Source organism: Thermus sp. H19.2 (assembly GCF_054979525.1).
Genome location: NZ_JBUFDB010000002.1, coordinates 1 through 56,199, shown reverse-complemented (window position 1 = coordinate 56,199; position 56,199 = coordinate 1). Strand labels below are relative to the sequence as shown.

The window sequence follows — 56,199 nt, the reverse complement described above, 5'->3', positions numbered from 1 at the left end:
TACACCCTCCCAGCCATCGCCGTCATCGCCGGGCTCACCCACGTGCCCTACGTCTACCTGTACGTGGCGAGCACCATCCAAAACGTGGACGCCTCCCTGGAAGAGGCCGCCCGGGTAGCGGGGGCAAGACCGTACCAGGTGGCCCTCTCCGTCACCCTTCCCCTCGTGCGCCCCGCTTTGGTCTACAGCGGGGCCCTCATGCTCCTCCTCGGCTTTGAGCTTTTCGGCCTCCCCCTGGTCCTGGGAGACGCCAAAGGGGTCATGGTGGTCACCACCTACCTCTACCGCCTTACCGCCATCACCGGAACCTCCGCCTACCACCTCATGGCGGCGGTGAGCGTCCTCATCGTCCTCATCGCTTTTACCCTGGTCCTCCTGCAGCGCTACCTGGTGGGGCGGATGGAGGGGCGGTACGTGGCCATCGGAGCCCGGGGATACCGCACGGAAAAGCTTCCACTGGGGCGGCTCCGGTACGCGTGGGCCCTCGCCCTCGCCCTCTACCTCCTGGTGGCGGTGGTGCTCCCCGTGCTCGGGGTGGTGTTCCGTAGCCTCGTCACCAGCTGGGGTCCTGGCGTGGACCTGCGGGAGGTCTTCACCTTGGGGCACTACGCCGAGGTCTTTAAGCTCCCGAACCTAAGCCGGGCGGTGACCAATACCCTTTGGGTGGCCGCCTTCGGAGGCCTCCTGGCCCTGGCCTTTTACCTCCTCGTCGCCCTGGGCATCCAGCGGGGCCGGGGTTTTGGGCGCGTCCTGGACTACTTGGCGGGCCTGCCCCGGGCGGTTCCCGGGCTCATCATGGGGCTCGCCTTCCTGTGGATTTTTCTCTTCTTCAAGCCCATCGCTCCCTGGCGCAACACCCTCTTCGCCCTCGTCCTGGCCTACACGGTGGTCTGGATGCCCTACGGGGTGAGGCTCCTCACGGCAGCTCTCCTCCAGGTGGGGTGGGAGGTGGAGGAGGCGGCCCGGATCGCCGGGGCCTCCCCTATCAGGGCCTTCCTCCACGGCACCCTACCCCTCCTCAAAGGCGGGGTCCTCACCGCCTGGTTTTTGCTCTTCATCCAGTTCGTGCGGGAGTACTCCACCGGGGTCTACCTGATGACGGCAGGCACCGAGGTCCTGGGGGCCCAGATCGTGGCCCTCTGGGGGACGGGAGCGGTGGACCTCATCGCCGCCCTCGCCACCCTGCAGGTCCTCATCGTGAGCGGCGTCTTCCTCCTGGCAAACCGGCTCGGGGTAAGGCCCCAAGGGCTTTGAGGAAAGGGCAGGAAAATGGTCCGGAAAACGCTTGACGGGCAAGAGGCTATGACCGCTCCGGTGGGAACGCTTAAGGTGGAGGCCCTCGAGGTGCGCCTCGGGGAAAACCTCGTCCTCAAAGGGGTGGACCTGGCCGTAGCCCCCGGGGAGATCCTGGCTCTCCTTGGACCTTCGGGCTCGGGCAAGACCACCCTCCTGCGGGCGGTGGCGGGGCTCGTGCGCCCCACCGGGGGCAAGATCCTCCTCGGCAAGGAGGTGTTTTTTGATGGGGGGAAGGGGGTGTTTCTGCCCCCGGAGCGGCGGAACCTGGGCCTTGTCTTCCAGTCCTACGCCCTTTGGCCCCATCGCACCGTCTACGAGAACGTGGCCTATGGCCTGAGGCTTCGGAAGGTGCCGGAGAAGGAGGTACGGGAGCGGGTGCTTGCTCTTTTGGACCGCTTGGGGCTCACGGGGCTCGAGCGCCGCTACCCAGGAGCCCTCTCCGGAGGCCAGCAGCAGCGGGTTTCCTTGGCGCGGGCCTTGGCTTACGACCCCAAGCTCCTCCTCCTGGACGAGCCCCTTTCCAACCTGGACGCCAAGCTCCGCGACCAGGCCCGGGTGTGGCTTAGGGAGACCCTGAAGGCCACGGGCAAGGCCGCTCTCTTCGTAACCCACGACCAGGGAGAGGCCATGGCCATAGCCGACCGCATCGCCCTCCTGAACGAGGGTCGGATGGAGCAGGTGGGCACCCCAGAGGAGCTTTACCGCAACCCGAAGACCCTCTTCGTGGCGGACTTCCTGGGCAACCCCAACGTGGTAGAGGCCCTGGTGGTGGGCCTCGAGGGACCCCTGGCCCGCCTGGAGCTTGCGGGCTTCCCCTTGCGGGCCCGGGCCATGGGAACACTGGCCCCAGGAAGGCTCGCCAAGCTCGTCCTTCGACCCGAGGCCCTAAGGCTGGCGGGAGCAGGAGAGGTGAACGTCTTAGAAGGCGCCCTCGCCCACAGCCTCTACCTGGGAAGCCACTATGAACATTGGGTGCGAGCCGGAGACGCCTTGCTCCGCTTCTTTAGCCCACTTCCCCTGGGCGAGGCCCGGGTGCGGCTCGCCGTGGACCCGGAATCCGCCCTGGTCTACCCCGGGTAAGCCGCGCATAATGCGCTTGTGGCCCGGGCGATTTGGCTTCCGGTGCTGGTACTGGCCTTAGGCCTTTGGCTGGGGATGGGCCTCGAGGCCAACCGTCACCTCACGGCCTTAGCCATCCAGGAAGTGGAGGCCCTGGCGGAGGCGGTGGCTGAGCTTTCCGACCTAAAGGCCCTTTCGCGGCTTGGTGTACGGCTCACGGCGCACCCCAGGGAGGCCGCCCCTCTTTGGGGCGAAGGAGCCTCAGGGGCGGAGGTGACGCCTCGGGGGATATTGGTCTGGGCAGCGCGACCCTGGGCCGGAGGGAGCCTGGAGGTGGCGCGGGTCTACCCCTTCCTTTTGCCCTCCCCGCTCCTTCCCCTAGGCCTCGCCCTCCTGGCCTGGCTTTGGGCCTGGAGAAGGTCCGAGGCCGCCGTCCTCCGGACGCTGGGGACGCCCTTAAACGAAGCAAGGGAGGGGCTTGCCGACCTAACCGCGGCCTTCGCCAGCCTCGAGGAGGGGGTAGCTGTGCTTAAGGAGCAGGAGGTGGTCCTCCTTAACCCCAAGGGGCTGGCCCTTTTGGGCCTACCGCCCGGGGCCCTACCCCCTCTACCCTTGCGGCGGGTGTGGCCTGCCTTAGCGGATCACCTGGAGGAGGGCGAGGCCTACCTGCCCCTGCCCACGGGCCGCCCAGGCCGCGTCCGGCTCCAAGGACTCGGGAACCGATGGATCGCCGTCTTTCAGGAGCAGGCGGAGCTGTTGCGCCTGGCGGAGGAGCTCACCCAAAGCCGCCGCCACCTGGAGCTTCTAAGGGCCCAGGCCCATGAGTTTCAAAATCTCCTCCACGTTATCGGTGGGCTCCTGGAGCTCGGTCGGGCGGAGGAAGCCCTGCACCTTGTGCAAGGAGAGCTTCACGCCGAGAGAGAGCTAGAGAACCTCCTTCGGGGGGTGGAAGTGCCCTTGGTAGCTGCCCTTCTTCTCGGCAAGCTGCGCCGGGCCCGGGAGCGGGGCCTCGGCTTCCGCCTCGAGGGAAGGCTCCCCGCCCGCTACGCTCCCATAGGTGATAGTCTGGCCAGCATCCTCGGCCACCTCTTGGAAAACGCCCTCGAGGCGGCCCGAAGCGAGGTGGGCCTCCGCTTCCTAGAGGGGGAAGGCCTTAGGGTGGAGGTCCTTGACGACGGACCGGGGCTTCCTGAGGGGAAGGAAGCCCCTTTCCTTCCCGGGGCGAGCGGCCGGGGCACGGGGCGAGGGTACGGCCTGGCCTTGGCCCGGGCGCAAGCGCGGGCCCTGGGGGGCGAGGTGGGCTACCATAGGAAAGAGGGGTGGACGGTTTTCTGGTTAAGCCTGCCCGAGCCCTCATCGTGGAGGACGACAGACGGTTAGCCAACCTACACCGGGCCTTCCTAGAGGAGGAGGGGCTCGGTGTGGTGGGGATCGCGGGAAGCCTTCGGGAGGCCTGGGTCTTCCTGGAGGAAAGCCTAGATCTGGTTCTTCTAGACCTCTACCTCCCTGACGGCCACGGACTGGAGCTTCTCCCTGCTCTGGAAGGGATCTATACCGTGGTCATCACCGCCGCCAAGGACGTGCCCACGGTGGAGCGGGCCCTCCTGGGGGGGGCCATGGACTACCTGGTGAAGCCCTTCGGGCGCTCCCGGCTCAGGGAGGCCTTGGTCCGGTTCCGCGCCTTTCAGAACCTCAAGGCCAAGAAGGAGGTTGCTCAGACAGACGTGGACCGCCTCCTGGGGCGTAGACAGGCTCCCAAAGGGCTGGACCCGTTGACCCTAGGGCAAGTCCTCGCCCTATTGCAGGGAGGTGGTGCTCTTACAGCCGAGGAGGTAGCGGAGACTCTGGGCCTCTCTCGAGTCACCGCCTGGCGCTACTTGGAGGCCCTCCGCAGAGAGGGTCGGGTGCAGGTGGAGGTACGTTATGGGAAAACCGGGAGACCTTCCCGCGCCTATCGCCTAGAAGTCCCTGGGGGCGGTTAAGGAAGCCTGGCGCTCAGGGAACCGTGTTCCCCATGAGGGGCTCCGGCTCGTTCCCGCCCTGGCCCCCCGCAACGCCGGCGAGCCCTTCTCGCCCGGCCTCGGGACACGTGGGCAGGAGAAGGATTGGCCGCCAGCCAGCCCCCACTCCAGCTGGACTTACGCGGCCTGGTCGTGTCAAGAACTCTGTGTAAGAGTCTGTGTACGGGGGGCATACCGCTCCTGAAGCATCTTCTCCAGCACCTCCTTCACTTCGGCAAAGCCCTTAAGCCGCAAGATGTTCGCTTTGCGAAGCAGCCTCTCCGACCACGTCCCTTCCTGCCTCTCTGACTCCAAGTAGAGAAGCTTGTACACCGCCTCTACAAGGTGTTCCCCTGACGGGGAAGCAGCTTTGGGGAACTTGTGATCCCGCACCTTCGTCCCCCGCCGGATCTCCCGGATGAACCGCTCCATCAGGTTGGTGCTCCGCAGGTACGGCCAAAGCACCTTGGGGTACCCGTAGAACCGCAGGAAGGCCCCCGAATCCTGTACCCACAGCCCCACCACCCCCGGGTACCGCGAACCCCAGGCGGCCTTCACCTCCTCCAAGGCCCCAAGAGCTTCTTCCCGGCCCTCCGCCCCGTACACCCGCCTCAGGTCCTCCGCCAGCAGGCCCCGGTCCCGCGCCCGCACCTGGGACAGGCTCCACCGCACCCCGTGCACCACGCACCGCTGCCACTCCGCCTGAGGGTAGACCTTGCGGATAGCCTTTCGGTGTTCGCCTGACGGCGAAGCAGCGGGAAGCCCGGGCAACCCGTCGGTGATGAAGAGCAACACCCGCCGCAGACCCCGTTGCCAAAGCTCCCCCAGTACCCCCTCCCATCCCAGGGCGCTCTCCGTGGGCAACAGCCAGAACCCCAGGACCCGCCTCTGCCCATCAGGGGTGATCCCCAGGGCCACATACACGCATTCAAGATACGCTTGCGCGTGACCCCGCACGATCCCTTCTCCTTCCCTGAAGACCTTTAGGGAAAGCCCGTCCAGGTAGACGAAGGCCATCTCCTCGGGCAAAAGCCGGGTGCGGAAGGCTCCTGCCGCCTCCAGGACTTGGTCGGTCAGAGCGCTTAGGGTCTCGTGGGAGTAGCGGTGGCCTAAGAGCAGGCTCAATAGACGAACGTAGCCTTCGGCTGACCGGCCGCCTTGCGCTGGCTGACCCCGGCGGCGTAAGTCAGCCCCGAAGGGGCTACCTTGAGGGCCACGGCCACTGGAACGTAGCCTTCGGCTGACCCCCCACGTCCACCAGGCGGCGGGCGTAGGGCTTAAGGAAAGCCGGGTAATACCGAGATTCCCGATCCCTAGGGACCTTCAGGTCCACCTGGCCGAAGGCGGTCTCCAGCTTGCGGGGGTAGTAGCCGTTCCTGCGGCCTCCGTGCACCTGCAAGAAGGCCGTCCGGTCCAGCTCCAGAACCGTCTGCAAAACCTCGGCCACCGTCTCCCGCACCGCTTCCCTCAGCAAGATTCGCAAGGTATCCTGGTCCACGGGGCACCTCCTCGTTCCAAGGTGTGCCCCCCTATTAAACACGGACTCTTACACATAAATCCTTACACGACCACCACGAGAGCCGGTTGCACTCGGGTCTGGGCTACCGGACCCCAAAGGAGGTGATGCAGGAGGCGCTGGGGCAAAGCACGCAGGACGTCACACGGGAGGCAGGGTGAAAGTGTCTAAGTTTAGGGGGCTGGATCAGGGAAGGAAGTTTGGGGGGCTTTGGGGGAGGCGGGGGTGCGGCCGGTGATCCGGCTTCGGGGCGGGGGCGAGGCCAGGGACGAGGCGCGGGTGCGGGCGCGGGAGGGGTGGGACCCCGAGGTGTACCGGTTTCGCGGGGTAGTGGAGGGGGTGTTTGGGGGGATGAAGACGCGGCTGGGTGGGGGATACCTCATGGAGCGGAAGCCTTGGACGGCCATGGCGCGGGCGCTTTTGGAGCTCATCGCCTACGGCCTTAGGGTTCTTCTCTCCCTTCTCCCGCCCCCTCCGGGGTACAAGGCAATTTACTAGGCAAGCCCTTCAGCCCTTGACAGGGTGAGGGGATGGAGCTACCATGTCCGCTAAGAGGTCTAAAGATTAGACCAATAGGCCGGTATGCAACGCACCCGGATCGCCACCCTAATAGCGCAAGAGTTAGAGGCTCTTATCCGAGAAGGGTTTTGGAGCCCCGGGGAACACCTGCCCTCGGAGCGGGCTTTGGCCGAGCGGTTTCGCGTGAGCCGGGTTTCTCTCAGGGAAGCCCTACGCCTTTTAGAGGCTTCTGGACTTATCGAGATCCGCCAGGGGGATGGGGCCAGAGTTAGAGCGCAGTCGTCTGCTGTTGGCTACCTGTTGGCCCGGCGCTTAGAGGGCCTTAATCTGCAGCATTTGTTTGAGTTCCGACAAATTGTGGAGCCGGAGGCGGCGGCGTTGGCCGCAGAGCGGGCCAGCCCAATACATCTCAGTGCTCTGCAGGACACTTTGGCCGATCAGGCCCGGCATGTTAAGGATCCCCACGGTTTTCTTTTGCTGGACCTGGAGTTTCACCGGCTTATCTCTGTCGCTTCCGGAAATGCCGTGCTGCAGGAGATTGTCTCCGCCCTTAATGCTGGGCTGCGCGAGACCCGGTTACGAGCTATGGCCCACAGGTATGACCCTCTACGAAGCCTGGAAGGCCATCGGCGGATTCTAGAGACCATCCTCTCCCGAAACCCTCAAGAGGCCCGGGAAGCGATGCGCCAGCACTTGTGCGAGGTGGAAACGTCGGCCCTGGCCGACGAGCCACAAGGGGGTGACACCCGATGAAGAGGCTGTGGACGTTTGCGGCGCTGGTAGCATTGGGGTTGGCTGTGGCAAAAACTACAGTCACGGTGGGTTTGGATGCCGATCCCCCAAACCTGGACCCTGTTTTTTCTTCGGCTTTGGTGGACCGTCAAGTCCTTAACCAAGTCTACGATAAGTTAGTGGATATAGACAAGGACTTGAAGATCGTCCCCATGCTGGCTGTTAGCTGGTCTGTGGGAGGAAATGGGACGGTGTACACATTTAAGCTCCGCCAGGGAGTGAAATTTCATGATGGCACCGAGTTCGACGCCGAGGCGGTCAAGTTCAATATGGACAGGGCTCTCACGGCCGAGGGTTCCCGCCGCAAGGGAGAACTGGCTCCGGTGAAAGAGGTTCAGGTAGTGGACAAGTATACCGTGCGGGTCGTGCTCAAAGAACCCTTCTCACCGTTCCTGTACGTTTTGAGTGACCGCGCAGGTATGATGGTGAGTCCCGCAGCTGCAAAGCGATATGGCCAAGATCTGGCGAACAACCCCGTGGGGACAGGCCCCTTCCGCTTTGTGGAGAGGAAGCGCCAAGACCGCATCGTGCTTCAAAAAAACGAAGGCTACTGGCGGAAGGGCTATCCCAAGATAGACGAGTTGATCTACCGCCCCTTCCCCGATGACGACGTACGAGTTGCCAACCTCCTTTCGGGGGCCACTACCGTCATTACGCCGGTAGCGCCCAAAGACCTTGCCCGGGTTCGTTCGGACCCCAACCTGAGCCTTCACGCTTTCCCCAGCTTGGGCTTCCAGGGAATTTGGCTGAACGTGACCCGGCCTCCCTTCAACAATAAGGCTCTGCGCCAAGCCTTTGCTGCCACCATCGATCGGGAGACCGTTGACCGAGTGGTCTTCCTCGGAACTGCTACGCCGGCCAACGGGCCCTTCCCGCCCGGCTCCCCTGCTTACGATCCCTCCATTCCCGTTCCTAAGAGGGATGTCGCTCTGGCAAAGCGCAAGCTCCAGGAAGGGGGTTCTCCCAACGGGTTTTCCTTCACCCTGCTTACTGCGCCGGGTCCCCTCCTCACTCAGCTCGCGCAAGTATACCAGGCCATGGCCACGGAAGCAGGGATCCGCATCCAGATCCAGCAAGTGGAGTTTGGCACCCTCCTGGATCGTACGGACCGGAAGGATTACGAGGCCGCGATCCTGGGATGGAGTGGGCGACCGGACCCTGACGGAAACATCTACGATTTTATGCGCTGTGGCGGCCCGCTCAACAACGCTGGCTACTGCAATTCCAAGGTGGATGCTCTGCTCAACCGGGCCCGGGCTACCCGGGTAATGGAGGTGCGTAAGAGCCTCTACAGCGAAGCCTTGAAGATCATCCTAGAGGACGCGCCTTACGTATACGTGTACCACCCCCAAGTGCTCATCGGGGCTTCCAAGAAGCTCGTAGGGTTACCGCTTATTCCGGACGGCATTTTGCGCTTTGCAGAGGTGGAGCTGCGGTGAGCGCGTATCTTTTCCGCCGCCTCCTGGAAGCTTTGCCCACCCTGTTCTTGGTATCCGTTGCGGTGTTTGTCCTCACCCGGGTACTTCCTGGGGATCCGGTAAGGCTTCTTTTGGGGGAAGAACCGGATCCCCAGGTGGCGGCGGAGGTACGGCGGAATCTCGGCTTGGACCGTCCCGTGGTAGCTCAGTACGGGAACTGGCTCTGGGGGCTCTTGCAGGGCGATCTTGGGCGCTCCATCAAGGATGGGGTCCCCGTGAGCCGTATCATCCGGGAGAAGCTCCCCACCACTGTGGAGCTATCTGTTTTGGCCATGGGTGTAGCCCTTGCCATAGGCCTGCCCACGGGAATGCTGGCCGCGATCCTCCGAGGTTCCTGGTTGGACGGGTTGATCACGGCGGGTTCCTTGGCGGGTGTCTCCGTGCCCAACTTTTTCCTGGGGATTATGCTCATCTACCTGTTCAGCCTGCGCTGGGGGTGGATTCCTCCCTCCGGGTACGTGGAACCTTGGGTGGATGTGAGGCGCAACGTGTTGCTCATGATCCTACCGGCGATCACCCTGGGAACCGCCTTGGCCGGGGCCCTGGCCCGTTTTACCCGCAACAGCCTTTTAGAAGTTCTCTCCCAGGACTATATCCGTACGGCCAAGGCCAAGGGTCTGGCCTTTTCTCGGATTCTCGTCAAGCATGCCCTGCGCAATGCGGCTACTCCCATTTTGACGGTGATGGGGTTACAGCTGGGAGGGCTTTTGGGAGGGGCGGTGGTGACAGAACAAATCTTTTCCATCCCGGGGTTCGGGCGCCTGGTGGTGGATGCGGTGCTAACACGCGATTTCACCGTCCTGCAGGGGGTGGTTCTGGTTTCGGCCCTTTTGGTATTTCTGGTGAATGCGGCCGTGGATATGCTTTACGCCTTAGTGGACCCGAGGATTCGATACGGATGAGTGCGCTCGGTCGCAAAGCTTGGCTTCGCTTTCTCAGCCACCGCATGGGGGTGTTGGGCGGTCTGGTCCTGGCCAGCTTTGTCCTGGGAGCCCTCTTCGCCCCGTGGCTGAGCCCAGCCTTGCCAACGGAAACCCATTTTGACCGCCTGCTTCAGCCCCCATCCTGGGCGCATCCCTTTGGCACCGATGAGCTCGGCAGAGACGTGTTCTCCCGAGTCTTGTATGGGGGTCGGGTGTCCTTGGCGGTGGGCGTGGTCTCGGTGAGCTTGGCTTTGGTGCTAGGGGGGCTTTGGGGCCTGGTCGCGGGCTATGCGGGAGGCTGGCTGGATAGCGTCCTGATGCGCTTGGTGGATGCTCTTCTGGCTTTTCCCTTTTTGGTGCTGGCCATCGCCCTGGCTGCTGCCCTCGGTCCGGGGGTGACCAACAGCATGCTGGCCATCACCATCGTTATATCCCCCGCCGTGGCACGTTTGGTCCGTGGTCAAGTCCTGGCCGAGTTAGGCAAGGACTATGTGGCGGCCGCGGTAGCCCTGGGCGCCTCCCACGCCCGCGTTCTCTTCCGCCACATTCTGCCCAACCTTTGGGGTCCCCTGATCGTTCAGGGTAGCCTCTCCACGGCCAATGCCATCTTGGCCGAGGCCACCTTGTCCTTTCTGGGACTCGGGGTGCAACCGCCCACGCCTTCCTGGGGGTCCATGCTTAATGTGGCCCGCGGGTATCTTGAATCGGCGCCTTGGCTGGCCGTCTTTCCGGGAACGGCCATCTTTGTTGTTGTCCTGTCCTTCAACCTCTTGGGTGATGCTTTGAGAGACGCCTTAGACCCACGTACGGCAGGGAGTTGAGACCGTGCGGAGGAGCTGGCGCCGGTTGGTTCGGGATCCCTGGGTGATCCTCGCGGGTTTCCTGGTGGTGGCGGAGATCGCTGTGGCCCTCTTGGCTCCTTGGCTTGCGCCCTATGATCCAGCGCAGCAGTTTCCCGATGGCCTATCCCTCGAGGGACAGCCCTTGCCCCCGAGCCCCAAGTTTGTTCTGGGAACGGACCTTTTGGGAAGGGACCTACTGTCCAGGATGATCTGGGGTGCCCGGACCTCTTTGGCGGTGGGGGTACTGGCCAATGGGATAGCCGTGGGCCTCGGCCTAATTGTCGGTCTCACCGCCGGCTACTACCAAGGTTGGGCCGGTACCTTGCTGATGCGCTTTACGGACGTGATGATGGCCTTTCCCGCGCTCTTGCTGGCCATCGCCCTTGCGGCGATCCTGAAGCCCAGCCTGGGGATCGTGTCTTTGGTTATCGCCCTCGTGAACTGGGTGCAGGTGGCCCGGGTCGTGAACGCCCAGACCCTTTCCCTTGCCCAACGGGACTTTGTGGAAGCCGCCCGGGCATTGGGGGCCGACCATGTCCGAATTCTCTTCCGTCACTTGCTGCCCCATCTATTACCCACCTTGGTGGTCTGGGCGAGTTTGGGCCTGGCCTCCACCGTGCTCCTCGAGGCCGCCCTTTCCTTCCTGGGAGTGGGAGTCCAGCCTCCAACCCCTTCCTGGGGAGGCATCATCAACGAGAGCCAGTCCTATTTTACCCAAGCTCCGTGGCTGGTGGCATTCCCGGGCACCGCTATCCTCCTGACAGCTTGGGCTTTTAACCTTTTAGGAGAAGCACTCAGGGAGGCGCTGGGGTGAGGACGAGTTATGTTCTGATTCGTCTGCTACAGGGCCTGGGGGTGCTTTGGGCGGTGGCTACCTTTACCTTCGCCCTTCTGTATTTCCTGCCGGCAGATCCTGCGCGGTTGGTGGCCGGAAGGAGCGCCAGTGCCGAGGCCGTAGAGCTCGTGCGTAAAGAGCTTGGCCTGGACCGGCCTCTAGCCGAACGATATTTGACCTACTTGGGGCGCCTTCTTCGCGGAGACCTAGGCCGCTCCTATGTGCAGCGGACCCAGGTGAGGGACCTTTTGGCTTCGAGGCTTGGCCCCACCTTGGAACTCACCGCGCTAGGGATCCTGGCTGAACTTCTCATAGGGGTTCCCCTGGGCATCCTGGCGGCTCTCCACGCCGGGCGGATTTGGGACCGGGCGATTACCTTGTGGGCCTTTGCCATGGTGGCCGCACCCCAGTTCGCCTTGGGCTTGTTGCTTCTGTACGCCTTCGCTTACGTCTGGCCGCTTCTCCCCCTGGGCGGGTACGGCACCCTGGCCCACGCCGTACTCCCGGCTCTCACTTTGGGCCTCACGGGAGGTGGCTGGTATGCGCGGATGATGCGAAGCAACCTCTTGGAGGTGCTGAGGGCGGATTACGTGAGGACCGCCCGGGCCAAGGGCTTGCCCTTGGGTGTGGTGGTGGGTAAGCATGCGCTTAAGCCTGCGTTGCTGCCCATCGCTGCTATGGTGGGGAGCGACCTCGGGATGTTCATGGGGGGGGTGGTAGTGGTGGAATCGGTCTTCGGCTGGCCAGGGATTGGCCAGCTGACCTGGCAGGCCATCCAGCAGGTGGATATCCCCATCATCCTAGGGGCGGTAGTGCTCACGGCCAGCTTCATCGTGGTGGGTAACCTTTTGGCGGATCTGGCGTATACTTTTCTTGATCCGCGGGTTCGGTACGGTTAGGAGGTCGTATGGGACGGATAGGGTTTTTCTTGGCATGGGTTCTGTTGGCAGGGGCGGTCCTGGCCCAGGGCGCCCGTGGAACGATTTATGTCTCGTTCAAAGACGACATCGCTACCCTGGACCCGGCTATCGGTTACGATTGGCAGAATTGGTCCATCATCAAGTCCATCTTCGATGGGCTTATGGATTACGAGCCCGGAACTACCATTCTGCGTCCGCATTTGGCACAAAGCTACAGCATTTCCAAAGATGGGCGCACCTACACCTTTGTTCTCAGGCAGGGGATTCGCTTCCATAACGGAAGGGTGCTGGTGGCCGGGGACATCAAGTACAGTCTCGAGCGCACCTTGAATCCCAAGACCCAGAGCCCTGGTCAGGGCTTTTTCATGGGAATCCAGGGGGCCAAGGCCTTTGTTGAGGGGAAGGCCAAGGAGGTCACGGGGATTCGTGTGGTGGACCCGAGGACCTTGAGCATCACTCTGGAGCAACCGGACGCTTCCTTCCTGCACAAGCTCGCCCTGAACTTCGCCTATGCGGTGCCTAAAGAGGAAGTAGAGCGCTGGGGTCCGGATTTTGGCAAGCATCCTGTAGGCACCGGAGCCTTCAAGCTGAAGGAATGGGTTTTGGGCCAGAGGGTGGTTCTGGAGCGGAACTCCCAGTACTTCGTGGTAGGACGCCCACGGGTTCAGGAGATCGTGTTCCTGATAGGGCTGGATCCCAACGTAGCCTTCCTCCGCTTCCAGAGAGGGGAGGTGGACTTACTCGGGGACGGAATCCCTCCCGCCCGATTCGCCGAGGTGATGAACAACCCCCAGTTGCGGTCCCTGGTAGCCGTGGGGGACCAGCTCCACACTGGGTACGTTACCCTCAACGTCCGAGTTAAGCCCCTGGATAACCTTAAGGTGAGGCAAGCCCTGAACATGGCCATCGATAAGAGCCGCGTTGTGCGGCTGATTAACAACCGTGCTTCGCCTGCCACTCAAATCCTACCTCCGCTGATGGCGGGGTACGCCAAGGACTACGCTGGCTATCCCTACGATCCCGAACGCGCCAAGAAGCTCTTGGCGGAAGCGGGCTACCCCAACGGCTTCAGCACTGTCCTATACGCCAACAACACGGACCCCAATCCCCGGATCGCTCAGGCCCTCCAGCAAGACCTGGCGCGGGTGGGCGTCAAGGTAGAGCTCAAGACCTTGGCCCAGAGCACTGTAATCCAGGCCGCTGGCACCCCCGGCCAGGCGCCCATGGTTTGGTCTGGAGGTATGGCCTGGATCGCTGATTATCCAGACCCGAACGACTTCTACTGGCCTATTCTTTCCTGCGTTGCGGCGGTTCCGGGAGGATGGAATTGGGCATGGTATTGCAACCGGGACCTAGACCGCAGGGCGCAAGAGCTTGACGCCATGGTCCAGCCGGAACAGCAGTCGGCACGGACGGCGGGGTACCGCGAACTCTTTCTCAAGATCATGGGAGACGCGCCTTGGATTCCGATATTCCACGAGAAACGCTACACCCTGAGGTCGGCGCGCCTCGGGGGCCCGGACAGCATCTACGTGGACCCCATTCACATCCCGGTCAACTACGAGGAGGTGTATCTGAAATGAAGGGCTACAGGACCATTCATCGGGAACATCACCACTTCGGCTGGGATAATGGACTGCCCCCGGTAGCCAGGGTATTTCCGGGAGAGGTGGTGGAATTCGAGGTGGTGGATGCGTCTGGAGGGCAGCTGACGCCGGGTGCCACCGCTGAAGACGTGGCTCGTCTGGACTTCGCCCGGGTAAACCCGGTCACGGGTCCCGTGCTGGTGGACGGGGCTGAGCCGGGGGATGCCCTGGTGGTTGAGGTGGTGGGCCTCGAGGGGGCGGGGTGGGGTTGGACGGCCATCATCCCGGGGTTTGGGCTGTTGGCGGAAGACTTTCCAAATCCTCACTTGCACTTTTCGCGATACTACTTAGATGGTGTGGAGTTTCTGCCTGGAGTCCGGCTACCCTACAGGCCTTTCCCTGGCACCATCGGCGTGGCTCCTGCGGCCCCTGGGGTGCATTCCGTGGTTCCACCGCGAGAGGTGGGGGGCAACCTGGACATCCGTGACCTGGTGGAAGGGGCGAGACTCTTCCTTCCGGTGCAGGTACCGGGGGCCCTATTCTCTGTGGGCGACACCCATGCCATTCAGGGGGATGGCGAGGTGTGTGGTACTGCGGTGGAGTCACCCATGCGGATCGCGCTACGTTTTGACCTGCGCAAGGAGGCCAGGATACCGCGCCCGGCTTTTGAAGTCCCACACGGATCAGTGAAAGTTCCAGGGGAGAGAGGCTTTTTTGCCACCACAGGGATTGCTCCGGACCTTATGCTTGCAGCAAAGGATGCGGTACGTTACATGATCGACCACCTAGGGCGGGAGTATAGGCTATCCCCGGAGAAGGCGTACATGCTCTGTAGCGTGGCAGTGGACCTAAGAATCAGCGAAGTGGTGGATGCCCCTAACTGGGTGGTTTCCGCTTACCTGCCCCTGGATATTTTCGCCTGATGGACCTCACCCACTACCCCTACCCCTCCCGCCGCCACGTGGTCTTGGGAAGGCGGGGCGCGGTGGCCACGAGCCAGCCTCTTGCGGCCCTGGCGGGGATGGAGATGCTCTTAAGGGGGGGAAGCGCTGTGGACGCGGCCATTGCCATGGCCGCCTGCCTCACCGTGGTGGAGCCCACCTCCAACGGGATCGGGGGGGACCTCTTCGCCCTGGTGTGGGACGGAACCCTCCACGGCCTGAACGCCTCCGGGAAAAGCCCTCTCGCCCTCACCCCGGAGAGGCTTCCCGGAAGGATGCCGGAGCGGGGCTGGCTTCCCGTGACCGTTCCGGGGGCGGTCTCGGGGTGGCGGGCCCTGCACGAACGCTGGGGCAGGCTTCCCTTCGCCGAGGTCCTCGCCCCCGCCATCCGCTACGCCGAGGAGGGCTTCCCCGTGGGGCCGGAGACGGCGAGGAGCTGGCGGCGGGCGGAAGGCGTATTTCTTCCCCTGGAGGGGCCGGAGTTTGGGCCCTTCAAGGAGGTCTTCTTCCCCGGAGGGAGGGCCCCAAGGGCGGGGGAGGTGTGGCGGAGCCCTTTTCACGCCAAGACCCTTAGGGAGATCGCCGAGAGCTACGGGGAAAGCCTTTACCGGGGGCCCTTGGCCGAGGCCCTTCTCCGCTTCAGCGGGGCCACGGGGGGGCTCCTTACCCGGGAGGACCTGGAGGCCCACGCCCCGGAGTGGGTGGCCCCCCTTTCCACGGAGTACAAGGGCCTGACTGTCTGGGAGCTTCCCCCCAACGGCCAGGGGGTGGCGGTCCTCCTCGCCCTGAACCTTTTGGAGGGGTTTAACCTGAGGCCGGAGGACCCCTGGAGCTACCACGTGCAGATCGAGGCCATGCGCCTCGCCTTGGCGGACACCTACCGCTTCGTGGCCGACCCCCGGCACATGGAGCTTTCCCCCGAGGCCTTCCTCTCCAAGACCTACGCGGCCGAGAGGAGGAGGCTTATTGGGGAGAGGGCCCTTCCCCGGGTCCTTCCCGGGCTCCGCCCCGAGGGGACGGTCTACCTCGCGGCGGCGGACGGGGAGGTGATGGTCTCCCTCATCCAGTCCAACTACCAGGGATTTGGCTCGGGGGTTTTGGTGCCGGGGACGGGGATCGCCCTGCAGAACCGGGGCCTGGGCTTCAGCCTGGAAGAGGGGCACCCGAACCGGGTGGGGCCGGGGAAGAGGCCCTTCCACACCATCATCCCGGGCTTTCTCACCCGGGAGGGGAAGCCCCTTGGCCCTTTTGGGGTCATGGGGGGGTTTATGCAGCCCCAGGGGCACGTCCAGGTGGTGGTGGGCCTGGCGGACCTCGGGCTGAACCCCCAGGCGGCCCTGGACCGGCCCCGCTGGCAGGCGGTGCCGGGGGACGAGGTGCTTCTGGAGCCCGGCATCCCCCAGGCCACGGTCCTCTTTCTCAAAGACCTGGGGCACCGGGTGCGCTACGAGGCGGAGTACGGCTTCTTTGGGCGGGGCCAGGCGATTCTTCGCCTTGGGGAGGCCCTTTGCGCCGCCTCGGACCCCCGGGCGGAGGGGCTCGCCCTGGCGTGGTGATAAAACCTCCCCCTAGGTTTCTCCCTTAGCAGGGGGGCATGCATCTGGCCAAACACCAACGCCGCCCCCGGCTGGAACTCAAGCTGCGGCATCACCCGGACAACCTGCACGCCTTGTACCGGGAAAGCGAAGACCCCGTGGAACGCTCCCGCTGGCATGCCATCTGGCTCCTGGGCACGGGCCACTCCATCCCCCAGGTGGCCCAGACCCTGGGCTACTCCACCCGCTGGGTCCGCCACACCCTCCGCCGCTACAACGCGGACAAGCCCATGGCCGACCTCCGGCACCAAAACCCAGGCCAGCCCCCCTTGCTCCCCCCAGAGCTGCAAGAGGCCTTCCGCCAGGCCCTCCTACAACCCCATCCCCGGGACGGGATATGGACCATAAGGAACGCCGCCGAGTGGCTCTCGGAGAGGCTAGGCCGTCCCGTGGACCCCAGGTGGGCCTGGAAGTGGATGAGGCGCCTGGGCTTCGCCCCCCTCCGCCCCCGTCCCCGGCACCGGGAGAGGGACGTGGAAGAGGGGGAGGCCTTCAAAAAAACTCTTCTTCACCATCTTCCTCCTGAAGTACCTCTTCTCCTGGCTTGTCCTGGAGCTTTGGGCATTGGATGAACACCGATTGGGTCTGATACCCCTTTGGCGTGAATCCTTCGCCCAAGCCCAAGTACGGAAGCCCTGCGGGCCTTTTTGGCCGGGGCCCCCATGCTACTCGGCTTTCGCCGCGGTGGGGGCCCCAAAAAGCCCTCTCCCAGCCCCATTTCGGGCATCCCACGTCGCAAAACCAAAGTGCGGGCACTTAGCCCCCTAGACGAAGAAGAGCTTTTCCTTGTCCAGGCCTTGGAGCGAGCTGAGCCCGATCCTGCCCACCTCCCGGACCAGGCGGTCCGCCAGGTGGAGGGGGGCGGGCAAGCTGGGGAAGCGGTAGCCGCTGGGCGGGTAAAGGCGGGACAGGTGGTACACCTGCCGGGCCAGTTCCTCCACCGGGGTGGACCCCTCCTCGTGCACCACCTTCAGCGGGCGGGGCGTGCCCCCCATCCTCCCTTCCCCGGGGTAGGCGGTGAGCAGGAGGAAGGCGGGCTTACCCTCCCACTCGGGCAAGGGCACGTAGAGGCCGTCGGTGAGCTTCTCCCCCTCCCGCGGGTAAACCCTGCCCCCACCGCTTTTGCGCACAGAGACCAGGTCGTAGCCGATCCCCACCCTGGCGAGCTCCCGGAGGACGAGGTCAAACTCCTGCCTTTGGGTTTTGCCGTCCCGGAGGAGGAGCACGCGAGAAGGCCACCTGCCCGCCCTTCGCTGGAAGGCCAGGAGGGCCTCCTGCACCATGCCCCAGACCACGTCCCCGTGGATCCTCTCCCCCCTCTGCGCCTCGGGAAGGATCCACGCAAGGAGCCCGCCATCGGCGGTCACCGCGCAGGCCGCTCCCCCGTACCGGAGGCTCCGCGACCCGTCCGCGCCCGCGTCAAAGCCTATGGCTAGCTCAGCTGGGTAGGCCCCGTCCAGGGCCATCACCCTCCAGCCCAGCTTGCCGGCCAGCCCCAGGAGGACGTTGTCCAGTTTGTGCCCCGACAGAGGGGGGTTGAAGAACTGGCTGGGAAGCCCCCGCTGAAGGCAAGCCCGCTTAAGGCCGTTGCGCTCGTTCGGGGAAAGGGGCGGGGTCTGCACCAGGAGGGCGGCCACCCCCACCTCCCGGGAGAGCCGATCCAGGGCGGCGGCCAGGTCCAGGGTCAGGAGGTCCTTTCTCGCCACCCGTATGGGCGCCACCGGTTCCAGGTTGACCCCGCTGGCGCGGCCCATCTCCAGGAGGGCCCTCCGAAGGAGGTCGGGCCAAGAAGGCGCCCCGTCCACCACCAAGAGGCCCACCTTGGCGTCCTGCCCCGCGAGGACCCCCCGGCGAAGGGCGTCGGCCGGCTTGCCGATCCCCTGCCCACCCCTGGCCTTGAGCCGGGGCCGGGGAAGGGGATGGGCGAGAGCCTCTTGGGGTTTGGGGTCGGGTACCTGAAAAACGCGTCCGGCCACGCTCCTCGCGGTTCTCGTGGCAAACGAGAACCTCTCAAGGGGCGGGATCCGCAGGTCCAGGTCTCCGTCGTAGCCGAGCTCGGAGAGGTCTTCCAGGGTGAGCACCGGCTGGAGGAGGCCTGCCAGGTGGAACACCTCCTCCCCCTTGTAGTCGCGCACCCTTACCACCCTTCCCGCTTGCCCCTCGTGGGCTATCCTGCCCCTCTGGACGTGGTAGTCCAGAAGGCTCACCCCTCCCACCCCCACCTCCCTGGGCGTGCGCCCCTCCTCCACGGCCACCAGCTCCCAGGTCTGCTGCCGCCCCAGAGCGTTGGGGTAGGTGTTCCGGACCCTCCTGGGAGCGGGGTGCCGGGCGAGCCACTCCTCCAGGGTGAGGGTGGGCAGGATGCGGTGGACGATGTCCACTTCCAGGAAAAGCCGGCCCTCCCCATCCACGAAGGCCCTGAGGTAGGACCCCCGGCGGACCCTCCACCCTTCGCCCGCGTGGACCTCCTTCCCCAGAAGCAGGTTCCCCTCCACCTCGTACGGGCGGGCGTAGAGCCTCTGCAACCCCGCCTCCAGGCGCTTCTGGGCTAGCCGGGAAAGGGCCTCCCGATCCGAGGGCCTCGAGGGGTCCAGGAAGACCTCCCCCGTGGGGTGGAGGGCGAAGCGGTAGGGGCCCTCGAGGCCCTTCACCTCCCCCTCCTGGACGCGCGGGGAAGACCAGGCCAGTAGGCCCCCGTTCCACGGGGTGACCAGGCCCCCCACCTGGCCCGCCACCCTTCCCAAGAGGCGATAGGGGTTCTCCTCCCGGGAGAGCGAGGGGGCAAAGCGCACCTCCAGGAAAAGGGGCCTACGCTCCTCTTCCTCTATGGGCCTGAGGAGGAAGCGGTTGAGGTAAACCCGCCTGCTCTTCATTGGGGCGATTATACACCCTCTTTGGGCCCTTTCCCGAAGTCTCCCGAAAGGGGGGCCACGAAACCCTCCCCGGGCCTGCCTCCGCCCCCAAGAAGACCCCAGGGCCTCCTCGGCCCGCTCCTTGGCCCTGAGGCTTTCCTCCTGGTGCAGGGTTCCCTCCCGCAGGTCCGCCACCAGGGTCCCCGCGGGCACCCCCAGGCGGCGCAGGGCCTCCCCCACCTGGGCGAGCTCCCGCCGGGTGCGGCCGAGGACCGCCACGTCGCGATGCCTTAAGGGCCGGTAGGCTCCCTCGCCAAGGTCATAGACCCGGAAACCTTCCGAAAGCGGGCGCCCCACCTCCTGGGCGATGAAGAGGGCCTGGACCTCCAGGTCCCCCTGGAAGCGGAAGACCCACGGTGGCGCTCAATGAGGCCGGGCCGCCCCTCCTTAACCCAGATGCGGGACCCGAAGGGGTCCTCGAGGGCGATTCCCTTACCCAGGGGACCCTCAGCGAACAGGCGCATGGGGTAGCACCCAGCTCGACCAACAGGGAAGCGGAGGCGAGGTGCACGGCGTCGTAGCCCCTGAGCCCGTGGGCTACCGCCAGGTCCGCGGCCCGTACGGCCAGGGCCTCCGTGAGGGGAAGTTGGACCAGATCCGGCCAGTCCTCCATGAAGGCCCGTATCGCCCGCCGAAATTCTTCCGCCCTCAGCACACCCAGCCTCCGGGCCTTAGCCAAGGCCGCCGGAACCTCCACCCGGGCGATGAGGGCCGTGGCCAAGGCCTCGGCCTCTGCAGACCAAGCCGCCACTTCCTCCGAGCCGTTCTGTAACCCATAGTCGTTTCTTTCACCCCTCGAGGGAGCTACGACCACAGGCCACTTCCTGCTTCCACGACCCATGGCTCGTAGACCGGTCCCGATGGGAGACCGTTCCGCCGCCAGCGGGGTCTCCGCAGGCGTGACTTCCCGGGGAACTCCCGGTAGGGCCCGTGAGGTGGGCCAGACCATAGCGCCTTAGGTTCAAGGCCGCGTTCAGGTCCCGGTCCATCTCCAGGCCGCAGGCCTCGCACCGGAAGACCCGCCAGGAGAGGGGCACCTTTCCGTGAAGGCGCCCGCACCGGGAGCAGAGGCGGGTGCTGGGGAAGCTCCTGGGAGCCACGATCAGGGTCGCCCCGTACCACTCCGCCTTGTAGGCGAGCGTCCTCCGAAAAGCCCCCCACCCCACATCGGCCACGGACCGGGAGAGAAAGCCCCGGAAGAGGCCCCTGACGTTAAGGTCCTCCACCACGAGGACCGGCTTGGTCTTCGCCAGCCAGGTGGTGAGCTTGTGCAGGAAGTCCAGGCGCAAGTTCTTGACCTTCCGGTGGAGCCTCGCCAGCCTGAGGGCGGCCTTTTTCTGGTTGTTCGAACCCTTCTCTTTGCGGGAGAACTGCTTGGAGCGGCGCTTGAGGAGCTTGAGCTTCTTCGCCAACGGCTTGGGGGCCTCTATCCGGGCACCGTCGGAGAGGACGGCGAAGGAGGAGAGGCCGAGGTCTACCCCCACGACGTCGTCTTCGCTTCTCACCTCCCCCGGCTTGGGGTCGGGCCGCTCCACCTCGCAGGTGAGGCTCACGTAAAAGCGGTCCGCCTCCCTGGACACCGTGGCGGACAGAATCCTGGCCTTCCCCTCCTCTAGAAGGCGGAGGAGCTTCTCCGTGGGCTCCTTGCTCCTCACCTTGCCGATGCGGGGGAGCTGGACGTGCCTGGGAAAGACCCGGATGCTCCCCGTGAGGCGGGCCTTGTTGTCGGGGGTGAGCTTCTTCCGCTTGAAGCGGGGGAGCCCGGCCCTTCCCGCCCGCCACGCCTTGAAGGCCTTCTCCAGGTCTCTGAAAGCCTCCTGGGGGGCGCACTTGGAAACCTCCGTCCACCAGGGAGCCCCCTCCCGTTTCCAGGCGTTCCAGGCCTTGTGGAGCTCGGGGGCGGAGGGGAGCTTCTTCCCCTCCTCCAGGGCCTTGAGGCAGAGGGAAAGGCCCCAGTTCCAGGCGAAGCGGGCGGCGCCCACGTGTTGGGCCAGGGCTTTGCGCTGGAGGGCGTTGGGGTCCAGCTCAAAGCGGAAGGCCTGGGTCACCCGCATTCGTCCTCCAGGACCACAATCTGTCTCCCCGAAGCCCGGAAGGCGGCCTCCACCAGGGCGAAGCCGAATCGGCTTAGGTGGGAGCGCTTTTCCACTACGATGCGGCTCACGCCCGGATCGGCCAGAACCTGGAGAAGCCTCCTCTTCTTCTTAGTGGCGGACCCCACCTCGGCCACCACCTCGTACTCCGCCCATCCCTGGGCTTGGGCGAAGGCCTTCAGGCGCTCCACCTGGCGCTCCAGGTCCTCTTTCTGGTCGGCGGAGGAAACCCGGGCGTAAAGCACGGTGCGCCCCTCGGGGAGAGGTTCCTCCACCAGGATGGTGCCCGAAGGAAGCTGGCGGGCGGGGACGGGAAGCTTTCCCGACTTGAACCACCGCCAGGCGGTGAGGTAGCTCACCCCGTGCTTGCGGGCCCAGTCGGAGAGCTTCATGGATGACATGGATGATAATAAAAGCCGGGGCAGTTGTCAACCCTCTTCGGCCACATAGCGCTTCACCAGGGCGCTGGAATCCAGGTACAGGATCACTCCCGGTCCTCGAGGAGGAGGTCGGCCACGGAGCGTCCTTTGGCCCGGGCCACGGGCTTGCGAGGGCGGGGCTTCCGGCCCGACCAGCGGACCACCCCGGCCTGGGCGAGCCCTTTGAGGGCCTCCAGGGGGTCTCGGGTCAGGGGTACCAGCCGACCCAGGGGCTTGCCCCTGTCAGTGACCACCAGAACGCCCCCTTCCCGGACCAGGCGAAGGTAGCGGCTCAGGCGGGCCTTAAGCTCCCTTATGCCTACGCTCTTTGGCTTCGCCCCCATAGGACCACAATACCCGAAGAGGTGGCCACCTGGGCAAGGATGGGGCGGTTCCCCGCCGTGTTCCATGCCTGGAGGGCGTGCCTCTCGGTTTAGAATCCACCCTCCCCGAAAAGCCCGCTTGACGCCTCCCCACAACCCGTAGTAGGGTCTTGGTCAGGACGCCCAACACTTAGGGTGTCCTGGCCGCGATGCCAGGCCGACAGGCCTGGACGCCTAAAGGCGGTGGGGGAAGACCGGTGCGAGTCCGGCGCTGTCCCGCAACGGTGACCGGCCCAGGCCTTCCGCTCATCCTCCCGGTCGGAAGCCCGAGTACCCGCTTCGCGGCCCTGCCCCGTAGCCCTCGAGGCAAGGGTGAAGGTGGTGATACCCGTGGGACCTTAGCCTAACCCCCCAAAACCCGTCACGGGCCAAGCGCCCGAAAGAGGCCCTTCGGCTCTAGGAAGCTCTTTCCCGCCCAAGGAGGCGCTATGCGGGAAACGCGGATGGTCTACCCCGTCTTCCCCGGGGAGACCAACCACTACGGAACCCTATTTGGCGGAACGGTTCTGGCCTGGATGGACCAGGCGGCCTTCGTGGCCGCCACCCGGCACGCGCGCAAAAAGGTGGTGACGGTGCACGCCGACGCCGTGGACTTCAAGCGGCCCGTGCCCCTGGGGGCCATCGTGGAGCTGGTGGCCCGGCTCAAGGAGGTAGGGCGCACCTCCATGCGGGTGGAGGTGGAGATGTGGGTGGAGCCGGTGAAGGAAGGCGAGGAGGCCTACCTGGCCGCCCGGGGCGGGTTCGTCCTGGTGGCCTTGGACGAGCGGGGGAGGCCGAGCCCCGTGCCGCCCCTGGAAGGAGGTGAGGCCCGTGCCCCTCACGGCGCCTAGGGCCCACTACCGCCCCTACGAGTACCCGGGGCTTCTCCGCTTCCGGGACGCCATCCGGCACAGCTACTGGGTGCACACGGAGTTCAGCTTCCAGTCCGACCTCCAGGACCACGCCCTCTCCGAGGAGAAGGAGCGCCATCTGGTGGAGCGGGCTCTCCTGGCCATCGCCCAGGTGGAGCTCGCCGTAAAGCTCTTCTGGGCCCGCCTCTACGACCGCTTCCCCAAGCCCGAGATCGCCGAGGTGGGCATGACCTTCGCCGAGAGCGAGGTGCGCCACGCCAACGCCTACGCCCACCTCCTGGAGCTCCTGGGCCTCGAGTCGGCCTTTGCCCACGCCCTGGAAGAGGCCACTCCCCTCCGGGACCGGGCCCGGGCCCTCGAGGAGGTCCTCCGGCGCTCCCAGGAGGCGGACCTAAAGGACTACGCCCTGGCCCTCCTCCTCTTCTCCGCCTTCACCGAGCACGTCTCCCTCTTCTCCCAGTTCTACGTCCTCATGGCCTTGAACCGCCGGGGCAACCGCTACAAGGGGGTCTCCAACGCCATCGAGGCCACCAGCAAGGAGGAGAACGTCCACGGCCTTTTCGGGGCGGAGCTTCTGCGCCTCCTCAGGGAGGAGAGGCCCGACCTCTTCGGAGAAGCCTTCCAGGAGGAGGCCCTCCGCCTCGCCCAGGGGCTCTTCCGGGCCGAGGAAGGCCTCTTGGACTGGCTCTTCGCCCTGGGGGAGCCCGCCTTGGTGGGGCACGGGGAGACCCTGGAGTTCCTCAAGCACCGCTACAACGAGGTCCTCGCCCTCCACGGCCTCCCCGAGGCCTTCCCGGTGGACCCGGCGAGGCTTCGGGACACGGAGTGGTTCACCCTGGAGCTCCTCGCCGACAAGGAGGTGGACTTCTTCAACAAGCGCAGCGTGGCCTACGCGCGAAGGGTGCAAAGCTTTGACCCGGAGGAGCTTTTCTGAAGGAGGAGGCATGACCAAGGCCAAGCGGACCTACGAGCCCTGGTACTGGGCCAACGAGCACACCCGCCTCTACATGCGCCGGGGCTACCTGCTCCCCGGGGTGAGCGTGGAGGAGAGGGTGAAGGAGATCGCCGACCGGGCGGAGGCCCTCACGGGGGTCGAGGGTTTCTCCCGCAAGTTCCAGGAGTACGTGGCCCGGGGCTGGTACTCCCTCGCCACCCCCATCTGGGCCAACTACGGCCTCAGGCGGGGGCTCCCCATCTCCTGCTACGGCACCTACGTGGAGGACGACACCGCCTCCATCCTCCGGGCGGTGGCCGAGGTGGGGATGATGAGCAAGCAGGGGGGCGGCACCTCCCTCTACCTGGGCCGGCTCCGCCCCCGCGGGGCCCCCATCCGGGACAACGGGGAGAGCAACGGCTCCTTCGCCTTCGCCTCCCTCTTTGACCGGGTGATCGAGGTCTTCAACCAGGGCTCCACCCGCCGCGGCCAGTGCGCCGCCTACCTGGACGCGGAGCACCCGGACCTGGAGGAGTGGCTTTCCATCCAGCGGGAGCATTCCCCGGTCCAGTCCCTCTTCTGGGGGGTCTCGCTGGGGAACCGCTGGCTGGAGGAGATGGTGGCGGGCGACCCCGAGAAGCGGGCCCGCTGGGCCCAGATCCTAAAGGCCCGGGCCGAGGTGGGCATCCCCTACCTCTTTTTCCGGGACCACGCCAACGAGAAGGCCCCCGAGGTCTTCAAGGCCCTAGGCAAGACCATCTGGGCCAGCAACCTCTGCACGGAGATCATGCTCCCCTCCTCGGAGGAGGAGAGCTTCGTCTGTTGCCTTTCCTCCTTGAACCTCCTCCACTACGAGGAGTGGAAGCGCACCGACGCGGTGGAGACCCTGGTCATTTTCCTGGACTCCGTGCTGGACGACTTCATAGAGAAGGCGGAGGGCATCCCCTACCTGGAGCGGGCGGTGCGCTTCGCCCGGCGCTACCGGGCCATCGGCCTCGGGGTCCTGGGGTGGCACAGCTACCTCCAGTCCCAAAGGATCCCCCTGGAAAGCCCCGAGGCCTTCCGGAAAAACGCCGAGATCTTCAAGACCATCCGGGAGCGGGCGGAGGAGGCCTCGAGGTGGCTGAGGAAGCGCCACCCCGAGGACGAGCTCGCCGGGGTAGGGGAGCTCAAGGAGCGGCGCAACGCCACCCTCCTCGCCGTCGCCCCCACCAAGTCCAGCGCCTTCATCCTGGGCCAGGTCTCCCCCTCCATAGAGCCCTACACCAGCAACTACTACCTGAAGGACCTGCAGAAAGCCCGGGTCCCCTTCAAGAACCCCTTCCTGGCGGAGGTGCTGCGGGAAAAGGGCAAAGACGAGGAGAAGGTGTGGCGGAGCATCCTGGAGCACAACGGCTCCGTGCAGCACCTGGACTTCCTCACGGAGGAGGAGAAGGCGGTGTTCAAGACCTTCGCCGAGGTCTCCCAGATGACCCTCGTCAATCTCGCGGCCTCCCGGCAGAAGCACATCGATCAGGGGCAGTCCCTCAACCTGGTGGTCCACCCGGAGGCCCCGCCCAAGGACGTGAACGCCCTGGTCCTCCACGCCTGGCGCTCGGGCCTCAAGGCCCTCTACTACCAGTTCAGCCAGAGCATGGCCCAGGCCTATAGCCGGGACCTGCTCCTCTCCTGCCGGGCCTGCGAGGGCTGACGGCAGACCAAGGAGGGGAGGCCCGGGGGAGGGTGCCCCTTCCACCCCGGGCCCTATAACCCTCCCCAAAAGGGCCCTCGGAAGGGAAGCTCTGGGCCGCCGCCCTAAATTTGGACCACCTTATACAGGCCTCCCCCACGCCCGTCTCGCCAACCGCTTGTTCGGCTGGCGCAACATGGCTACCCCCAAAGGCTCCTGGCCTTGGCGTACCGCCTCAGACGCTCGTCCTTGGTCACCAGTACCCCCCCGAGCCTCAGGGCCGTGGCCAGAATGAACCGGTCCGCCGGGTCCGGGTGGGGCGGGTCCAGGTAGGCCGCCTCCAGGGCGATGCCCGCATCCAAGGGGACCACCCCGATCCCCCCCACCCGCAAGGCCTCCTCCAGCCAGCGCCGGGGCTCCAGGGAAAAGGCGATCCGCCCCTTCCGGGCGAGGACCGCCACCTCCCAGGGGATGATGGCCGAGATGAGGAGGGCTTCCCTCTTCCGAGCCTCGTCCAGGGTCCGCGCCAGGCCCTTGGGAAGGACCTCCGGGCTCGCCAGGTACCACACCCAGGCGTGGGTGTCCAGGACCAAAGGCCCCTTCACCCCAAGGCCTCCCAGGCTTCCCCGGTGGGCTCCGTGGGGTCCTCGTAGCGGAGGAGGGTACCTAAAAGCCGCTCCCTGGGGTCTTCTTCCCGGTAGGGGCGCACCTCCAGGACGGGGCGGCCCCGGTGGGTGAGGAGGAGGGGCTCCCCGGTAGCCTCCACCCGGCGGAGGAGCTCCAGGGCGTGGGCCTTGAAGTAGGTCTTGGAGACCTTCATGACCATGGCCATTGTACCTGGTCATGGTGCCCGGCCATAAGGAACCCCGGAAGGATAAGGTGGTCCTCCAAGGCGTCGCACCGCCCCTGGAGGAAGGCGTTCATCACCTTGGCCCCGTCCTCAAAGGTGAGGACCTTGGCGCCCCTCCACCGCTGGGCCCGGATGTAATCCCTTCGTGTGCTACTTGACCCCAACCCCTGGGGTGTGAAAAAAGAGGGGGTGCTATGGACTCCACCCGGGAGCACCCCCTTTACCATCTTCTTCTGACCGTACCTATGAGGGTTTGAAACGAAGTCCGATGGCTCAGGAAAACGTCCAGGAAGTGGCTTTTGACCGTACCTATGAGGGTTTGAAACGCGAGCTCAGCATTACTTGGGACAAGGCAGTATGGCTCAAGAAACCCCCATGACTTACGCCCCCCTGGCCCTAGCCCGGGCCTACCTGTCCTGGGTGAAGGGGCTCCTGGACCTGGGGGAGGAGGCCGATCCGGACGAGCTCCTGGACGCCGTGGAGGAGTGGACCCCCTTCCGCCGCTACCTCCAGGACGCGGCCTGCGAGGACCGGGAGGCCGCCCTGGCGCTGGCCCGGGAGGCCTTCGCCGAGAGGGCGAGGCTCGCGGCCCAAGGCTTTCCCGTGCCCGAGACCTGGGAGGCCTTCCTCCAGAGGCTCGGCCTCTGAGGGCGAGGAAGACCGGGTCCGGGGTGAGCCCGGCCCTTCCCGTGGGAGGGCCTTCTACGCCCCTAGAAGACCTGGGGCGCTTCCCCCTTAGCCCTGGCAGGCCGGGCTTTCCGCCCCCTGCGCTCCGGCCTTTTGACGGCACCTATGGGGGCATACAACACTGCGGTCATCCTTCCTCCCGCCGCTCGGCGAGGAGCTCCCCCACCAGGCTCCGCCCTGGGGCCACGTGGGCGAACAGGCCCAGGGCCCGGCGGGCCACCCCGGGGGCGCCCTCCTCCCGCACCCGGAGGAGGAGCCGTCCCCCTCCTTGAGTCCCAGGGCCTTGCGCACCTCCGCGGGCAGGACCACCCGCCCCTGGCCCCGAGGTGGGTCAGGTATCGGGCCGGGGGGCAAGGTGTCCCATACCCCTCATCCTCAAGCCTCCTCGAAGGAGGCCTCGGCGCCGAGCACCCGGCTGTTCTCCCGAAGAACCCGCTCCAAGCCCTCGGGGAAGCCCTCCGGGGCCTCGGCGTGGGCCTCGAGGACCACTTCAAGCCGGACCCCTCCCTCCTTGGCCAGGTGAAGGAGGACTTCTTGAGCCAAGGTTTGCACGTCGGAGAGTAGGTTTTCCACCCGGAGGGCCTTCTTGAGGTAGAAGCGCTTGGGCCTCGAGGGCTTGGGGGGAGGCAGGTTTGTGGGCCCCCGATCGTCCCCCTCTTGGCCCGAGGGCGGGGCCACACCCAGGGCATCCCCCCCTCCTTTCTCCTTCAAAAGCCGGGCGGCCAACTCGGGCCGCAAGAGGTAGCCCCCAAGGGAAGGGGCCACCTCCCCGCCCAGAACCACGCCCTTGGGAACCCCCCCTTCCAGGCTCCCGGCGTACCCGAAGCGCCCCTCCCCTACTCCCTGGGCCACGGTGGCCAGGAGGGTTTCCTCGTCCTTGAGCTTGGGGAGGTAGGCGTAGGCGGCGAAGTCCTCCCAGAGCCTCCTCAAGGGGAGGACGCCTTCCGGCTCGGCCACCTCCCAGAACCCGTAGCGGGCGAGGGCTTCCTCCAGGAAGGCGGGGTGCCACTTGGTGAGGACCAGCCCCTCGCTCTGGGCCTTGGCGGCCACCCGCTCCAAGGGGTTTCCGCTACCCTGGAGGCGGATGGCGCTAAGCTCCAGGTCCGGGGCCTTGGGGTTGGGCTGGTGGAAGGCGAGGAGGTAGCGGTAGGCCTCCTCGAGGCGCACCTTCAGGGTCTCCTCCGCCTGGCGGAGACGGCTTTCCACCTGGCGTACGTCCCCCGCCCCGAGGTTCAGGCGCTCGCGGTCCTCAAAGATGGAACGCCAGGCCAGGTACTGCCGCGCCGCCGCCTCCAGGTCGGGGACCAGGGTGGCCTCGGGGGCGAGAAAGAGGAGAACGTTGCGGTAGCGCCTTGGGGCCTGCCCCCGCCGCTCCAAAACCCCTCGGGCCCACCGCTCCGCCTCCGAGCCCCCCTTGGCGTAGGGCGCCCTGGGGGAGAGGACCACCAGGCGCAGGGCGGGCTCGTCCGGCACCTCCTCCGAGCCCGCCGGGGCCACGTGCACCGCCTGGAAGAGGGCGGGGCGGCCCCTGGCCCAGGCCCGCAGGCGCTCCTCCAGTTCCATTAGGGCCTCCTCACGCGAGAGGGCCGCCGCCCGGTCCTGGGCCATCCGGTTGAGGCTTGGGCGGGTCTCGAACCAGTAGCGGTCCCCCTCGGCGTGGAGGTAGGTTAGGCGCTCGGAGAGGGCCTTCAGGGCCTCGGTGAAGAGGGCCGGGTTCTCCCCGGGGTAGGCCGCCCCCAGCTTGACCCGGACCCCCTCCACCCCCCGGGGCTTCCCCGTGGGCGCCGCCCCGGCGGGCGCCGTGGCCAGGAAGACCGCCCGGGCCGCTCGGCGGGCCGCCTGGTAGCGACCCAAGGAGGGCCGCTCCCGCTCCAGGGCGAAGGCTTTGGCGTTGGGGCCGTCTATGTCGGCGTCGATCACCTGGTCAAACCCCTCCTGGTGGCGGGAGAGGTGGCGAACGAGCTCGTAGCGGGGGCCGTCGGCGTCTAGGGGAAGGCCACCCGGCAGGATCAGGGGGGAGGTGTCTCCCCGGATCCAGAGGGTGTAGACCACCGAGGCCAGGAGGCGGAGCACCCCCCGGGTGCGCTGGAAGCCCTCGAGGGTGGCCCAGTCCTCGTAGAGCCGGTCAAAGAGCTCCGGATGGATGGGGTAGGCGAGGCGCATCCTTTCCCCGTAGTGGGGCTCGAGGACCTCGCTCGGAAACTCCCCCCGGTGCTCCCGGTAGTAGCGCATGTACTCCCGAACCACCGCGTCCCGCTGGCGGAAGCCCTCCTCCGAGAGGGGCTGGAAGAGCCTGCGGCGCACGATCTCGTAGGTCTCGTCCTGGGTGGCGGGCTGCCACACGGACTCCAGCCTGCCGAAGACGTTCTGGAGGCGAATCAGGGCCTCCCGCCCCCCTCCTCCCCCCACCTCGGCGTCCGAGGCGGGCAAGGAGGCCACCACCAGGACGCGGGGGCTCCGCTTGGCGGCCTCGGTGAGGGCCTGGGCGAAGGTGAGGTTCTGGTCAAAGGTCCCGGCGGGGAGGCCCTCCTCCCCGTAGAGGTTGCGCAGGAAGGCCACCCATTCGTCAATGAGCACCAGGGCCGGGCTGAAGCACCCGAAGAGCTCTTTTAGGGCATCGGAGCCCGGGGCTACCCCGGTGCGGTCCTCCGCCTCCACCATGCGGTAGCCCTCCACGCCCCCGAGCTGGTAGGCGAGCTCCCCCCAGAGGGTCCGCACCACCACCCCCTCGGGCTTGGGGTGGGTGCGGGCGGGGCTATAGGCGGTGCCCACGAAGACTGCCCGCCGCGCCACCGGTACCCGGTCCACCCCCGCCTGGGCCAGGAGGTCCTCGAGGCCCGGCACCTCCCTGGGGTCCACCGTCCCCCCGAAGAGGTGGTAGAGGGCCAGCATGGAGTGGGTCTTCCCCCCGCCAAAGGCCGTCTGGAGCTCCACCACCGGGTCTCCCCCCTCCCCCGCCAGGCGCTTCAGGGCGTTGAGGAGGAGGCGCTTGAGCCCCGTGGTGAGGTGGGTGCGGCGGAAGAACTCCAGGGGGTCCTGGTACTCTTCCCCGGCCTCGCCCCGGTGGACCTGGGCCAGGTCGGCGGCGAACTCCGCCTCGCTGTACCGCCCCGAGGCCACGTCAGGGTGGGGCGTGACCACCTCCCGCCAGGGCTTGAGGCCCTGGGAAAGGGCGGCAGGAGACTGCTTGACCGCCCGCTCCGCCTCCCGCTTCGCCTCCTCCTCAAAGCGGCGCCTGAGGAGCTCCCGGGCCATGCGGGCCGTCTCCTGGGCCTCCTCGGCGGCGATCATCTCCAGGAGGCGGGTCATGCTGTCCAGGGCCCGGTGGGCGTCCTCAAAGGAGAAGGCGCCTTGGTGGGCCCAGCGGTTGCGGAACTCCAGAAGCTCCTTCACCAGGGTCCGGCCCCAGCGGCCCAGCTTCTCGTCAAAAACCTCGGCCCAGCGGTAGTCCATGAGCTTGAGGAGGGCCTGGGCGTCGGGGTCCTGGAGGGAAGCCCGGTCCCCCTTGAGCACCTCCCCCGCCTCCTTGGCCCATTCCTCGCCGTAGGCCCGGCGGTACTCCCGCTCCACGAAAGGCCTTAGACCGGACCGCAAAAGGTCCAGGCCCTTGCCCACCATCTCCCGGTTGCTGAGCGCCATATCTCAAAGCTTAAGCCCAGAGGCAAGCCCCTAGGCCTTCCAGGCGGGAAGCACCAGCCGGGGAAGCCCCATCTGCGCCGTCAGGAAGTCCACGTAAAGCCGCAGGTAGGGCCAGAGGTTAATGGGCAGGTTGCGCTCCCGGAACACGCGGAAGATCCTCTCCTCCGGAAAGAAGGCCGAGTCGTAGTCCGCCCTAAGGCGAAGCCGCAGGGTACCGAAGGACCCCCCGTCGTCCTGGAGGTCCAGGTTCAAGGCAAGCCCGGCGGAAAAGCCTCCTTCGCTTGGCTCTGGACCGAAGGCCTCGAGGCCCATCTTGAAAGCAAGCTTCCCTTTAGGAGAGCGCTCCAGCTTGGCGTGGACCTCCACCAGCTCCACGGAGCGGATTTCCAGCCCCCGGATGAAGTTGGCGTAGGCCTCGAGGTCGGGCTCCCCTTCGGCCTTGGGCTTGAGGAGGCCGGAGCGCCTCAGGGTGTTGTAGACCCTCTGGTAGCTCAACCCCAGGGCCTTGGCGATCTCGGAAACACTCTTACCTTCCCGGTAAAGCCTGCGGATGGTTTCCGATTTTTTTGCCATGCTCTAGGCGGCCCAAGAAGCCCAGGAGGCCTTGCCAAAAGCAGGCTCCGGGCCAAACCCGGCGTTTTCCCAAGCGGGCTTTGCCATCTCCACCACGGGCTCGTCCGCCGCGAGGGAGAACCGGGCCAGGACCTCGCCCTCCTCGTCGGCGAACTCCAGCCTCAGGGAAAGCCCCAAGGCCTGGGCGTAGCGGGCCAGGCTCTCCAGGGTCATGGAAAGGCCGGCGGAGGTCTCCAGCTGGCTCACCCGGCCCCGGGAGACCCCCAGGCGCTCGGCCACCTCCTTCTGGGAAAGCCCCCTCTCCTCCCGCAGGTAGCCGAGGAGCCAGGAGAGCTCCTCGTCCAGGACCTCCCGGTAAAGCCGCCTCGCCTCCGGGTCCCTCACAAATTCGCGAAAGTACTCGTTGAAGTCCGTTCCTTTAGGCATATCCCTACCCACAGGGGCCGCAAAGGGTTTTAGCCACTTGGCCTGCCCTAGGCGAGGACCTCTGTCCATACCCTGCCCCTGGAAGACGTGCCCCACTCTTGGGAGCGGTGAGGCTCGGCCGAGATGGTCTCGGCCCCTTCGTAAATCCGCCCTAGCTCGCGTTTTAGGGCACGCAGAGAGGACCTCTCCGCCAGCAGGCTCACAATGTACTGGTTTAGGCTCACCCCCTCGGCCCTTGCCTCCTTGTCCAAACGGCGGTGGAGGCTCTTAGGCATGCGCACCAGAACGCGCCCGCTGTACTCCCGCTCCGTGGACGGAAGGGGAATCTCGTCCCCGTGCTCATAAGCGGTCTCCAGCCAGAGCCTCCGGGCTTCCTCCAGGTTGGCCAGGGCCTCCTCCGGGGTCTCGCCCACGGACACGCACCCCTCGAGGTCCGGGTGAAGGGCGGTGTAACCCCCTTCCGGCTCCGCCACCAAGAGCACGGGGTACTTCAGGTTCAGGTAGTAGTCCAAAGGCTTCCGCTTCCGCATCACGCCTCCTCTAGAAGTTCCTCAAGGTCCTTGCCCGTAACGTCCTCCAAGGCGTCAATCACCTGCTTGAGGTAGGTGCGCGTCACCACTTGGCCTCCCCTCTTAGGCACCGTGAGCATCCGGCCGCTCGGGTGCCGGAACTGGTGGTGGCTCCCTCCAGAGCGGACACAGGAGAAGCCGAACCACCCGAGGACGCGCTCCACCTCTTCATAGGACATCTCCGGGGGTAGGGCCTTGAGCTTCTCTAACAGTTTACGCTTCCTGCTCAACCCTACCTCCTCTATGCTATCGCATGCAGTATCACTTTGTCAAAACCTAACCTCCACATTAATCGGCCTCCCGGAAAAGCCCCTCCTGCACCGCCCCCCGCGCCCTGGCCGCCTCCACCGCCAGGTGGCCGTAGCTCGCGGCCAGGAGGTTGAAGCCCTGGGCGTCCACAAGGTAGCTCCCCTGACCGGCGCGGCCCTTGCGCTCGGCGATCTGGTACAGGCGGTAGGCCAGGGCCCGGGCTCCCTCCGCCAGGGTGGGGGGAAGCTGGGCGAGGAGCCTGGCCGCGGCCCCCTCTCCCGCCCTCTCCAGGAGGCGGATGAGGTGGTGGGCGGCCTCCCAGGCGCTCAGGCGGCGGTCGGCCTTGGGGTCCCAGTCCTCCGGGTACTCCTCGGGCCTCAAGAGGCGCACCTTACCGCCCCGGGCGAGGAGGATACCCCCTTCCTCCAGGGCGGCCACCGCCACGTTCTTGGCCTTGGCCAGGGTCTCGGCGTCCCCGAAGGGGCCCTCCCCGTAGCCGTACTGCTCGTACCAGGCGAGGGCGAAGCGGCTTGGAGCGTCCAGCTCCGCCTCCTCCTCGGCCAGGAACTCGTCCAGGACCTGGTTGATGAGGGCCAGGGCCTCCCTGACGGAGAGGGGCCTGCCGTCCGGCTCCACCACGGCCCGGTAGCGGCTGAAGACGGCCATGCCGGGGCCGATGGCGCTCTGGGCCAGGTCCACGGGGGGGATGCTCCCCCGGGTGAGGTCCCTCAGGGCCTGGGGAAGCTCGGCCCGGAGGGCCCGGAGGAAGTCCTGCCGGGTGGCGAGGGGAGCCTCCTTGGGCCTTGGGCGGCAGACCAGCACGATGGAGGAGGCGAGGGCGTTAGAACCTTGGCCCCGGGGGCGGTTTTGCAGCTCGGTGCGCATGGGCCAGGTGGCCACCACCTGGAAGCCCTCCTCCACGAGGCCCTGGAGGAAGGTCTCCCACCCCGTGGAGGCCACGGCCTCGCTCTCCCCTTCCTCGTCCTCCTCCACCTCCTGCTGCTTGAAGGCGTAGTAGAGGGTGAGGGGGTGGTCGGGGTGGGCCCTTTCCCTGAGGTGGCGGAAGACCCGGCGCATGCCCTCCTCAAAGTGCTTGCGGGCCTCCTCCTTGCCCCCGTGGCGGAAGGGGTCGGCGATGAGCTCCTCGGCCTTGGGGGTGAGGAGGGTGCGGAAGAGGTCGGGGTAGACCCCCTTCAGGTTCCGGCGGAGCCAGACGTAGAAGAAGTCGGAGAGAGCGGCATAGCTGATGTTGTCGTAGTAGGGCGGGTCGGTGGAGATGAGGGGCGGGTGGGGGACGCCGTTCACCGAGTCCAGGGCGTTGGCCTGGCGGGCCGTGCCCGGGGGAGAGGCGGGGAGGGTCTCCAGGGCGGAGGCGACCCAGTCCAACATATTGACCAACGAGCCTGTACTTTCGCTGAAGAGGTTGGTCTCGGCGAAGTCCCAGACCATGGGAAGGGCCTGGCGTGTGAAAGTGTTACGAACTTTTTCTCCCGTTGTGTGCCAGCTGCAAAGCGCCGAATGGTAATCGGCCAGGCGGTCCACCGCCAGCGCCAGGTACACCCGCACCGCCTGGGCGTAGGCCCGGGCGCCCCTTCCCCCCTGGGCGAGGGGGGTGGGGTCCTCGGAGAGGCCCGCCCTCAGGGCGTCCTGGTAGGCCCGCTCCTCCGCCTCCTCCAGGAGGTCGGAGAAGGTGCCGAGGGCCAGGAGCTGGCGGGAGGTGAAGAGGTCGGCGTGGGTGGTGAGGCCGTACTGGGTGCACCAGATGTTGCGGGGATCGTAGGTCAGTTCATAGGTAGGCCTCCAGTTGGGTACGGCTTTTTGGGCAACGGCCTCGTGCTCCGGGTCCGGAGCGTGGTAACCCCTCCCCCCACGTTCCTCGGTCACGATGGCCATGAGCCTCGCCCCCATGCGACCGGCGCGGCCCTCGGCCCGCACGTGCTCCAGGGGGATGGGGGTGCCGCAGACGAGGCATTGCGCTCCCCGGCGGTTCACCGTGCCCTCCAGGGGCGGGGCGCCCGCTCCGGTTTTCACGCGGAACACCACCCCTCCCCTCTCCACCTCGGGGACCACATAAGCCTCCTTGCCCCTCTTCTTGGAAAGCCAGAAGGAACGCACCAGGGGCGCCTCGGCCCGGCAGGCGGGGTTGGGGCAGGCCACGGTGCGGGCCCAGAGCCAGGCGATGACCGTTTGGCCGTTCAGCGCGGGGTAAAAGGCCCCGATGCGCCGGAAGGCCTCCTCCCGCATCCACTTGCCGTAGTAGCGCACGTCCTCGGCGAGGCCTTTGGCGCGGGGAAAGCGGTCGGTGGGCTGGTGCTTCGCCTGGTACTCCGGGTTCACCGGAGGGAGACCAGAGAAGCGGGGAGGAATCTCAATGAGGGCCTTGTTGAGGAGGACGGCCACCGGGTTCAGGTCGGAGGCGTAGGCCCTAAGGCCCAGGCGCTGGGCCTCCAAGGGGATGGTCCCCCCGCCGGCGAAGGGGTCCAGGACGGGCGGAGCCTCCTGGAGAAGCGCCAGGATGGCCGCCCGGTCCTCCTTGGGGGGCGGAACCTTTCCCAAGCTACGGGCCAGGCTCTTGGCCATCTCGTGGCGGGCCTCCCAGAGGGTGGGGGAGTCGGGGTCCTTGGCCTCGTCCCAGTTCACCAGCTTTTCCAGAATGGCGAAGAGCCTCTCCCGCTCCTTGGCCGCCTGGTCTTCCGGCAGGTGCTCGCCGGGGTCGTCCACGAGGCTTGCGAAGAGCACCGCCCTGGCCGTGGCCAAGGGGCGCCTCGCCCACCAGAGGTGCAGGGTGGAGGGGTGGCCGTGGCGGATGGACTTCTCGCGGCTCGCCTCCTTGTTGATGGCCTCGAGGGGCAGGGCGACCTCAATCAGCTTTTTAGGCATGGCGGGCCTCCTCCAAGATTTCCAGGATCTCCTTGGCGGCGTAAAGCCTGTTGCGCTTCCTTTCGCTGACGGGTGTCAGGATACCGTCTTCTTCCAGCCTCTGCACCAGCCTGTTCGCCCAGGCGTGGGTAATCCCCAGGCGGTCCTTGACCAGAGGGACGGTCAACACCGGGCGCTCAAAGAGAAGGTCCAGCAACCCCAGGATGTGGGCGCTTCCCCCCTTGCGCCCGTAGTTTTCCCGCCACTCCCTCCAGAGGTCAAGGAGCCTGCGCGCACGCTCCGCCACGTCCTTAGCCTCCGTGCGCACCCCTTCCAGGAAGAAGGCCAACCACTCCTCCCAGGCTCCCCGCTGGCTCACCCCGAGGAGAAGGTCGTAGTAGAGGGTCCGGTGCCGTTCAAAGTAGGCGGAGAGGTAGAGGGCGGGCTCCGGTAAGAGCCCCCTCTCCAAAAGCATCAGGGTGATGAGGAGCCGCCCAATCCTGCCGTTTCCGTCCAGGAAGGGGTGGATAGCCTCAAACTGGTAGTGGACCAGGGCGATCTCCACGAGGGGCGGAAGCCCGTGGTCGCTGTGCCAGAAGCGCTCCAGGGCGTCCAGGGCCTCCAGCATGGGGCCGGGAGGAGGGGGAACGTACCGGGCCTCCTCCAAGGAACTCCCCGGTGGACCGATCCAGTTCTGGGCTCGGCGGAACTCCCCTGGGGCCCGGCCCCCTCCGCGCACCCCCCGGAGGAGCACCGCGTGGACCTCCTTGAGGAGCCTCAGGGAAAGGGGTATCTCCTGGAGAAGTTCCCTCCCTCGCTCCAGGGCGTGGATGTAGTTGAGCACCTCCTGGGCGTCCTCCCTGAGCTCTGGGGAGGGGAACAAGGGCACCTGGGCCTCGAGGGCGTAGACATCCAGCAAGCCCGCCTGCGTCCCCTCTATGCGGGAAGAGAGCACCGCCTCCTTCTGGATGAAGGGGCGGATGAAGAGGTACGGGTTGGGGAGCTGGCGCAAGAGCCCTGCCAGTTCCCCCAGGGCCCCACGGGCCTCGTCAAGAAGGGCGATGAGGCGGAGGCTCCATTCCAACCGGGGCGGTAAGGGGTCCGGCAGGAAGGCGTACACGCCTCGGCCGATGGCCAAAAGCTTCCCTGGGGCCTGGGGGGCGAACTCTTCCGGGCGCACGGCCCTTATGATACTAGTTCCCCCATCTTGTATCACAAGACTTGACATGTGCTACTGCCGTATCACAAGAGCCCGCTGGTCCTCTGCTAGGCTATCTCCCGTGGAGCCCAGGAAGCTCGCCCCCGGGGTGCGCCTCCGGGGCCTCACCCCGGAGGGGAGCGTGCGGGTGGAGGACGTCCGCCCCCTGGGAAGCGCCTTCCGAATCGCCTACCGCACTCCCTCGGGCAGGCTGGAGGAGGCCCTCCTCTACCCCGAGGACCTGGCCCGCCTCGAGGCGGAGGAAGAGGCCCGCTTCCCCCTGGACGCCCCCGGGGACCTCTTCCGCCTCGCCGCCGAGGCCAAGCGCATCCAGAACGCCTACCTCTTTGACCCCTGGATGGCCGTGCACACCTCCCTGGTGGAGCCCCTTCCCCACCAGATTGAAGCGGTCTACGGCCACCTGCTCCCCAAAAACCCCCTCCGCTTCCTCCTGGCCGACGACCCCGGGGCGGGCAAGACCATCATGACGGGGCTCTACATGCGGGAACTGGCCCTGAGGGGTGCCCTGGAGCGGGCCCTGGTGGTGGCCCCGGGGGGACTGGTGGTGCAGTGGCAGGAGGAGCTTTGGGAGAAGTTCCGCCTGCGCTTTGAGATCTTCTCCCGCTCCTGGCTGGAAAACAGCCTGGAGAACCCCTTCCGCAAGCACCCCTACTGGCTCGCCCGCCTGGACCAGCTGGCCCGCTTCCCGGAGGTGGCGGAGAGGGCTTTGGAGGTGGACTGGGACCTGGTGGTGGTGGACGAGGCCCACAAGATGTCCGCCACCTACTACGGCCTGGAGGTGAAGGCCACCCAGCGCTACCGCCTGGGCCAGCAGCTTTCCGAGCGGGCCAAGCACTTCCTCCTCCTCACCGCCACGCCTCACCGGGGCAAGGAGGAGGACTTCCGCCTCTTCCTGGCCCTCCTGGACCCCGACCGCTTCGCCGGGAAGCCGAGGCCAGGGAGCCCTCCCTTAGACGCCCAGGGGGTCTGGCTCAGGCGGCAGAAGGAGGACCTGGTGCGCTTTGACGGCACCCCCCTCTTCCCCGAGCGCCGGGCCTACACCGTGGCCTACCGCCTCTCCCCGGAGGAGATAGCCCTCTACCAGGCGGTGACCGCCTACGTGCGGGAGGAGATGAACCGGGCGGAGGCCCTGGAGGAGGGGAGGCGGCGCACGGTGGGCTTCGCCCTCACCCTCCTGCAGAGGAGGCTGGCCTCGAGCCCCCTCGCCCTCTTCCGCTCCTTAGAGCGGCGCAGGAAGCGCCTGGAGGCGAGGCTTTCCGAGGTGCGGCGGGGGCTTTCCCCGGGCTTTCCCCTCCTGGAGGAGGAGGACATTGAGGAGCTGGAGGAGTTCCCCACCGAGGAGCTGGAAGGGGCTCCCGAGGTCCTGGACCAGGCCACCGCCGCCCGCACCGCGGCGGAGCTGGAGGCGGAGATCCGCACCCTGAAGGCCCTCGAGGCCCAGGCCAAGCACCTCCTTCACAAAGAGCAAGACCGGAAGTGGCAGGAGCTCCGCCGCCTCCTGGAGAGCGACCTCATCCGGGGAAGAAAGCTCATCGTCTTCACGGAGCACCGGGACACCCTGGAGTACCTGGAAAGGCGGCTTTCCTCATTCCTGGGCCGCCTCGAGGCGGTGGTGGCCCTGCACGGGGGGCTTTCCCGGGAGGAGCGCCGCCTCCGCCAGGCCCGCTTCGCCCAGGACCCCGAGGTGGAGATCCTGGTGGCCACGGACGCCGCCGGGGAAGGGGTGAACCTGCAGCAGGCCCACCTCCTGGTGAACTACGACCTTCCCTGGAACCCGGCCCGGCTGGAACAGCGCTTCGGGCGCATCCACCGCATCGGCCAGAGGGAGGTCTGCCACATGTGGAACCTGGTGGCGGAGAACACCCGGGAGGGCGAGGTTTACCTCCGCCTCCTGGAAAAGCTGGAGGAGCAGAGCCGGGACCTGGGGGGACGGGTGTTTGACGTCTTGGGCCAGCTCTTCCAGGACCAGCCCCTCAAGGAGCTCCTCCTGGAGGCCATCCGCTACGGGGAGGATCCGGAGGTCCGGGCGAGGCTCTTTCGGAAGGTGGAAGGGGCGGTGGACCGGGAGAGGCTTCTTTCCCTCCTGGAAGGGGCCCTGGCCAAGGAGGTCCTGGACCCCAAGCGCCTAAAGCACCTCCGGGAGGAGATGGAGCGGGCCGAGGCCAGGAGGCTTCAGCCCCACTACCTCACGAGCTTTTTCCGGGAGGCCCTGGAGAGGCTTGGGGGAAGCGTCTACCTGCGGGAGGCGGGGCGGATGGAGGTGGCCTACGTGCCCCCCAGGGTGCGGAAGCCTGGGGTGCTCCGGCAGTACACCCGGGTCACCTTCCACAAGGACCGGGTGAGCCTCCCGGGGAAGCCCCAGGCGGACTTCCTGGTCCCCGGCCACCCCCTCCTGGACGCGGTGCTGGAGGGGGTGCTGGAGGCCTGGGGGGAGTACCTGGAAAGGGGGACGGTCCTGGTGGACGAGAACGCCACGGAGCCCCGCCTGGTCCTGGCCCTGGAGCACGAGGTGGAGGACGCCCAGGGGCCCGTTTCCCGGAGGCTCCTCTACGTGGGGGTGGGCCTTACGGGGGAGGTGCGGGCCGAGGGGCCAGCCCCCTACCTGGACCTGCGCCCCGCCACGGAGGAGGAGCGGCGCCTTGGCCTGGAGCTCGCAGGCCGCCTGGACCTCCCCGGGCTCCTGGATAAGGCGGAAACCTACGCGGTGGAGCGCCTGGCCCGGGAGCACCTGGAGGAGGTGCGGAGCCTGCGGGAAAGGGAGGTGGACCGCACCTTAAAGGCGGTGCGGGAGCGCCTCCTCTCGGAGATCTGGTACTGGGATGGCCGGGCCGCAGAAGAGGAGAAGAAAGCCCAGGCAGGTAAGGCGGTGGCCAAGGCGCGGGCAGAAGGGGCGAGGCGTCGGGCCGAGGAGCTCCGCGAGCGCCTCAGGCGAAGGGAAGAGGAGCTCCTGAAGGCGAAGCACCTCCGCCCCCTTCCCCCCAGGCTGGCCCAGGCCATCTGGGTCATCCCTCCCCTGGCCCAAGGGCTCTCCGGCCTCGAGGAGGAGGCCCGCAGGAGGCTAGAGCGCCTAGCGGTGGAGGCGGTCTTGCGGGCGGAGCGCCTGCAGGGCCACGAGCCCCGGGAGATGCCCCCGGGCTGGCCCGGCTACGACATAGAGTCCCGCCTTCCCGACGGGTCCTTGAGGTTCCTCGAGGTCAAGGGCAAGGGGCCAGGCTCCAGCGTGGTCACCCTCTCGCGCACCCAGATCCTCACCGGGCTCAACAAGCCGGAAAGCTGGTTGCTGGTGGTGGTGGAGACCGACGGCGAGCGGGCCCTAAGGGCGCACTACATCCCGGCCCCCTTCCAGCGGGAACCGGACTTCGCCGCCACCAGCGTGAACTACGACCTTGCCGAGCTCCTGGCGCGGGCGCGATGGAGCGTGGAGCTCTAGACCGGAGCCTCCAGGAGCTCCCGGAGTTCCCTAAGCTTTTCCTCCACCAGGGCCCGCCTATCCGGGGGCAGGGCCTCGAGGTCCAGCCGCAAGAGCCTCTCCCCCACCTCCCGGTACCAGGGCTTGGGGGCTTTCTCCTTCTTAAGGGCCTCCCGCACCCTCGCCTTCAGGTCCCTCAGGGAAAGCCCCGCCCTGGCCTCCTCCAGGAGGGCCCGCCTCAGGGCCTCGTCCCTCACCTTCTTGAGCTCCAGGGCGGCGGTGTAGGGGATGGCCCCCTCCCCCAGAGCTACCTTCAGGTCCTCGGGGAGGGAGAGGAGGGGGAGGCGGTGGCGGACGAAGGACTCCCAGGTCATCCGGCCCAGGGCCTTGAAGAGCTCCTCCACCCTTTGGGCTTCAGGGCTCCCCGCAACGTTGCGGGGAACCTTCCCCCTCGCCTCATCCCGCATCCGGTGGAGGAGCCCCACCACCTCCTCCCGGCTCTCCCCCAAGTCTTCCGATAGGAGGTCCAGCACCCCCAGGGTCTCCTCGTAGGGGTTCAGGTCCTCCCGCTGGAGGTTCTCCACCAGGGCGAGGAGTCGCGCTTCCTTCTCGGAGAGCTCCACCACCCTTACCGGGACCTCGGAAAGCCCCGCCATCTTCGCCGCCCGGTAGCGCCTCTCCCCGGCCACGATGGCGTACCTCCCGTCCCCGAGAGGGCGCACCAGGAGGGGCTGGAGGACCCCCTTCTCCCGGACGCTCTCGGCGAGGGCCTCGAGGTTCTCAAAGCGCCTGCGAGGCTGGGACTGGGGGACGAGGGCTTCCAAAGGGAGGACGGAAGAGGCCGGGCTTCTGGCCTCCTCCACCAGGCCTTTCAGGTAAGCGCGGATGGCGCTCACGCCACCACCTCCTCAAAGCGGAAGACCTTCTTGAGCAGGAAGTCCGTGAGGCGGGCCACCTCCTCGGCGGCCTCCCGGTCCCCCGTGAGCTGGATGGGGACCTGTCCCTCGGTGGCCCTCCGGTGGGGACCAGGGCGGTAGGCCACCTGGACCACCGCCCTCAAGGCCTGGACGCCCTTGGCCCCCGTTTCCACCGGGACCAGAAGCCTGTCCCCCGCCAGGGCGCCCTTGACGGGAAGGGAGCCAGGGGGTAAAGTGAGCTTACCGACCGGTCGGTGGGGTATGCTGACGACCACCAGGGACCGCATCCTTGAAGAAGCCGCCGGGCTCTTCACCGAGAAGGGCTACGAGGCCACCAGCGTCCAGGACATCGCCCAGGCCCTGGGCCTTTCCAAGGCCGCCTTGTACCATCACTTCGGGAGCAAGGAGGAGATCCTTTACGAGATCAGCCTCCTGGCCCTAAAGGGCCTGGTGGCGGCGGGGGAGGAGGCCCTTAAGATCCCAGATCCCAAGGAGGCCCTCCTCCGCTTCATGGAGGGCCATGCCCGCTATTTCGAAGAGAACTACCCCTTCTTCGTCACCATGCTCCAGGGGATCAAGAGCCTTTCCCCGGAAAACCGCCTGAAGACCATCGCCCTCCGCGACCGGCACGAGGCCAACCTGCGGGCGATCCTGAGGCGCGGGGTGGAGAAGGGCGTCTTCCGGGAGGTGGACGTGGCCCTGGCGGGGCGGGCGGTGCTCTCCATGCTCAACTGGATGATCCGCTGGTTCCGGCCCGGGGAGCCCATGCGGGCGGAGGAGGTGGCGCGGGGGTACTACGACCTGATCCTAAGGGGGTTGGAACGTGGAAGTGCCTGAACACAAGGAGATCCGGGAGCTCGCCCGGAGGTTTCTCGCCGAGCGGGGCGGGGCGCTTAGGGCCTACGAGGAGGAAGAGGCCTTCCCCTGGCCCCTGGTGGAGGAGATGGCGGGGCTTGGCTTCCTCGGGGTCTTCGTCCCCGAGGCGCTGGGGGGAGCGGGGCTGGACTTCTTCGCCTACCTCGCCCTCCTGGAGGAGATGGGGGGGTGGGCCTCCTTGCGCTCCATCCTCTCGGTGCAGCAGAGCCTGGTCCTCACCCCCCTCCTCGCCTACGGCACCGAGGCCCAGAAGGCCCGCTACGTGCCCCGCCTCGCCCGGGGGGAGGCCCTGGGGGCCTTCGCCCTCACCGAGCCCGAGGCCGGGTCGGACGCGGCAAGCCTCAGGACCCGCGCCCGCCGGGACGGGGACTTCTACGTCCTGGAGGGGCAGAAGACCTTCATCTCCCACGCCAACGTGGCCCAGGTCTTCCTCGTCTTCGCCAAGACCGAACCCGAGAAGGGGGCCAAGGGGATCACCTGCTTCCTGGTGGAGCGGGAAGACGGGGTGAGGACGAGCCCCCTGAAGGGGAAGCTGGGCCTAAAGGCCGCGGACACGGGGATGGTCTTCCTGGACGGGGTGCGGGTGCCCAAGGACCGGGTCCTGGGGCAGGAGGGGGAGGGGTTTAGGATCGCCCTTTCCACCCTGGACACGGGGCGGGTCTCCCTGGCGGCGGGGGCGGTGGGGCTCATGCAACGGGCCCTGGACCTCTCCCTGACCTACGCCAAGGAGAGGAGGCAGTTCGGCAAGCCCATCGCCCAGTTCCAGCTGGTCCAGGAGCACCTCGCCGCCATGAAGCTGGACCTCGAGGCCGCCCGCCTCCTCACCTACCGGGCCGCCTGGAAGAAAGCCAAGGGGGAGCCCTACACCCTCGAGGCCAGCCTGGCGAAGCTCTTCGCCTCCGAGGCCGCCAACCGGGTGGCCTACCGGGCCATCCAGGTCCACGGGGGGTACGGCTTCTTTGAGGAGTACGAGGTGGCGAGGCTCTACCGGGACGCCCGCATCCTCACCCTCTACGAGGGGACGAGCGAGGTGCAGAAGCTCATCATCGGGGCCCACCTCACGGGGATGCGGGCTTTCTAGGAGGAGAGGGTGGCGGCGAAGCCTTTCCGTAAGGCCCTTTACCCCAGGCGGGTGCGCTGATGGGAAGGCTTTCAGGGAAGACCATCCTGGTCACGGGCGCGGCGGGCGGCATCGGGCAGGCGGCCTTGGAGCTCTTCGCCCGGGAGGGGGCGAGGCTGGTGGCCGTGGACCGGGAGGAGGGGCCCCTGGCCGAGGCGGTGGCGGCCCTCGAGGCCGAGGCCATCGCCGTGGTGGCGGACGTGTCCGACCCGAAAGCGGTGGAACAGGCCTTCGCGGAAGCCCTGGAGGAGTTCGGGCGCCTCCACGGGGTGGCCCACTTCGCGGGGGTAGCCCACTCCGCCCTCTCCTGGAACCTTTCCCTCGAGGCCTGGGAGAAGGTCCTCCGGGCCAACCTCACGGGAAGCTTCCTGGTGGCGAGGAAGGCGGGGGAGGTCCTAGAAGAGGGAGGAAGCCTGGTCCTTACCAGCTCCGTGGCCGCCCTGGGCGCCTTCGGCCTCGCCCATTACGCCGCCAGCAAGCTGGGCGTGGTGGGCCTGGCCCGCACCCTGGCCTTGGAGCTCGCCCGTAAGGGCATCCGGGTCAACGCCCTCCTCCCCGGCCTCATCCAAACCCCCATGACGGCGGGGCTTCCCCCCTGGGCCCAGGAACAGGAGGTGGGCGCCTCGCCCCTGGGCCGGGCGGGAAGGCCGGAGGAAGTAGCCCAGGCCGCCCTTTTCCTCCTCTCGGAGGAGAGCGCCTACATCACGGGCCAGGCGCTCTACGTGGACGGGGGCCGGTCCATCGTGGGCCCGCCCGGCCTGCCCCCAGGCTTTGGCCCCAAAGGAGGTGAGAAAAATGCCCATGTACTTTGAGGACTTTGAGGTCGGCCAGCGCTTCACCACCCCGGCCCGCACGGTGACCGAGGCGGACGTGGTGAACTTCGCCGGGGTCTCCGGGGACTACAACCCCATCCACACCGACGCCGAGTTCGCCAAGTCCACCCCCTTCGGCCAGCGCATCGCCCACGGGCTTCTGGTCCTTTCCATGCTCACGGGGCTTAGGCAGCGCACCGGCCACCTCGAGGGCACGGTGATCGCCTGGCTGGAGATCCGGAACTACAAGTTCCTCAAGCCCGTCCTCATCGGGGACACCGTCCACGGGGAAACGAAGATCCTGGAGAAGCGGGAGACCTCCAAGCCCGACCGGGGGATCGTGGTCCAGAGGGTGCGGGTCCTGAACCAAAGGGGCGAGGTGGTACAGGAGGGCGAGTTCGTCACCATGATCCGCAGGAAGCCGAAGGAGGGGCGTTGAGCCCTTTCTCCCGCTGGTTCCAGGCGCAGATCCTCAGGAAGGAGGGGGGAGAGGCGGAGCTGCTCCTAGCGGTGCGGGAGGAGTTCCTCCAGGGACAGGGGATCGTCCACGGGGGGATCCTGGCGGCCCTTCTGGACAGCGCCCTAGGCCAGGCGGTGGAAAGCCTGGGGGCCAAGGTGGTGACCGCGGAGCTTTCCGTGAGCTACCTGAGGCCCGTGCGGGAGGGGACGCTCCTCGCCCGCGGGTGGGTGGTCCACCCCGGGCGCTCCCTCTTTCACGCGGCCGGGGAGGCGCTTTTGGAGGGCAAGCGGGTGGCCTTCGCCAAGGGGGTCTTCTACCGGGTGGGGTAAGGGCTTATACTGGGTCCAAAACCAAGGAGGTGCGCATGTTCCCGAGCACCATGATGGACGAGGAGCTGAACCTTTGGGACTTTCTGGAAAGGGCGGCGGAGCTCTTTGGCCGGAAGGAGGTGGTCTCCCGCCTCCACACCGGGGAGGTGCACCGCACCACCTACGCCGAGATCCACCAAAGGGCCAAAAGGCTCATGGGGGGCCTGAAGTCCCTCGGGGTGGGGGTGGGGGACCGGGTGGCCACCCTGGGCTTCAACCACTTCCGCCACCTGGAGGCTTACTTCGCCGTCCCCGGCATGGGAGCGGTCCTCCACACCGCCAACCCCCGCCTCTCCCCCAAGGAGATCGCCTACATCCTGAACCACGCCGAGGACAAGGTCCTCCTCTTTGACCCCAACCTCCTCCCCCTGGTGGAGGCCATACGGGGCGAGCTGAAGACCGTGCGCCACTTCGTGGTCATGGACGGGAAGGCCCCCGAGGGCTACCTGGCCTACGAGGAGGTCCTGGGGGAGGAGGCGGACCCCGTGCGGGTGCCGGAAAGGGCGGCTTGCGGCATGGCCTACACCACGGGCACCACGGGCCTGCCCAAGGGGGTGGTCTACAGCCACCGGGCCCTGGTCCTCCACTCCTTGGCGGCGAGCCTCGCCGACGGCACCGCCCTTTCGGAAAAGGACGCCGTCCTCCCCGTGGTCCCCATGTTTCACGTGAACGCCTGGTGCCTGCCCTACGCCGCCACCATGGTGGGGGCCAAGCAGGTCCTGCCCGGGCCCAGGCTGGACCCCGCCTCCTTGGTGGAGCTCTTTGACGGGGAGGGGGTGACCTTCACCGCCGGGGTGCCCACGGTCTGGCTCGCCCTGGCGGACTACCTGGAAAGCACCGGCCACCGCCTCAAGACCCTAAAGCGCCTGGTGGTGGGGGGCTCCGCCGCGCCCAAGAGCCTCATCCAGCGCTTTGAGCGCATGGGCATCGAGGTGCGCCAGGGCTACGGCCTCACCGAGACCTCGCCGGTGGTGGTGCAGAACTTCGTGAAGAGCCACCTCGAGGCCCTCCCCGAGGAAGCGAAGCTCTCCCTCAAGGCCAAGACCGGCCTTCCCATCCCCCTGGTGCGCCTCCGGGTGGCGGACGAGGAGGGCCGCCCCGTGCCCAGGGACGGGAAGACCCTGGGGGAGGTCCAGCTCAAGGGCCCCTGGATCACCGGGGGCTACTACCAGAACGAGGAGGCGAGCCGATCTGCCCTCACCCCGGACGGCTTCTTCCGCACCGGGGACATCGCCGTCTGGGACGAGGAAGGCTACATAGAGATCAAGGACCGGCTCAAGGACCTGATCAAGTCGGGCGGGGAGTGGATCTCCAGCGTGGACCTGGAGAACGCCCTCATGGGCCATCCCAAGGTAAAGGAGGCGGCGGTGGTGGCCATCCCCCACCCCAGGTGGCAGGAAAGGCCCTTGGCGGTGGTGGTGCCAAGGGGCGAGAAGCCCACCCCGGAGGAGCTGAACGAGCACCTCCTCCAGGCGGGCTTCGCCAAGTGGCAGCTCCCCGACGCCTACGTCTTCGTGGAGGAGATCCCCAGGACCAGCGCGGGCAAGTTCCTCAAGCGGGCCCTGCGGGAGCGGTACCAGGGCTTTTACGGGGGTGCCTGATGTTCCTGGAGATGTTCCGCCTGGACGGCAAGGCGGCCCTGGTCACGGGCGGGTCCCGGGGGCTCGGCCTCGAGGCCGCCCTGGCCCTGAAGGAAGCGGGGGCCAAGGTGGCGGTGGTGGCGCGGCGGGCGGGCTTCTTTGCCGAGGCCCAAAAGGCCCTGGGGGAGGACGCCCTCTACCTGGAAGGGGACGTGCGGGACGAGGCCCGCCTGGAGGCCATCGCCGAAGAGGTGGAGAGGACCCTTGGGCCTCTGACCATCCTGGTGAACGCCGCCGGGATCAGCTGGGGAGCCCCTTCCCTGGAAATGCCCGTGGAGAAGGTCCGGGAGGTCCTGGAGGTGAACCTGGTGGGGGCCTTTTTGGCGAGCCGGGTGGCGGCCCGGAGGATGAAGGAGAGGGGCTACGGCAAGATCGTCCACATCGCCTCCGTGGCCGGGCTCAAGGGGGAGTACCCCGAGGTCCTGGACGCCGTGGGCTACTCCGCCTCCAAGGGGGGGCTTGTCGCCCTCACCCGGGACCTGGCGGTGAAGTGGGGGCGGTGGGGCATCCGGGTGAACGCCCTCGCCCCGGGGTTCTTCCCCACCCGGATGACGGAGAAGGTCCTGCCCAAGGCCGAACCCCTCCTCAAGGCCACCCTGCCCCTGGGCCGTCCCGGGAAACCCGGGGAGCTCGGCGGGGCGGTGCTTTTCCTGGCAAGCCCCGCCTCGGACTACATCACCGGGGCCGTCCTCCCCGTGGACGGGGGGGCCACGGCCCTTTGATGCCACCCTAGGCTGGCGCAAGCGAGGGGCCCGGGCGGCCCGAGGAGCAAACGGCCCCCTAGACCGGGGCGATGCGGGCCAGGACCTCCTCCAGGGGGGCGGTGAATACGCCTAGGGCGTAATCCCCCACCCCGCCCACGAAGACGAGCTCCTCCCCGTGGAGGAAGAGGCCGTTGCCGTACAGGGTCAGGGGGCGGTCCCCGTAGGACTCCGCCAGGCCCTGCGGGGCCAGGAGGTAGTGGGAAAGACCCACCATCTCCCCGTTCCCCTTGAGGCGGGCGAAGCCGTGCCGGTAGGAGAGGTCCCCCCGGAAGATGCCGTGGAAGGCCACCAGGTAGGTGCCGTCCTCGAGGCGGAGGGCGTTGGTGGACCAGCCCACCTTGTACTCAAAGGGCTCCGGCGGAAGCACGGGCCTGAGGTCGGTTACCCGCAGGGTGTCCAGGTCAAGGCGCCCCCGCCAACAGAGGTCCGGGATGCCGGAAAAGCTCGGCCGCAGGAGGAGGTTCCCCCCCTCCAGCAGGGTGGCGTTTTTCGTGGGCAGGTAGAGCCCCTCCCCCTCCTGGCCCACCCTCAGGAGCCCCTTCCGCCTCACGGAAAGGTCCTCCCCCAGCTCGGCCAGGGCGAGGGCGGCGGTGAAGACGTCCTTGTGGTCGGTGTTCCGGGCGTCCCCCAGCTTGCCTACCGCGGTGTAGAAGAGGAGGAACCCCGCGCCCGCCGCGTGGGCCCGGGCGTCCTCGCATCCCCGGACCGCCTCGTAGAGCTCCGTGGGGTAGAGAACGATCCGCACGGGTAGGGGCCTGGGGATCCGGCCCCGAAGGAGGTCCTCCACGGGCACCGCCGCGTGCCCGATGGCCGAGGCGTAGCTGTAGTAGTCAAAGATCAGGCGGGGAAAGAGGTGGACCACCCCGTCCTTCAGGACCGCCCCGGGGTTAAAGACGGCCAGGGGGCGTTGCCTGGGGTAGTTTTCCACCCGGACCTCCTCCGGGGAGATGTAGAGGCGGCGGCGGAAGAAATCCTCCGTGTGCGGACTCCTTAGCCCCTGGGCGCGCGCCAGGAAGCGGCGGGCCTCCTCCTTCAGGGTCTCCTCCAGCTCGGCGATGGTCATGTCCGACCCCTCCTCCGTTTTACCAGAAGCCCGGCCTGGGAGGAGGCAAACCGGGCTTGCTTAGCAAATCGCCTTATGCAGGGTGGCGCAAGGAAAGGCCGTAGGCGATGGGTTCCAAAAGCGCCCGCACCTGTGCCTTTCCCCCGACCTGTCCCCCGAGCCGGCAGCGCCTAGGGAAGAGAATCTGCTTTCATTCCGATTTGATTGGCGCTGATGTTGATCCTTTAATTGATTTTTAAACCTTGCTTGAAAATAAATGATGATCAACAACAAGGGCGGGGGGGTGGGGCGTGCCGAACCCGTCAGGGACGCAAGTGGGGCCAAAAAACTCCCCAAGTCTTCCGATAGAACTCCCCAAGTCTTCCGATACCAACTCCCCAAGTATTCCGATACCCGGGCCCCAAACTCCCCAAGTCTTCCGATAGGAACTCCCCAAGTCTTCCGATACCAATTCCCCAAGTATTCCGATAGGGGGGCGGCACCAACTCCCCAAGTCTTCCGATATCCCCTGGGCAAAACTCCCCAAGTCTTCCGATAGGGGGGAGAGGCCAAAAGATCCCTTGGGGTCGCGCTTTTTGGGCGGTGCACCTTGGAGGGGAGGAGGGCACGCCCCAAGTCTTCCGATACCTACCTTTCTAGGCGATTACGGAACGAATCCAGCCACTCGTCCAGTGCGCCTCGGGCCGAGGCCTCCTTGAGCTCTTCCACCAGGGCCTTGGGGTCCAGGACCTCTTCCTCCATGAGGCGGGCCAGGTCCTCCAGGTCCCCCACGCTTACCCGGGAGCGCAGGACCAGCTGGGCCACCTGCAGGGCGCGGCGCACCCGCGCGTCCTTGGGGAGGCTTTGCCACTCCCGTTCCGCCTCTTCCTCTACCCGCCTGGCCTCTTCCTCTTCCAAGCGGGCCTGGGTCCTCCGGGCCTGGGGAGAGGGGAGGGCGCGGTCGTACTTGCCGCTTTCGTCCCGGATCACGTCCACCAGGAAGCCCAGCCGGTTTTTCGGCCTGTAGCCCGAGGCCAGGATGATCCGGAAGCGTTCCACCCGCGCCCGGATGTGTTCCAGGGAGTAACGGCGGGCCAGGGAGTAGGCGGAGGTGAAGGAAAGCCCTTCCGCCATGAGGAGCTCCACCGCCTGGGCGTCGGGGACGGACCCCGCCTCCTCGCCGAAGACGTAGATCACCGTTTGGTTCTGGCCCCGGCCCACGTACTCCACCGACTGGAGGTACCGCCGCTCTAGAAGCTCTTGGTGGGCGGGCTCGAGGGTGCGCCGCACCTTGTCGGGCCGCTTGTGGACGATCTTGCAGGCGGCGGCCCACTCCATGAGGTTGACCTCGAAGCGGGGTAGGGGAGAGGGGTTCTCCGGGGAGAAGCGCTGGGCGTCCAGGAGGCGGTAAAGGGCCCGGCTCAAGGGCCTCCGGAGGCTGGCCATGAACTCGATGTCTATGGGCTTTACGTACTGGTTCTTCAGGGAGCGGACGATTTCCTTGGCCAGGGTGATGCGGAGAACGCTGGAGCGATCCAGCCTTCCCTGGCGGGAGCTGGTGTACTCCAGCTTTTCTATGTAGCGGAAGGTGACGCTCTGCCAGCGCCCGTTCTCCCGCCAGGCCTCGGAAAGGACGTAGGTGGCGGTGGTGAGGCGCATCAGGCTCTCCTTGAGGGCGTTGTAGTAGTAGCCCGAGGTGTCCAGGCCCATGAGCTTGAGGATCTGGTAGGGTGTGGCGGTGAAGGTGCCGTCCTCGGGGCTTCCGGCGTTGAAGTAAAGGGCGATGAGGGCCAGGGAGACCTCGTTGTCTAGGCCGTGGGGTACGCCTCCCACCTTCTCGCTGGCGTAGCAGGCCAGCCTCACGGGCTTGCCCAAAAACTCAAACTCCTCCTCCCAGGAGGCGTAGCCCTCGGGGATCCGCTCCTGGATGGAGATGAGGCCCAGGCGGGCCACGTTGGCCTCGTCAAAGTGGCGGGGTCTGGCCAGAGCGGGCTTGGGCGGGTCCTTCTTGGAAGCCATCCTGCTCCCCAGTCTAACGTGGGCGGGAGGGGCTCGGTCATTGCCCCCTAAGCCTGCGGCGGACCCCGGAGCGGCCACCCCCTTGACTGGGGGCTATGGCGAGGTATGCTGAGTACGTAAACGTTTACGATGTCTTCGGAGAGGGCTTTAACCATACGCGATCTTGCTCGGGCCGCCCAGGTTTCCGTGGCCACCGTGAGCCGGGCCCTGAACGGGAGGCCAGGGGTGAGCCGGGCCACGAGGGAACGCATCCTGGCCTTGGCCCGCGAGTGGGGCTTCGTTCCCAACGCCGCCGCCCGGGAGATGGTGGGGATGGCCACCGCCGTGGGGATCCTCTTTACCCCCGGGGTGCGGCGGCACACGCTCTACTTCACCCTTCTCCTCGAGGCCCTCTCGGAGGCCCTCTGGCGCGAGGGACTCCGGGTGGCGGAGGTGGAGGTGGACCCCAAGGGGAAGCCCCGGCAGGAGGCTTTGGGCTACATCCTTCTCGGGGCCCACGAGGGGGACCGCCGGGTGGAGGCCCTCTCCCGGAAGGGCGTGCCCTTCGTCCTGGTGGGGGTCGGGGAAGGGATCTTTTGGGTGGCCCCCGAGGATGTGGAGGGGGGGTACTTGGCCACCCGTCACCTGGTGAATCTGGGACACCGGGCCATCGCCCACCTCACCGGCTACCCCGAGCACCAGGCGGGCCGGGAGCGGCTCCTCGGGTACCGAAAGGCCTTGGCGGAAGCCGGCATCCCCTTCCGCGAGGACTTGGTCCTGGACGGAGCCTTTGACCCCTTAACCGCCTATCGGACGGTCCGTAAGGCCTGGGAACGGGGGCTTCGGTTCACCGCCCTCTTCGCCGCCTCCGACGAGACGGCCTTAGGGGCGTGGGCAGCGCTGGAGGACCTGGGCGTGCGGGTCCCCGAGGAGGTCAGTCTGGTGGGGTACGACGACCTGCCCGAGTTCGGGGAGCGGCTGACCACGGTGCGCCAAGACATCCCTACCATCGCCCGCAAGGCCGTGGCCCTGCTCCTCGAGGCCCGGGAGGGAAAACCTCCCCGGGGGCTTCGCGTGCCCGTGCGCTTGGTGGTCCGGGGGACTACCCGGAGAAGGGAGGTGGGAGCCTAGACCCAAACCGAAAGCCGCAGGCCCTAGGCACCGGCCCCTCTTGCAGAGGGAAAGGAGGTTGCGATGAAAAAGGCTTTCTTGGCCCTTCTGGCCCTTTTGGGGCTCGCGTTCGCCCAAACCCAGGTGCGCATCTCCGGCTGGGGCGGCACCGACATCGCCATCGTCAGTGGGCTTCTGAAGGAGGTGGTCCAGCCCAAGCTGGACAAGGAAGGGATCCAGGTCGTCTACCAGCCCATTGAGGGCGACTACACCCAGTGGCTCTTCAATGCCCTCTCCGCGGGTACGGCTCCCGACCTCTTTTACGTGGACATCTTCTGGTCGGAGAGCCTTTTCGCTGCGGGGCGGGTGGAGCCTTTGGACAACTAGAGGCTGTCGTAAAACTCCTCCACGGCCAGCTACGCGGCCCTGGCCAGCCGCTTCACCAACAAGCGTAGCATGCCCAAGTACACCCAGGCTTCGCTTACCCCAGGGTTGGCTTCATAGTCCTTGGCAAGCCGCCGGTTCCGCCCAAGCCAAGCAAAGGTCCGCTCCACCACCCACCGCTTGGGCAAGGGCTTGAACCCCCTCTCCCGCGGAATCTCCGGCACCTCATCCCCCTCCCGCACCCCCGCGTAGGGACGGGCCACCACCTCAAGCTCCAGCCCCAGGGAAGAAGCCAACTCCTTGAGGCCCCGGTACCCCCAGTCCACAAAGAGCTTCCGCACCCGAGGCCAGGAGGAAAAGTCCATCCCCAGGAGCAAGGCCTGTCCACCCCACTTGTCGTGCTCGTTGGCGGGGTGCACGAAGGCCTTCAAAAGACGGCCCCCCGTGTCCGTCAGGATCTGGCGAGGCAAGATTAGCCCTTGCGGGCTGACCCTCCCCTTGACCTTTTTTGCCCCGTCGTTGCCCCGGGGCCCCCTTTTTCCGTGGTCTGCAAGGTACGAGCTTCGCTCGTGACCACAGACTGGCTAGCAAGGTAGCCCTTGCGGGCTGACCCATCACCAGAGCGCTGGGTGAACCATATCCCTTCGTGTGCTACTTGATCTGGACCCTTGGGGTGTGAAAAAAGAGGGGGTGCTATGGACTCCAACCGGGAGCACCCCCAGAACATAGCCTTCGGCTGACTTACCATCTTGATGCGGAAACCCTTCTCGTGGCTACCTACGTCTGGGTAGATGATGAACTGAAAGCCCTGCAGGCCCAAGGCTTCAAGCTCCCCCCAAAGCAAAAGCACCAGAAGGCCACCTTGGCCGAGCTCCTGACCCTCGCCATCTGCAAGATACGGCCTTCGGCCGTGACTCTCCTGTTGCAAGGCCAGGATCTTGCCAAAGGCTACCTGGCCGCCAAGACCACCATGAAAGCCTACTTCCCCTCCCTGCCCCACCTATCCCGCTTCTACCGGGTCCTTCAAAAGGCCCAGGGCCTGCTGGCCCACCTCGCTATGCGCCTTGCTGGCGGAGAAGGACTTTGCAAGCTACGGGCTTCGCCCGTGACGCAGGTGGTGGACCTCAAGCCCATCCCCCTAGCCCACGGCCACCGGATTCACGGCCTCTCTCTCCCTGAGGCCGCCGTGGGGGTGGGACCCCTGGGGGCTTTCGCGGGCTACGTTCACAAGCTGTTTCCCTGACGGGAAAGCATCATGCCGGTGATGAACGAGCTCGGCCTCTTTTAGAACCTAGCCCCTTCGGGGCTGACCCACTGGGCCCTTCTCCCCGGGAATGCCCGGGAGACCTGAGGGAGGGAGCTGGTGGGTCACGCGCCAGCGTATCTTGTTGGGGAGGGTCAGGAACTGGGTCAGCCCCGCAGGGGCTATCTTGCTCGAGACCCGGTTCAGCGTGGTGGTGCGGTCTTTAGGGCTTCATCGGATAGCTGCTTTCCCGTCAGGGAAACATCTTGTAGCTCGCTCCTACTGGGGCGTGTTGGCCCGGGTGAACCTCATCCGCAAGGTAGCTCCGCTGACGCCGGTCCACAACCTCAGCAAGGTAGCCTGACGGCTGACCCGTAGCCGGGGGCCCCTGAAGTCGGCCAGGATGGAGCTATGAGGTAGCACACGAAGGCATTAGACCCGAGCCTCGTGACAGCTTCGGCGAGGGCCAGGTGTTCCCCCCGTGGTCCACCCGTCCGGTGGCCTACGGGCCCATGGGTGGCGGGAGGGACTGGGAAGAGGGTGCCCTCGGTCAAGCGCCCCTTTTCTGTCCCTCGAGGTGGGGCCGCCCTAGCCCGAGCCCCTCTAGGTCCATGGCCTCCCCCAAGGGGGTCCAGGCCGCCTCCCCTTCCCTTGGGCGCAGGAGGAGGCGGGGGTTGGGAAGGTAGCGCCCCCGGCGCACCCTGAGGAAGAGCCTGCGGGCGGGGCGGTAGTCGCTCTCCACCTCGCTCCGGGCCAGGACCGCGCCTAGGTAGGCCCTACGCTCCCCCAAGGTCTCCTTGCGGGCCAAGGGAGCGGGGAGGAGGGCGGGGGGCAGGTGGCCGAGGGCCTCCGCCAGGTAGCGGGCCGTGACCCCCTCCTCCATGAAGGGCCCTCGCATGCGCAGCTCCGGGAGGGCCAGGGTTTTGAGGCTGGCCAGGGTGGCGAGGAAGGCCCAGTACTCCGGCATCCGGGGGTAGAGGCGGACGAGGTGCCCCTCGGCCTGGACGTCCAGGGCCGTGGGCGCCAGGAGGTCCGCCACCAGGGGAAAGCGCTCGCGGGCGAAGGCCCCATCGGAAAGGGCCCGCTCCAGGGCGTGGAGGAAGGGGGTGTAGCCGAAGGGGTCGCGGGCCTCGGGGTCGGCCCCCTGGGCCAGGAGGGCCTCGAGGAGCTCCCGGTTTCCGGCGCGGGCCGCCAGCATGAGGGGGGTGAGGCCCAAGGGGGTGCGGAAGTCGGGCCCGAAGTCCTTCACCTCCCAAAGCACCTCCTTCCACCCCCGCCCCTCGTAGCTCCGGAGGAGGCGCCGCTCCAGGTCGCGGAACTGCCCCTCGCCGTAGCCCAGACTGGGGGCCAGGAGGGGCCTTAGGACGTTTTGCGCCCCCTCGTGCCCGGCCTGGGCTAGGGCCGCCATGAGGGGGCGCGCCCGGTGGAAGAGGGCGTACTCGTAGAGCTCCCTGAGGGTCTTCCTCCCCAGGCGGCGCGCGCGGAGCTCGGGCAGGACGGCCCGGACCCGCTCCCGGTCGTACACGGTCCAGGGCACGGGCCGCTCCTTGAGGAAGGCCTCCCGCACCGCCTGGGCCTGCTCCAGGTTGCCGTGGGCCTCGAGGCGGGCCGCCTCCCTGGCCCACTCCTCCCGGCTGGAGGCCCGGGCGGCCACCTCCAGCTCTTTCCCGGGCTCCAGGCCCAGGAGGCGCAGGAAGGGGTGCGGGGGGTCCTCCTCCAGCCAGACCACCTCCTCCACCGCCCGGGTCACGGCCACGTAGAGGGCGTTGGTGAAGAACTTGTAGACCTCCAAGGACTTGTCCTCCTTGTCCCGGGCCCGGCGGTAGGCCAGGGGGCCCTCGAGGTCCTCCGGGCCCACCCCCCGGGCCACCTCCCGGTAGACCTCGGGGGCGCTATCCACGGGGCGGAAGAGGACCACGGTGGGGTACTCCAGGCCCTTCACCTCCTGGGCGGAGAAGAGGAGGGGCGTGCCCAGGGCCTGACGGGCCCGCTCCTTGTCCTCGTCCCAGAGGACCACCACCGCCACCTGGGCGCTTTGGCGAATCCTCCGGTCCAGCTCCTTCAGGAGCTCGGGCGCCGCCCGGTGGAGGACCACCCGCCCCTCCCGCTCCCCCTGGGGCTCCACCAGGTAGGTGCTCTCCCGGTCCACGGAACCGAAGCGGGCCTGCTTGAGCCGGAGGAGGCGGTTGGCGAGCTCGGAGACCTTGCGGGCGTTGCGGTAGTTGGCCTTGAGGACGGTGATGCGCTCTAGGGCTTGGGCGTCCTCCCGGAAGAAGTAGCTCTTGAGGGTCGCCCAGCTAAAGAAGTTGGGGTGGACGATCTGGTGGCTGTCCCCGGCGAGGAGAAAGGCCCCCTTGGCCTTGAGGCTCCTGAGGAGCAGGTCCACCTGGGCCAGGGTGAGGTCCTGGACCTCGTCCACCGCCACGAAGTCGTAGGTGGGCTCCACCCGTTCCCGGTAGCGGTGGGCGAGAAGGCTAGGTTCGTAGAGCCCCTCCTCATGGAGGAAGTCCAGGTACTTCCGGAAGAGCGCGTACACCTGGGGCCTCAGGTCCTTGGGGTAGAGGCTCTGGCGCACCCCCAGGGCCAGGTAGGCCTCCAGGGAGAGGGGCCCCTCGGGGCTCGCCAGCAACACCCCCCGGAACTCCTCAAAGAGGGCGTGGGCGTGGGTGAAGGGGTAGGCCCGGGCCCGGGGGGCGAAGAAGCGGAGGAAGTCGCGGAAGCCCACCTCCCTCCCCCCGGGCACCTCGAGGGTCTCCAAGAACTCGCGGAAGGAGAAGAAGTCGGCCTCCTGGTATGGGTTCTCGTAGCCGTGGGCGAAGTAGAGGCGGCGGGCCTCCCGGGCCAGGAAGGGGCTAAGGGTGGCGTAGAGGACCCGCCCCGCCTGCTGGCGAAGCTTTTCCAGCACCAGGGCGGTCTTCCCGGAGCCCGCCGGCCCCAGGAGGAGGAGGGGAAGGGGGGCCTTTAGGACCGCCTCCTGGGCCTGGTCAAAGGTGAGGGGCTTGTCCAGGAGGTGGAAGCGGGGTGCCTTGAGGTCCAGGTGGCGCACGGGTTCGGCTTGGGCGAGGGCGGACTCCGGGACCAGGACCGCTTCCTCCCGCACCTCCGCCCCCCGGAGGAAGCGGGAGCGGTGGTAGGCGTGGTTGGGGATGACCTCGAGGACGAGCCAGGCCCCCTCCTCCCCCACCCGCACCGGCTTGAGGAGGAGGCGGTCCTTGTCGCTGAGCTTGGCGCGGAAGTAGGGGGTAGGCGTCAGCTTCTTGAGCTCCGCCTGGGCCAAGTGCCCCGAGCGCAGGGCTTCCAGCACCCGCTCCAGGCGGTCCTGGAGGTGGGGGGGGACCTCGAGGCCCTCGTAGAGCAAGACCTGCATGAGCTCACGGTACCCTGCCTCCCGGCCGGATGCAAGGACAGGTCCCGGTCCTCCC

Annotated in this window: 44 protein-coding genes, 6 pseudogenes and 1 riboswitch (1 of these 51 only partly in view); of the genes and pseudogenes, 30 read left to right on the top strand and 20 right to left on the bottom strand. The window is 67.0% G+C overall.

Annotated features, from left to right (window positions below):
- The 4 genes in view from ACY5J6_RS12515 to ACY5J6_RS12500 are tightly spaced (at most 48 nt apart) and all read left to right on the top strand, a layout consistent with a single transcriptional unit that may run on beyond the window.
- A protein-coding gene (locus tag ACY5J6_RS12515; RefSeq protein WP_462846705.1) for an ABC transporter permease crosses the window boundary here: on the top strand, window positions 1–1,254 show its 3' portion. The gene continues 444 nt to the left of window position 1, outside the view; only the last 1,254 of its 1,698 coding nucleotides appear in the window; its start codon lies beyond the left edge, outside the window; the stop codon is at window positions 1,252–1,254.
- A 48-nt stretch (window positions 1,255–1,302) separates the two neighbouring features.
- Window positions 1,303–2,376 carry an ABC transporter ATP-binding protein gene (locus ACY5J6_RS12510; RefSeq protein WP_462846704.1) on the top strand — a complete coding sequence of 358 codons (1,074 nt, stop codon included), beginning with the start codon at window positions 1,303–1,305 and terminating at the stop codon, window positions 2,374–2,376.
- An 18-nt stretch (window positions 2,377–2,394) separates the two neighbouring features.
- The gene (locus tag ACY5J6_RS12505) at window positions 2,395–3,735 is read left to right on the top strand and encodes a sensor histidine kinase (protein WP_462846703.1); all 1,341 of its coding nucleotides are present in this window, start codon (window positions 2,395–2,397) and stop codon (window positions 3,733–3,735) included.
- Window positions 3,675–4,337: a response regulator gene (locus tag ACY5J6_RS12500; protein ID WP_462846702.1), complete on the top strand. Its 663-nt coding sequence runs from the start codon at window positions 3,675–3,677 to the stop codon at window positions 4,335–4,337. Before ACY5J6_RS12505 ends, ACY5J6_RS12500 begins: the two co-directional genes overlap by 61 nt.
- A gap of 174 nt (window positions 4,338–4,511) precedes the next feature.
- Here ACY5J6_RS12500 and ACY5J6_RS12495 read toward each other — a convergent pair.
- Window positions 4,512–5,895, bottom strand: a pseudogene (locus ACY5J6_RS12495) (IS256 family transposase).
- A 165-nt stretch (window positions 5,896–6,060) separates the two neighbouring features.
- Between ACY5J6_RS12495 and ACY5J6_RS12490 the strand changes: the two are divergent.
- The 11 genes and pseudogenes from ACY5J6_RS12490 to ACY5J6_RS12440 form a co-directional block, all read left to right on the top strand.
- Window positions 6,061–6,369: pseudogene (locus ACY5J6_RS12490) on the top strand (hypothetical protein); the annotation flags it as partial.
- Between the two features lie 84 nt (window positions 6,370–6,453).
- Window positions 6,454–7,143, top strand: coding sequence for a FadR/GntR family transcriptional regulator (locus ACY5J6_RS12485; protein WP_462846701.1), 690 nt, complete (start codon window positions 6,454–6,456; stop codon window positions 7,141–7,143).
- Window positions 7,140–8,621, top strand: coding sequence for an ABC transporter substrate-binding protein (locus tag ACY5J6_RS12480; RefSeq protein ID WP_462846700.1), 1,482 nt, complete (start codon window positions 7,140–7,142; stop codon window positions 8,619–8,621). The genes ACY5J6_RS12485 and ACY5J6_RS12480 overlap by 4 nt, the downstream gene beginning before the upstream one ends.
- Complete coding sequence (locus ACY5J6_RS12475; protein WP_462846699.1) at window positions 8,618–9,562, top strand: ABC transporter permease; 945 nt, start codon at window positions 8,618–8,620, stop codon at window positions 9,560–9,562. Before ACY5J6_RS12480 ends, ACY5J6_RS12475 begins: the two co-directional genes overlap by 4 nt.
- The gene (locus ACY5J6_RS12470) at window positions 9,559–10,404 is read left to right on the top strand and encodes an ABC transporter permease (protein WP_462846698.1); all 846 of its coding nucleotides are present in this window, start codon (window positions 9,559–9,561) and stop codon (window positions 10,402–10,404) included. Before ACY5J6_RS12475 ends, ACY5J6_RS12470 begins: the two co-directional genes overlap by 4 nt.
- Before the next feature lie 4 nt (window positions 10,405–10,408).
- On the top strand, window positions 10,409–11,239 hold the full coding sequence (locus ACY5J6_RS12465; protein ID WP_462846697.1) for an ABC transporter permease: 831 nt from the start codon (window positions 10,409–10,411) through the stop codon (window positions 11,237–11,239).
- Window positions 11,236–12,159 (top strand): ABC transporter permease, encoded by a 924-nt coding sequence (locus tag ACY5J6_RS12460; protein ID WP_462846696.1) that lies wholly within the window; start codon window positions 11,236–11,238, stop codon window positions 12,157–12,159. Before ACY5J6_RS12465 ends, ACY5J6_RS12460 begins: the two co-directional genes overlap by 4 nt.
- A gap of 8 nt (window positions 12,160–12,167) precedes the next feature.
- On the top strand, window positions 12,168–13,763 hold the full coding sequence (locus ACY5J6_RS12455) for an ABC transporter substrate-binding protein (RefSeq protein WP_462846695.1): 1,596 nt from the start codon (window positions 12,168–12,170) through the stop codon (window positions 13,761–13,763).
- Window positions 13,760–14,689 carry an acetamidase/formamidase family protein gene (locus ACY5J6_RS12450; RefSeq protein WP_462846694.1) on the top strand — a complete coding sequence of 310 codons (930 nt, stop codon included), beginning with the start codon at window positions 13,760–13,762 and terminating at the stop codon, window positions 14,687–14,689. The genes ACY5J6_RS12455 and ACY5J6_RS12450 overlap by 4 nt, the downstream gene beginning before the upstream one ends.
- Window positions 14,689–16,263, top strand: coding sequence for a gamma-glutamyltransferase family protein (locus ACY5J6_RS12445; RefSeq protein WP_462846693.1), 1,575 nt, complete (start codon window positions 14,689–14,691; stop codon window positions 16,261–16,263). Before ACY5J6_RS12450 ends, ACY5J6_RS12445 begins: the two co-directional genes overlap by 1 nt.
- Window positions 16,264–16,301: 38 nt before the next feature.
- Complete coding sequence (locus tag ACY5J6_RS12440; RefSeq protein WP_462846692.1) at window positions 16,302–16,874, top strand: winged helix-turn-helix domain-containing protein; 573 nt, start codon at window positions 16,302–16,304, stop codon at window positions 16,872–16,874.
- A 192-nt stretch (window positions 16,875–17,066) separates the two neighbouring features.
- Here ACY5J6_RS12440 and ACY5J6_RS12435 read toward each other — a convergent pair whose 3' ends face one another.
- The 4 genes from ACY5J6_RS12435 to ACY5J6_RS12420 all read right to left on the bottom strand — a co-directional run bounded on the left by ACY5J6_RS12435 (window position 17,067) and on the right by ACY5J6_RS12420 (window position 22,070).
- Window positions 17,067–19,433 (bottom strand): argonaute PAZ domain-containing protein, encoded by a 2,367-nt coding sequence (locus ACY5J6_RS12435; RefSeq protein WP_462846691.1) that lies wholly within the window; start codon window positions 19,431–19,433, stop codon window positions 17,067–17,069.
- A gap of 569 nt (window positions 19,434–20,002) precedes the next feature.
- Window positions 20,003–21,268 carry an IS607 family element RNA-guided endonuclease TnpB gene (gene tnpB / locus ACY5J6_RS12430; protein ID WP_462846690.1) on the bottom strand — a complete coding sequence of 422 codons (1,266 nt, stop codon included), beginning with the start codon at window positions 21,266–21,268 and terminating at the stop codon, window positions 20,003–20,005.
- Entirely contained in the window at window positions 21,259–21,699 is a 441-nt protein-coding gene (locus ACY5J6_RS12425; protein ID WP_462846689.1) for an IS607 family transposase, read from the bottom strand. Before ACY5J6_RS12425 ends, tnpB begins: the two co-directional genes overlap by 10 nt.
- A 92-nt stretch (window positions 21,700–21,791) precedes the next feature.
- Window positions 21,792–22,070 carry a type II toxin-antitoxin system Phd/YefM family antitoxin gene (locus ACY5J6_RS12420; protein ID WP_462846688.1) on the bottom strand — a complete coding sequence of 93 codons (279 nt, stop codon included), beginning with the start codon at window positions 22,068–22,070 and terminating at the stop codon, window positions 21,792–21,794.
- 190 nt (window positions 22,071–22,260) lie between these two features.
- Window positions 22,261–22,360, top strand: a riboswitch (cobalamin riboswitch).
- 177 nt (window positions 22,361–22,537) lie between these two features.
- On the opposite strand from ACY5J6_RS12420, the gene ACY5J6_RS12415 reads away from it, so the two are divergent.
- Genes ACY5J6_RS12415 through ACY5J6_RS12405 form a run of 3 tightly spaced genes read left to right on the top strand, consistent with a single transcriptional unit; the run spans window position 22,538 to window position 25,584 of the window.
- Complete coding sequence (locus ACY5J6_RS12415; protein WP_054638521.1) at window positions 22,538–22,939, top strand: hotdog domain-containing protein; 402 nt, start codon at window positions 22,538–22,540, stop codon at window positions 22,937–22,939.
- Window positions 22,920–23,894 carry a ribonucleotide-diphosphate reductase subunit beta gene (locus tag ACY5J6_RS12410; protein ID WP_462846687.1) on the top strand — a complete coding sequence of 325 codons (975 nt, stop codon included), beginning with the start codon at window positions 22,920–22,922 and terminating at the stop codon, window positions 23,892–23,894. The genes ACY5J6_RS12415 and ACY5J6_RS12410 overlap by 20 nt, the downstream gene beginning before the upstream one ends.
- Before the next feature lie 10 nt (window positions 23,895–23,904).
- On the top strand, window positions 23,905–25,584 hold the full coding sequence (locus ACY5J6_RS12405) for a ribonucleoside-diphosphate reductase subunit alpha (protein ID WP_462846686.1): 1,680 nt from the start codon (window positions 23,905–23,907) through the stop codon (window positions 25,582–25,584).
- Window positions 25,585–25,763: 179 nt separating this feature from the next.
- Here ACY5J6_RS12405 and ACY5J6_RS12400 read toward each other — a convergent pair whose 3' ends face one another.
- A complete protein-coding gene (locus ACY5J6_RS12400; protein WP_462846685.1) occupies window positions 25,764–26,168 on the bottom strand; it encodes a type II toxin-antitoxin system VapC family toxin in 405 nt (134 codons plus the stop codon).
- Complete coding sequence (locus tag ACY5J6_RS12395) at window positions 26,165–26,395, bottom strand: type II toxin-antitoxin system Phd/YefM family antitoxin (protein ID WP_462846684.1); 231 nt, start codon at window positions 26,393–26,395, stop codon at window positions 26,165–26,167. Before ACY5J6_RS12395 ends, ACY5J6_RS12400 begins: the two co-directional genes overlap by 4 nt.
- 393 nt (window positions 26,396–26,788) lie before the next feature.
- On the opposite strand from ACY5J6_RS12395, the gene ACY5J6_RS12390 reads away from it, so the two are divergent.
- The gene (locus ACY5J6_RS12390) at window positions 26,789–27,061 is read left to right on the top strand and encodes a hypothetical protein (RefSeq protein WP_462846683.1); all 273 of its coding nucleotides are present in this window, start codon (window positions 26,789–26,791) and stop codon (window positions 27,059–27,061) included.
- Between the two features lie 414 nt (window positions 27,062–27,475).
- Here the strand turns inward: ACY5J6_RS12390 and ACY5J6_RS12385 are convergent, their stop codons facing one another.
- Genes ACY5J6_RS12385 through ACY5J6_RS12355 form a run of 7 tightly spaced genes read right to left on the bottom strand, consistent with a single transcriptional unit; the run spans window position 27,476 to window position 36,595 of the window.
- Entirely contained in the window at window positions 27,476–30,739 is a 3,264-nt protein-coding gene (locus ACY5J6_RS12385; RefSeq protein WP_462846682.1) for a Swt1 family HEPN domain-containing protein, read from the bottom strand.
- 30 nt (window positions 30,740–30,769) lie between these two features.
- A complete protein-coding gene (locus ACY5J6_RS12380; protein WP_462846681.1) occupies window positions 30,770–31,312 on the bottom strand; it encodes a helix-turn-helix domain-containing protein in 543 nt (180 codons plus the stop codon).
- 3 nt (window positions 31,313–31,315) lie between these two features.
- On the bottom strand, window positions 31,316–31,738 hold the full coding sequence (locus ACY5J6_RS12375) for a helix-turn-helix domain-containing protein (protein ID WP_462846680.1): 423 nt from the start codon (window positions 31,736–31,738) through the stop codon (window positions 31,316–31,318).
- Between the two features lie 47 nt (window positions 31,739–31,785).
- A complete protein-coding gene (locus tag ACY5J6_RS12370) occupies window positions 31,786–32,268 on the bottom strand; it encodes a type II toxin-antitoxin system HicB family antitoxin (protein ID WP_462842041.1) in 483 nt (160 codons plus the stop codon).
- Window positions 32,268–32,537 (bottom strand): type II toxin-antitoxin system HicA family toxin, encoded by a 270-nt coding sequence (locus tag ACY5J6_RS12365; RefSeq protein WP_462842040.1) that lies wholly within the window; start codon window positions 32,535–32,537, stop codon window positions 32,268–32,270. The genes ACY5J6_RS12370 and ACY5J6_RS12365 overlap by 1 nt, the downstream gene beginning before the upstream one ends.
- Before the next feature lie 58 nt (window positions 32,538–32,595).
- Window positions 32,596–35,436 (bottom strand): DUF1156 domain-containing protein, encoded by a 2,841-nt coding sequence (locus ACY5J6_RS12360; protein WP_462846679.1) that lies wholly within the window; start codon window positions 35,434–35,436, stop codon window positions 32,596–32,598.
- On the bottom strand, window positions 35,429–36,595 hold the full coding sequence (locus ACY5J6_RS12355; protein WP_462846678.1) for a Fic family protein: 1,167 nt from the start codon (window positions 36,593–36,595) through the stop codon (window positions 35,429–35,431). Before ACY5J6_RS12355 ends, ACY5J6_RS12360 begins: the two co-directional genes overlap by 8 nt.
- 100 nt (window positions 36,596–36,695) lie before the next feature.
- Between ACY5J6_RS12355 and ACY5J6_RS12350 the strand changes: the two genes are divergently transcribed.
- Window positions 36,696–40,064 carry a helicase-related protein gene (locus ACY5J6_RS12350; RefSeq protein WP_462846677.1) on the top strand — a complete coding sequence of 1,123 codons (3,369 nt, stop codon included), beginning with the start codon at window positions 36,696–36,698 and terminating at the stop codon, window positions 40,062–40,064.
- On the opposite strand, the gene ACY5J6_RS12345 is transcribed toward ACY5J6_RS12350, so the two are convergent.
- Entirely contained in the window at window positions 40,061–40,939 is an 879-nt protein-coding gene (locus ACY5J6_RS12345; RefSeq protein WP_462846676.1) for a ParB/RepB/Spo0J family partition protein, read from the bottom strand. The genes ACY5J6_RS12350 and ACY5J6_RS12345 overlap by 4 nt on opposite strands.
- A pseudogene (locus ACY5J6_RS12340) lies at window positions 40,936–41,184 on the bottom strand (chromosome partitioning protein ParA); the annotation flags it as partial. The gene ACY5J6_RS12345 and the pseudogene ACY5J6_RS12340, both read right to left, overlap by 4 nt.
- Window positions 41,185–41,221: 37 nt before the next feature.
- Between ACY5J6_RS12340 and ACY5J6_RS12335 the strand changes: the two are divergent.
- Genes ACY5J6_RS12335 through ACY5J6_RS12305 form a run of 7 tightly spaced genes read left to right on the top strand, consistent with a single transcriptional unit; the run spans window position 41,222 to window position 46,958 of the window.
- Window positions 41,222–41,797, top strand: a complete 576-nt coding sequence (locus tag ACY5J6_RS12335) for a TetR/AcrR family transcriptional regulator (RefSeq protein WP_462846675.1) — start codon at window positions 41,222–41,224, stop codon at window positions 41,795–41,797.
- On the top strand, window positions 41,784–42,917 hold the full coding sequence (locus tag ACY5J6_RS12330) for an acyl-CoA dehydrogenase family protein (protein WP_462846674.1): 1,134 nt from the start codon (window positions 41,784–41,786) through the stop codon (window positions 42,915–42,917). Before ACY5J6_RS12335 ends, ACY5J6_RS12330 begins: the two co-directional genes overlap by 14 nt.
- Before the next feature lie 59 nt (window positions 42,918–42,976).
- The gene (locus tag ACY5J6_RS12325; RefSeq protein WP_462846673.1) at window positions 42,977–43,768 is read left to right on the top strand and encodes an SDR family NAD(P)-dependent oxidoreductase; all 792 of its coding nucleotides are present in this window, start codon (window positions 42,977–42,979) and stop codon (window positions 43,766–43,768) included.
- Window positions 43,752–44,207 (top strand): MaoC family dehydratase, encoded by a 456-nt coding sequence (locus ACY5J6_RS12320; RefSeq protein WP_462846672.1) that lies wholly within the window; start codon window positions 43,752–43,754, stop codon window positions 44,205–44,207. The genes ACY5J6_RS12325 and ACY5J6_RS12320 overlap by 17 nt, the downstream gene beginning before the upstream one ends.
- On the top strand, window positions 44,204–44,557 hold the full coding sequence (locus tag ACY5J6_RS12315) for a PaaI family thioesterase (protein ID WP_462846671.1): 354 nt from the start codon (window positions 44,204–44,206) through the stop codon (window positions 44,555–44,557). Before ACY5J6_RS12320 ends, ACY5J6_RS12315 begins: the two co-directional genes overlap by 4 nt.
- Before the next feature lie 35 nt (window positions 44,558–44,592).
- Window positions 44,593–46,197, top strand: coding sequence for a long-chain fatty acid--CoA ligase (locus ACY5J6_RS12310; RefSeq protein ID WP_462846670.1), 1,605 nt, complete (start codon window positions 44,593–44,595; stop codon window positions 46,195–46,197).
- Window positions 46,197–46,958 (top strand): SDR family oxidoreductase, encoded by a 762-nt coding sequence (locus ACY5J6_RS12305; RefSeq protein ID WP_462846669.1) that lies wholly within the window; start codon window positions 46,197–46,199, stop codon window positions 46,956–46,958. The genes ACY5J6_RS12310 and ACY5J6_RS12305 overlap by 1 nt, the downstream gene beginning before the upstream one ends.
- A 58-nt stretch (window positions 46,959–47,016) precedes the next feature.
- Here the strand turns inward: ACY5J6_RS12305 and ACY5J6_RS12300 are convergent, their stop codons facing one another.
- The gene (locus ACY5J6_RS12300; RefSeq protein ID WP_462846668.1) at window positions 47,017–48,063 is read right to left on the bottom strand and encodes a glycoside hydrolase family 130 protein; all 1,047 of its coding nucleotides are present in this window, start codon (window positions 48,061–48,063) and stop codon (window positions 47,017–47,019) included.
- A gap of 627 nt (window positions 48,064–48,690) precedes the next feature.
- Window positions 48,691–50,061, bottom strand: a complete 1,371-nt coding sequence (locus ACY5J6_RS12295; RefSeq protein WP_462846667.1) for a replication initiator protein A — start codon at window positions 50,059–50,061, stop codon at window positions 48,691–48,693.
- Between the two features lie 129 nt (window positions 50,062–50,190).
- Here ACY5J6_RS12295 and ACY5J6_RS12290 point away from each other — a divergent pair, with 129 nt between their 5' ends.
- Together ACY5J6_RS12290 and ACY5J6_RS12285 are read left to right on the top strand one after the other, a co-directional pair.
- Window positions 50,191–51,171, top strand: coding sequence for a LacI family DNA-binding transcriptional regulator (locus tag ACY5J6_RS12290; protein ID WP_462846666.1), 981 nt, complete (start codon window positions 50,191–50,193; stop codon window positions 51,169–51,171).
- A gap of 63 nt (window positions 51,172–51,234) precedes the next feature.
- Window positions 51,235–51,531 (top strand): annotated as a pseudogene (locus ACY5J6_RS12285) (ABC transporter substrate-binding protein); the annotation flags it as partial.
- Window positions 51,532–51,566: 35 nt separating this feature from the next.
- On the opposite strand, the pseudogene ACY5J6_RS12280 reads toward ACY5J6_RS12285, so the two are convergent.
- Window positions 51,567–52,046 (bottom strand): annotated as a pseudogene (locus ACY5J6_RS12280) (transposase); the annotation flags it as partial.
- A gap of 224 nt (window positions 52,047–52,270) precedes the next feature.
- Between ACY5J6_RS12280 and ACY5J6_RS12275 the strand changes: the two are divergent.
- A pseudogene (locus ACY5J6_RS12275) lies at window positions 52,271–53,141 on the top strand (transposase family protein).
- Between the two features lie 186 nt (window positions 53,142–53,327).
- On the opposite strand, the gene ACY5J6_RS12270 reads toward ACY5J6_RS12275, so the two are convergent.
- Window positions 53,328–56,144 (bottom strand): hypothetical protein, encoded by a 2,817-nt coding sequence (locus ACY5J6_RS12270; RefSeq protein WP_462846665.1) that lies wholly within the window; start codon window positions 56,142–56,144, stop codon window positions 53,328–53,330.
- Between the last annotated feature and the right edge of the window lie 55 nt (window positions 56,145–56,199).

Excerpts from the sequence above, each read along its gene's own strand:
- ACY5J6_RS12270 (WP_462846665.1), bottom strand. The coding sequence starts at position 56,144 with ATGCAGGTCTTGCTCTACGAGGGCCTCGAGGTCCCCCCCCACCTCCAG.
- ACY5J6_RS12440 (WP_462846692.1), top strand. The coding sequence starts at position 16,302 with ATGCATCTGGCCAAACACCAACGCCGCCCCCGGCTGGAACTCAAGCTG.
- ACY5J6_RS12295 (WP_462846667.1), bottom strand. The coding sequence starts at position 50,061 with ATGGCTTCCAAGAAGGACCCGCCCAAGCCCGCTCTGGCCAGACCCCGC.
- ACY5J6_RS12305 (WP_462846669.1), top strand. The coding sequence starts at position 46,197 with ATGTTCCTGGAGATGTTCCGCCTGGACGGCAAGGCGGCCCTGGTCACG.
- ACY5J6_RS12375 (WP_462846680.1), bottom strand. The coding sequence starts at position 31,738 with ATGCCTAAAGGAACGGACTTCAACGAGTACTTTCGCGAATTTGTGAGG.
- ACY5J6_RS12485 (WP_462846701.1), top strand. The coding sequence starts at position 6,454 with ATGCAACGCACCCGGATCGCCACCCTAATAGCGCAAGAGTTAGAGGCT.
- ACY5J6_RS12310 (WP_462846670.1), top strand. The coding sequence starts at position 44,593 with ATGTTCCCGAGCACCATGATGGACGAGGAGCTGAACCTTTGGGACTTT.
- ACY5J6_RS12300 (WP_462846668.1), bottom strand. The coding sequence starts at position 48,063 with ATGACCATCGCCGAGCTGGAGGAGACCCTGAAGGAGGAGGCCCGCCGC.
- ACY5J6_RS12320 (WP_462846672.1), top strand. The coding sequence starts at position 43,752 with ATGCCCATGTACTTTGAGGACTTTGAGGTCGGCCAGCGCTTCACCACC.
- ACY5J6_RS12455 (WP_462846695.1), top strand. The coding sequence starts at position 12,168 with ATGGGACGGATAGGGTTTTTCTTGGCATGGGTTCTGTTGGCAGGGGCG.
- tnpB (WP_462846690.1), bottom strand. The coding sequence starts at position 21,268 with ATGCGGGTGACCCAGGCCTTCCGCTTTGAGCTGGACCCCAACGCCCTC.
- ACY5J6_RS12325 (WP_462846673.1), top strand. The coding sequence starts at position 42,977 with ATGGGAAGGCTTTCAGGGAAGACCATCCTGGTCACGGGCGCGGCGGGC.
- ACY5J6_RS12335 (WP_462846675.1), top strand. The coding sequence starts at position 41,222 with ATGCTGACGACCACCAGGGACCGCATCCTTGAAGAAGCCGCCGGGCTC.
- ACY5J6_RS12385 (WP_462846682.1), bottom strand. The coding sequence starts at position 30,739 with ATGGCGCTCAGCAACCGGGAGATGGTGGGCAAGGGCCTGGACCTTTTG.
- ACY5J6_RS12415 (WP_054638521.1), top strand. The coding sequence starts at position 22,538 with ATGCGGGAAACGCGGATGGTCTACCCCGTCTTCCCCGGGGAGACCAAC.
- ACY5J6_RS12480 (WP_462846700.1), top strand. The coding sequence starts at position 7,140 with ATGAAGAGGCTGTGGACGTTTGCGGCGCTGGTAGCATTGGGGTTGGCT.
- ACY5J6_RS12405 (WP_462846686.1), top strand. The coding sequence starts at position 23,905 with ATGACCAAGGCCAAGCGGACCTACGAGCCCTGGTACTGGGCCAACGAG.
- ACY5J6_RS12510 (WP_462846704.1), top strand. The coding sequence starts at position 1,303 with ATGACCGCTCCGGTGGGAACGCTTAAGGTGGAGGCCCTCGAGGTGCGC.
- ACY5J6_RS12370 (WP_462842041.1), bottom strand. The coding sequence starts at position 32,268 with ATGCGGAAGCGGAAGCCTTTGGACTACTACCTGAACCTGAAGTACCCC.
- ACY5J6_RS12390 (WP_462846683.1), top strand. The coding sequence starts at position 26,789 with ATGACTTACGCCCCCCTGGCCCTAGCCCGGGCCTACCTGTCCTGGGTG.
- ACY5J6_RS12445 (WP_462846693.1), top strand. The coding sequence starts at position 14,689 with ATGGACCTCACCCACTACCCCTACCCCTCCCGCCGCCACGTGGTCTTG.
- ACY5J6_RS12380 (WP_462846681.1), bottom strand. The coding sequence starts at position 31,312 with ATGGCAAAAAAATCGGAAACCATCCGCAGGCTTTACCGGGAAGGTAAG.
- ACY5J6_RS12425 (WP_462846689.1), bottom strand. The coding sequence starts at position 21,699 with ATGAAGCTCTCCGACTGGGCCCGCAAGCACGGGGTGAGCTACCTCACC.
- ACY5J6_RS12470 (WP_462846698.1), top strand. The coding sequence starts at position 9,559 with ATGAGTGCGCTCGGTCGCAAAGCTTGGCTTCGCTTTCTCAGCCACCGC.
- ACY5J6_RS12395 (WP_462846684.1), bottom strand. The coding sequence starts at position 26,395 with ATGGCCATGGTCATGAAGGTCTCCAAGACCTACTTCAAGGCCCACGCC.
- ACY5J6_RS12420 (WP_462846688.1), bottom strand. The coding sequence starts at position 22,070 with ATGGGGGCGAAGCCAAAGAGCGTAGGCATAAGGGAGCTTAAGGCCCGC.
- ACY5J6_RS12290 (WP_462846666.1), top strand. The coding sequence starts at position 50,191 with ATGTCTTCGGAGAGGGCTTTAACCATACGCGATCTTGCTCGGGCCGCC.
- ACY5J6_RS12450 (WP_462846694.1), top strand. The coding sequence starts at position 13,760 with ATGAAGGGCTACAGGACCATTCATCGGGAACATCACCACTTCGGCTGG.
- ACY5J6_RS12360 (WP_462846679.1), bottom strand. The coding sequence starts at position 35,436 with ATGCCTAAAAAGCTGATTGAGGTCGCCCTGCCCCTCGAGGCCATCAAC.